General features: G+C 60.5%; 58 protein-coding genes and 1 tRNA gene (2 of these 59 running past the window's edge). 18 read left to right on the forward strand and 41 right to left on the reverse strand.

The features are described 5' to 3' along the window. A protein-coding gene (locus tag CAK95_RS16495; RefSeq protein WP_157699651.1) for an MFS transporter crosses the window boundary here: on the forward strand, positions 1-1,103 show its 3' portion. It extends 157 nt beyond the left edge of the window; only the last 1,103 of its 1,260 coding nucleotides appear in the window; its start codon lies beyond the left edge, outside the window; the stop codon is at positions 1,101-1,103. Between the two features lie 238 nt (positions 1,104-1,341). On the opposite strand, the gene CAK95_RS16500 is transcribed toward CAK95_RS16495, so the two are convergent. Continuing rightward, positions 1,342-2,226 (reverse strand): N-formylglutamate amidohydrolase, encoded by an 885-nt coding sequence (locus CAK95_RS16500; RefSeq protein WP_086088894.1) that lies wholly within the window; start codon positions 2,224-2,226, stop codon positions 1,342-1,344. Positions 2,227-2,505: 279 nt separating this feature from the next. Between CAK95_RS16500 and cpdR the strand changes: the two genes are divergently transcribed. After that, a complete protein-coding gene (gene cpdR / locus CAK95_RS16505) occupies positions 2,506-2,877 on the forward strand; it encodes a cell cycle two-component system response regulator CpdR (RefSeq protein ID WP_245303867.1) in 372 nt (123 codons plus the stop codon). An 86-nt stretch (positions 2,878-2,963) separates the two neighbouring features. Here cpdR and CAK95_RS16510 read toward each other — a convergent pair whose 3' ends face one another. From CAK95_RS16510 to CAK95_RS16525, 4 genes are all read right to left on the reverse strand, one after another. Continuing rightward, complete coding sequence (locus tag CAK95_RS16510) at positions 2,964-4,571, reverse strand: phytoene desaturase family protein (RefSeq protein WP_086088895.1); 1,608 nt, start codon at positions 4,569-4,571, stop codon at positions 2,964-2,966. A 219-nt stretch (positions 4,572-4,790) separates the two neighbouring features. Next, positions 4,791-6,125 (reverse strand): APC family permease, encoded by a 1,335-nt coding sequence (locus CAK95_RS16515; RefSeq protein ID WP_245303432.1) that lies wholly within the window; start codon positions 6,123-6,125, stop codon positions 4,791-4,793. Between the two features lie 126 nt (positions 6,126-6,251). Further along, a complete protein-coding gene (locus CAK95_RS16520) occupies positions 6,252-7,028 on the reverse strand; it encodes an SAM-dependent methyltransferase (RefSeq protein ID WP_086088897.1) in 777 nt (258 codons plus the stop codon). A gap of 220 nt (positions 7,029-7,248) precedes the next feature. Beyond that, positions 7,249-7,323 (reverse strand) — tRNA-Val (locus CAK95_RS16525). Positions 7,324-7,508: 185 nt separating this feature from the next. Here CAK95_RS16525 and CAK95_RS16530 point away from each other — a divergent pair. From CAK95_RS16530 to CAK95_RS16540, 3 genes are all read left to right on the forward strand, one after another. Next, positions 7,509-7,754, forward strand: a complete 246-nt coding sequence (locus CAK95_RS16530; RefSeq protein ID WP_086088898.1) for a hypothetical protein — start codon at positions 7,509-7,511, stop codon at positions 7,752-7,754. Positions 7,755-7,980: 226 nt separating this feature from the next. Further along, entirely contained in the window at positions 7,981-8,106 is a 126-nt protein-coding gene (gene ykgO, locus CAK95_RS16535; RefSeq protein ID WP_011509735.1) for a type B 50S ribosomal protein L36, read from the forward strand. Positions 8,107-8,199: 93 nt separating this feature from the next. Further along, positions 8,200-8,805: a tetratricopeptide repeat protein gene (locus CAK95_RS16540; RefSeq protein WP_086088899.1), complete on the forward strand. Its 606-nt coding sequence runs from the start codon at positions 8,200-8,202 to the stop codon at positions 8,803-8,805. 33 nt (positions 8,806-8,838) lie between these two features. Here CAK95_RS16540 and CAK95_RS16545 read toward each other — a convergent pair whose 3' ends face one another. The 4 genes from CAK95_RS16545 to CAK95_RS16560 all read right to left on the reverse strand — a co-directional run bounded on the left by CAK95_RS16545 (position 8,839) and on the right by CAK95_RS16560 (position 12,782). Next, complete coding sequence (locus CAK95_RS16545; RefSeq protein WP_086088900.1) at positions 8,839-9,213, reverse strand: TonB family protein; 375 nt, start codon at positions 9,211-9,213, stop codon at positions 8,839-8,841. Positions 9,214-9,416: 203 nt separating this feature from the next. After that, on the reverse strand, positions 9,417-10,850 hold the full coding sequence (gene pyk, locus CAK95_RS16550; RefSeq protein ID WP_086088901.1) for a pyruvate kinase: 1,434 nt from the start codon (positions 10,848-10,850) through the stop codon (positions 9,417-9,419). Next, positions 10,847-11,359: a DUF1036 domain-containing protein gene (locus CAK95_RS16555; protein ID WP_086091469.1), complete on the reverse strand. Its 513-nt coding sequence runs from the start codon at positions 11,357-11,359 to the stop codon at positions 10,847-10,849. Before CAK95_RS16555 ends, pyk begins: the two co-directional genes overlap by 4 nt. Positions 11,360-11,471: 112 nt before the next feature. Next, positions 11,472-12,782 (reverse strand): glycerate kinase type-2 family protein, encoded by a 1,311-nt coding sequence (locus tag CAK95_RS16560; RefSeq protein WP_086088902.1) that lies wholly within the window; start codon positions 12,780-12,782, stop codon positions 11,472-11,474. A gap of 200 nt (positions 12,783-12,982) precedes the next feature. Between CAK95_RS16560 and CAK95_RS16565 the strand changes: the two genes are divergently transcribed. The 5 genes from CAK95_RS16565 to CAK95_RS16580 all read left to right on the forward strand — a co-directional run bounded on the left by CAK95_RS16565 (position 12,983) and on the right by CAK95_RS16580 (position 16,307). Further along, the gene (locus CAK95_RS16565) at positions 12,983-13,276 is read left to right on the forward strand and encodes a DUF1244 domain-containing protein (RefSeq protein WP_086091470.1); all 294 of its coding nucleotides are present in this window, start codon (positions 12,983-12,985) and stop codon (positions 13,274-13,276) included. A 491-nt stretch (positions 13,277-13,767) separates the two neighbouring features. Next, the gene (locus tag CAK95_RS16570; protein ID WP_086088903.1) at positions 13,768-14,541 is read left to right on the forward strand and encodes a ferredoxin--NADP reductase; all 774 of its coding nucleotides are present in this window, start codon (positions 13,768-13,770) and stop codon (positions 14,539-14,541) included. Between the two features lie 179 nt (positions 14,542-14,720). Further along, complete coding sequence (locus CAK95_RS16575) at positions 14,721-14,996, forward strand: DUF2312 domain-containing protein (protein WP_086088904.1); 276 nt, start codon at positions 14,721-14,723, stop codon at positions 14,994-14,996. A gap of 72 nt (positions 14,997-15,068) precedes the next feature. Continuing rightward, positions 15,069-15,266, forward strand: coding sequence for a hypothetical protein (locus tag CAK95_RS29270; protein ID WP_147413715.1), 198 nt, complete (start codon positions 15,069-15,071; stop codon positions 15,264-15,266). 156 nt (positions 15,267-15,422) lie between these two features. Continuing rightward, complete coding sequence (locus CAK95_RS16580; protein WP_086088905.1) at positions 15,423-16,307, forward strand: aldo/keto reductase family oxidoreductase; 885 nt, start codon at positions 15,423-15,425, stop codon at positions 16,305-16,307. Between the two features lie 98 nt (positions 16,308-16,405). Here CAK95_RS16580 and CAK95_RS16585 read toward each other — a convergent pair whose 3' ends face one another. Then, entirely contained in the window at positions 16,406-17,740 is a 1,335-nt protein-coding gene (locus CAK95_RS16585) for an MFS transporter (RefSeq protein WP_086088906.1), read from the reverse strand. Positions 17,741-17,852: 112 nt separating this feature from the next. Here CAK95_RS16585 and CAK95_RS16590 point away from each other — a divergent pair, with 112 nt between their 5' ends. Continuing rightward, positions 17,853-18,305, forward strand: a complete 453-nt coding sequence (locus CAK95_RS16590; protein WP_086088907.1) for a winged helix-turn-helix transcriptional regulator — start codon at positions 17,853-17,855, stop codon at positions 18,303-18,305. Between the two features lie 28 nt (positions 18,306-18,333). On the opposite strand, the gene CAK95_RS16595 is transcribed toward CAK95_RS16590, so the two are convergent. The 16 genes from CAK95_RS16595 to CAK95_RS29275 all read right to left on the reverse strand — a co-directional run bounded on the left by CAK95_RS16595 (position 18,334) and on the right by CAK95_RS29275 (position 33,986). Continuing rightward, the gene (locus CAK95_RS16595) at positions 18,334-19,722 is read right to left on the reverse strand and encodes an amidase (RefSeq protein ID WP_086091471.1); all 1,389 of its coding nucleotides are present in this window, start codon (positions 19,720-19,722) and stop codon (positions 18,334-18,336) included. A gap of 46 nt (positions 19,723-19,768) precedes the next feature. Further along, on the reverse strand, positions 19,769-20,692 hold the full coding sequence (locus CAK95_RS16600; RefSeq protein WP_086088908.1) for an ABC transporter permease: 924 nt from the start codon (positions 20,690-20,692) through the stop codon (positions 19,769-19,771). Positions 20,693-20,694: 2 nt separating this feature from the next. Beyond that, positions 20,695-21,798, reverse strand: coding sequence for an ABC transporter permease (locus CAK95_RS16605; RefSeq protein ID WP_086088909.1), 1,104 nt, complete (start codon positions 21,796-21,798; stop codon positions 20,695-20,697). Further along, positions 21,795-23,369: an ABC transporter ATP-binding protein gene (locus tag CAK95_RS16610; RefSeq protein ID WP_183044340.1), complete on the reverse strand. Its 1,575-nt coding sequence runs from the start codon at positions 23,367-23,369 to the stop codon at positions 21,795-21,797. Before CAK95_RS16610 ends, CAK95_RS16605 begins: the two co-directional genes overlap by 4 nt. Beyond that, a complete protein-coding gene (locus CAK95_RS16615; protein WP_157699652.1) occupies positions 23,356-24,384 on the reverse strand; it encodes a BMP family protein in 1,029 nt (342 codons plus the stop codon). The genes CAK95_RS16610 and CAK95_RS16615 overlap by 14 nt, the downstream gene beginning before the upstream one ends. A gap of 171 nt (positions 24,385-24,555) precedes the next feature. Then, positions 24,556-25,362: an IclR family transcriptional regulator gene (locus CAK95_RS16620; RefSeq protein ID WP_183044339.1), complete on the reverse strand. Its 807-nt coding sequence runs from the start codon at positions 25,360-25,362 to the stop codon at positions 24,556-24,558. Positions 25,363-25,372: 10 nt separating this feature from the next. Continuing rightward, positions 25,373-26,134, reverse strand: coding sequence for an ABC transporter permease (locus tag CAK95_RS16625; RefSeq protein WP_086088913.1), 762 nt, complete (start codon positions 26,132-26,134; stop codon positions 25,373-25,375). Beyond that, positions 26,131-26,964, reverse strand: coding sequence for an ABC transporter ATP-binding protein (locus tag CAK95_RS16630; protein ID WP_086091472.1), 834 nt, complete (start codon positions 26,962-26,964; stop codon positions 26,131-26,133). The genes CAK95_RS16625 and CAK95_RS16630 overlap by 4 nt, the downstream gene beginning before the upstream one ends. A 135-nt stretch (positions 26,965-27,099) precedes the next feature. Then, positions 27,100-28,080, reverse strand: a complete 981-nt coding sequence (locus CAK95_RS16635; protein ID WP_086088914.1) for an ABC transporter substrate-binding protein — start codon at positions 28,078-28,080, stop codon at positions 27,100-27,102. 106 nt (positions 28,081-28,186) lie between these two features. Next, positions 28,187-29,164 (reverse strand): ABC transporter substrate-binding protein, encoded by a 978-nt coding sequence (locus CAK95_RS16640; RefSeq protein WP_086088915.1) that lies wholly within the window; start codon positions 29,162-29,164, stop codon positions 28,187-28,189. Between the two features lies 1 nt (position 29,165). Beyond that, a complete protein-coding gene (locus CAK95_RS16645; RefSeq protein WP_198343728.1) occupies positions 29,166-29,708 on the reverse strand; it encodes a VOC family protein in 543 nt (180 codons plus the stop codon). After that, on the reverse strand, positions 29,705-30,937 hold the full coding sequence (locus CAK95_RS16650) for an FAD-dependent oxidoreductase (RefSeq protein ID WP_086088916.1): 1,233 nt from the start codon (positions 30,935-30,937) through the stop codon (positions 29,705-29,707). Before CAK95_RS16650 ends, CAK95_RS16645 begins: the two co-directional genes overlap by 4 nt. Continuing rightward, positions 30,925-32,058 carry a cyanuric acid amidohydrolase gene (gene atzD, locus CAK95_RS16655; RefSeq protein ID WP_086088917.1) on the reverse strand — a complete coding sequence of 378 codons (1,134 nt, stop codon included), beginning with the start codon at positions 32,056-32,058 and terminating at the stop codon, positions 30,925-30,927. The genes CAK95_RS16650 and atzD overlap by 13 nt, the downstream gene beginning before the upstream one ends. A 62-nt stretch (positions 32,059-32,120) precedes the next feature. Next, the gene (locus CAK95_RS16660; protein ID WP_086088918.1) at positions 32,121-33,071 is read right to left on the reverse strand and encodes a LysR family transcriptional regulator; all 951 of its coding nucleotides are present in this window, start codon (positions 33,069-33,071) and stop codon (positions 32,121-32,123) included. Between the two features lie 184 nt (positions 33,072-33,255). Further along, positions 33,256-33,786, reverse strand: coding sequence for a hypothetical protein (locus CAK95_RS16665; RefSeq protein ID WP_086088919.1), 531 nt, complete (start codon positions 33,784-33,786; stop codon positions 33,256-33,258). Continuing rightward, positions 33,783-33,986, reverse strand: a complete 204-nt coding sequence (locus CAK95_RS29275; RefSeq protein WP_147413714.1) for a hypothetical protein — start codon at positions 33,984-33,986, stop codon at positions 33,783-33,785. Before CAK95_RS29275 ends, CAK95_RS16665 begins: the two co-directional genes overlap by 4 nt. 218 nt (positions 33,987-34,204) lie before the next feature. Here CAK95_RS29275 and CAK95_RS16670 point away from each other — a divergent pair, with 218 nt between their 5' ends. Continuing rightward, entirely contained in the window at positions 34,205-34,480 is a 276-nt protein-coding gene (locus CAK95_RS16670) for a hypothetical protein (RefSeq protein WP_086088920.1), read from the forward strand. Between the two features lie 78 nt (positions 34,481-34,558). Here CAK95_RS16670 and CAK95_RS16675 read toward each other — a convergent pair whose 3' ends face one another. Next, positions 34,559-35,350 carry an FkbM family methyltransferase gene (locus CAK95_RS16675; protein ID WP_157699653.1) on the reverse strand — a complete coding sequence of 264 codons (792 nt, stop codon included), beginning with the start codon at positions 35,348-35,350 and terminating at the stop codon, positions 34,559-34,561. 344 nt (positions 35,351-35,694) lie between these two features. Then, the gene (locus CAK95_RS16680) at positions 35,695-35,883 is read right to left on the reverse strand and encodes a DUF3008 family protein (protein ID WP_086088922.1); all 189 of its coding nucleotides are present in this window, start codon (positions 35,881-35,883) and stop codon (positions 35,695-35,697) included. Between the two features lie 253 nt (positions 35,884-36,136). Between CAK95_RS16680 and CAK95_RS16685 the strand changes: the two genes are divergently transcribed. Beyond that, positions 36,137-37,537, forward strand: coding sequence for a PQQ-dependent sugar dehydrogenase (locus tag CAK95_RS16685; RefSeq protein WP_086091474.1), 1,401 nt, complete (start codon positions 36,137-36,139; stop codon positions 37,535-37,537). A 17-nt stretch (positions 37,538-37,554) separates the two neighbouring features. Here CAK95_RS16685 and ccoS read toward each other — a convergent pair whose 3' ends face one another. The 8 genes from ccoS to ccoN are packed head-to-tail and all read right to left on the reverse strand — an operon-like array spanning position 37,555 to position 45,429. Further along, complete coding sequence (ccoS, locus tag CAK95_RS16690) at positions 37,555-37,728, reverse strand: cbb3-type cytochrome oxidase assembly protein CcoS (protein ID WP_086088923.1); 174 nt, start codon at positions 37,726-37,728, stop codon at positions 37,555-37,557. Beyond that, on the reverse strand, positions 37,725-39,962 hold the full coding sequence (locus tag CAK95_RS16695) for a heavy metal translocating P-type ATPase (RefSeq protein ID WP_086088924.1): 2,238 nt from the start codon (positions 39,960-39,962) through the stop codon (positions 37,725-37,727). Before CAK95_RS16695 ends, ccoS begins: the two co-directional genes overlap by 4 nt. Beyond that, positions 39,959-40,465: a FixH family protein gene (locus tag CAK95_RS16700; protein WP_157699654.1), complete on the reverse strand. Its 507-nt coding sequence runs from the start codon at positions 40,463-40,465 to the stop codon at positions 39,959-39,961. The genes CAK95_RS16695 and CAK95_RS16700 overlap by 4 nt, the downstream gene beginning before the upstream one ends. Further along, entirely contained in the window at positions 40,462-41,967 is a 1,506-nt protein-coding gene (gene ccoG, locus CAK95_RS16705; protein ID WP_086088926.1) for a cytochrome c oxidase accessory protein CcoG, read from the reverse strand. Before ccoG ends, CAK95_RS16700 begins: the two co-directional genes overlap by 4 nt. 4 nt (positions 41,968-41,971) lie before the next feature. After that, entirely contained in the window at positions 41,972-42,853 is an 882-nt protein-coding gene (gene ccoP, locus CAK95_RS16710; RefSeq protein WP_086088927.1) for a cytochrome-c oxidase, cbb3-type subunit III, read from the reverse strand. Positions 42,854-42,856: 3 nt separating this feature from the next. Further along, on the reverse strand, positions 42,857-43,012 hold the full coding sequence (locus tag CAK95_RS16715; RefSeq protein ID WP_086088928.1) for a cbb3-type cytochrome c oxidase subunit 3: 156 nt from the start codon (positions 43,010-43,012) through the stop codon (positions 42,857-42,859). An 8-nt stretch (positions 43,013-43,020) separates the two neighbouring features. Next, positions 43,021-43,755, reverse strand: coding sequence for a cytochrome-c oxidase, cbb3-type subunit II (gene ccoO, locus CAK95_RS16720; protein ID WP_086088929.1), 735 nt, complete (start codon positions 43,753-43,755; stop codon positions 43,021-43,023). A 6-nt stretch (positions 43,756-43,761) separates the two neighbouring features. Next, positions 43,762-45,429, reverse strand: coding sequence for a cytochrome-c oxidase, cbb3-type subunit I (ccoN, locus tag CAK95_RS16725; RefSeq protein WP_086088930.1), 1,668 nt, complete (start codon positions 45,427-45,429; stop codon positions 43,762-43,764). A 252-nt stretch (positions 45,430-45,681) separates the two neighbouring features. Between ccoN and CAK95_RS16730 the strand changes: the two genes are divergently transcribed. Both CAK95_RS16730 and CAK95_RS16735 read left to right on the forward strand, forming a co-directional pair. Further along, positions 45,682-46,005, forward strand: coding sequence for a DUF6455 family protein (locus CAK95_RS16730; RefSeq protein ID WP_147413713.1), 324 nt, complete (start codon positions 45,682-45,684; stop codon positions 46,003-46,005). Beyond that, entirely contained in the window at positions 45,996-46,340 is a 345-nt protein-coding gene (locus CAK95_RS16735; protein ID WP_245303434.1) for a c-type cytochrome, read from the forward strand. The genes CAK95_RS16730 and CAK95_RS16735 overlap by 10 nt, the downstream gene beginning before the upstream one ends. Before the next feature lie 140 nt (positions 46,341-46,480). Here the strand turns inward: CAK95_RS16735 and CAK95_RS16740 are convergent, their stop codons facing one another. Both CAK95_RS16740 and CAK95_RS16745 read right to left on the reverse strand, forming a co-directional pair. Next, positions 46,481-46,873 (reverse strand): hypothetical protein, encoded by a 393-nt coding sequence (locus tag CAK95_RS16740; protein ID WP_086088932.1) that lies wholly within the window; start codon positions 46,871-46,873, stop codon positions 46,481-46,483. Between the two features lie 22 nt (positions 46,874-46,895). Then, on the reverse strand, positions 46,896-47,561 hold the full coding sequence (locus CAK95_RS16745) for a helix-turn-helix domain-containing protein (protein WP_183044338.1): 666 nt from the start codon (positions 47,559-47,561) through the stop codon (positions 46,896-46,898). A 203-nt stretch (positions 47,562-47,764) separates the two neighbouring features. Between CAK95_RS16745 and CAK95_RS16750 the strand changes: the two genes are divergently transcribed. From CAK95_RS16750 to CAK95_RS16760, 3 genes are all read left to right on the forward strand, one after another. After that, positions 47,765-49,186 carry a PAS domain-containing sensor histidine kinase gene (locus CAK95_RS16750; protein ID WP_342587957.1) on the forward strand — a complete coding sequence of 474 codons (1,422 nt, stop codon included), beginning with the start codon at positions 47,765-47,767 and terminating at the stop codon, positions 49,184-49,186. After that, positions 49,179-49,790 carry a response regulator FixJ gene (gene fixJ, locus CAK95_RS16755; protein ID WP_086088934.1) on the forward strand — a complete coding sequence of 204 codons (612 nt, stop codon included), beginning with the start codon at positions 49,179-49,181 and terminating at the stop codon, positions 49,788-49,790. Before CAK95_RS16750 ends, fixJ begins: the two co-directional genes overlap by 8 nt. Before the next feature lie 301 nt (positions 49,791-50,091). Continuing rightward, complete coding sequence (locus CAK95_RS16760) at positions 50,092-51,291, forward strand: APC family permease (RefSeq protein WP_086088935.1); 1,200 nt, start codon at positions 50,092-50,094, stop codon at positions 51,289-51,291. Positions 51,292-51,315: 24 nt separating this feature from the next. Here CAK95_RS16760 and CAK95_RS16765 read toward each other — a convergent pair whose 3' ends face one another. The 3 genes in view from CAK95_RS16765 to CAK95_RS16775 are tightly spaced (each overlapping or abutting the next) and all read right to left on the reverse strand, a layout consistent with a single transcriptional unit that may run on beyond the window. Next, positions 51,316-52,500: an acetate/propionate family kinase gene (locus CAK95_RS16765; RefSeq protein WP_086088936.1), complete on the reverse strand. Its 1,185-nt coding sequence runs from the start codon at positions 52,498-52,500 to the stop codon at positions 51,316-51,318. After that, entirely contained in the window at positions 52,497-53,921 is a 1,425-nt protein-coding gene (locus tag CAK95_RS16770; protein WP_086088937.1) for a bifunctional enoyl-CoA hydratase/phosphate acetyltransferase, read from the reverse strand. Before CAK95_RS16770 ends, CAK95_RS16765 begins: the two co-directional genes overlap by 4 nt. Then, on the reverse strand, positions 53,905-55,415 hold the 3' portion of the coding sequence (locus CAK95_RS16775) for a PHA/PHB synthase family protein (protein ID WP_425349617.1). The gene runs 349 nt beyond the window's last position; the window shows 1,511 of its 1,860 coding nt (coding positions 350-1,860); the start codon falls outside the window, past its right edge; the stop codon is at positions 53,905-53,907. Before CAK95_RS16775 ends, CAK95_RS16770 begins: the two co-directional genes overlap by 17 nt.

Consider the following 55,415-nt stretch of genomic DNA (forward strand, 5'->3'; position numbering starts at 1 on the left):
CGGCGTCGCAGATTGGTTTTCTCGCCAGTGCGTTCTTCTTCGCCTTCGCAGGTGCACAGATCCCGCTGGGTATCGCGCTGGATCGTTACGGGCCACGGCGCTGCATGTTGTTCTGTGCTGCCGTAGCCGTCGCCGGTGCGCTGATCTTTGCCGCTGCGCCATCGCCTGGCTGGCTGATCGCCGCGCGCATTTTGATGGGGCTTGGCTCATCCTGTTATCTGATGGCACCACTCGCCCTCTATGCCAGACAATTCTCTCCGGACCGCTTTGCGACGTTGGTCGGATTTCAGATCGGTCTCGGCTCACTCGGGACGTTGCTGGCGACCGCACCTTTCGCCTTCGCCGTTGCCGTCCTGGGATGGCGGGCCAGCTTCGTCATTATTGCCGCTGCCATGGTGGTTGCAACGCTGGCCATCGTCCTGATCGTTCCGAAAGACGATGGATCGGAAGCGGACCGATCTGCTGAAAGCTTGCGGGACAGTTTTGCCGGCACGCGGGACGCAATACGCACGCCATCGTTCTGGCCGGTCTTCCTGCTTCAGCTCACCGGCTATTCAAGTTTTGTGCTCGTGGTCGGTCTCTGGGGCGGTCCATACCTCACGCACGTTTACGGCTATAGCCTCACCGAGCGCGGCAACATGCTGCTGGTGGCGGTGGTCGCCCAGGTGATCGGCTCCTTTCTCTGGGGGCCGAGCGACCGGCTCTTCAACAGCTACAAGATCCCCGTTCTGGCTGGGAGTTTGCTGACGGCGGGCCTTATGGCGCTGGCAGCCATTGTTGGCGCGTTTTCGCCGACCGGATTGCTGTTGTGGTTCATCGCCCTCGGCGGCATGACCGCTTATCTCACCGTCCTGATCGCGCATGGGAAGTCGCTGTTCCCGCCGAAGCTGGTCGGACGCGGCCTCACGCTGTTCAACATGGCCACAATGGGAGGTGTTTTCCTCACTCAGGCGGCCACCGGATTAATTATCGACCTGTTTCCACAAGTGGACGGGGGGTATTCCGTAGACGCATACCGCACGGTGTTCGCCGTCCAAGCGATCTGTATCTTATTGGGATCACTAGCTTATTTGCGTTCGCGAGATCCGCGAAAACAGCTCTGAATTGTCTTGTGCGCGAGATTAGGTCAGTACCGCTGTCGTTTCGACTTGCTTTTGGTGCGACGCAATGCAATATTGCTGCAGCGCGGCAATGTGCTTCGCACATTCCCGCCGCCCTCCTTGGGCGTTTCCTCCCTAGACTTGGGCCGCTAGTTCGCTAGCGGCCCTTTTTTTTAGAAGCGCATCGTCACGAAAGAAGACCGGCTGCCGCCAGTCTTATCCAGTTTAAAGGCAACCTTCGTTACTCGGCAGCGGACCGATAGGGTCGCAATTCCTCCAGCGGAATCGTCGCCAACCGGTCGGCCAAGGTCTCGATATCCGACGCAAGCCGCCGGAACGAGGCAATCCGCTCGTAGCGCCGCTCGTCCATATACAATGCCCGATTGAATTCGATCTGGATCGCGTGCAGCCCGGCCGACGGGTTGCCGTAATGCTCGGTGATGAAGCCACCGGCATAAGGCTTGTTACGGCTGACACTGTAGCCGAGTGACCGGAGCAGGGCCTCGGTCGTTTCGATCACCGGCGTCACGCAGCTCGTGCCGTAGCGGTCCCCGACCACAATATCGGCCCGCGGCCGGTCATCACGCGAGCCGGTTGCCGACGGCATGGAGTGGCAATCAATCAGCAGCGCCGCGCCAAATTCGCCCTGCACGCGGGTCACCAGTTTCCGCAGCGCCCGGTGATAAGGCTTGTACAGGCTTTCGATCCGCCGCAGCGCGTCGTCGACCGATATGCGCTGGTCGTAGATTTCCTGGGCATCGCCGACCACCCGCGCCACGGTGCCAAGCCCGCCGGCCACGCGCATCGAGCGGGTATTGGCGAAAGACGGCAGTCGTCCATTGAACATGCGCGGATCGAGCTCGTAAGGCTCGCGGTTCACATCCACATAACAGCGCGGGAAATGGGCCCGCATCATGGGATAGCCGCGCGGCACCACGCCTGCGATCAGCTCATCGACAAAGGAGTCCTCGGAACGCCGCAGCGTGGCGACATCCAGCCGGGCCTCCAGCAGAAACGAGCGCGGATAGATCGATCCGCTATGGGGTGAATTGAACACCACCGGACCGCGCCAACGCTCTGGCTCGATGACGTCGAAGGGCGGGTCGAAATCGTCGGAAACGCTCATGCGGGAAGAATTCTGATCCGTCGTGATGTGGAAGCAACATACGGCCACAACACGTGTCCGGATATCTTTTTTTCCGAGGCGAATACGGCATTTTGACTGGCTTTTGCCGGTTCCGCGTCCTCTTTTCACCCGATATTTACCCTCCATCGCGCTAATGGGCTCCGGGGCATGGGGGAAGACCGATCGCCAGAGCGGCCGGCACAGTCTTGCAATCTCAGCCCTGGACATGGATGGATGCTTCCGGCCGGCCGCCCGGCGGATCAAGAGACCAGTTGAGTGATGAACAGCGATCTGCCGAAAATCCTGCTTGCGGAAGACGACACCGATATGCGGCGCTTTCTCGTGAAGGCTCTGCAAAATGCCGGATTTAACGTGGTGTCATATGACAACGGTCTGTCGGCCTATCAGCGGTTGCGCGAAGAACCGTTCGAACTGCTGCTCACCGATATCGTGATGCCGGAAATGGATGGCATTGAGCTGGCGCGCCGGGCTTCCGAACTCGATCCGGACATCAAGATCATGTTCATCACCGGCTTTGCCGCCGTCGCACTGAATGCGGATTCTCAGGCGCCAAAGCATGCCAAGGTTCTCTCAAAGCCAGTGCATCTGCGCGACCTCGTTAACGAGGTGCAGAAGATGCTGGCGGCCTGATCGTCCCGGAACCTTTATAGGGGTCTCATGGTGAAGAGCGACGCGATGCGTCTCGAATCTATGAGGCGGTCGGGAATGCGAGAGAATCAACGCCGCCGCTTCAAATCACTCACGATCACCTTCGCCGCATTATGTCCTGGCGCGCCGGTAACGCCGCCGCCAGGATGCGTGCCCGAGCCGCAGAGATAAAGACCGGCAACGGGGCTCCGATAATCGGCATGGCCGAGCATCGGCCGCGCCGAGAAAATCTGGTCGAGCGACATCGCTCCATGAAAGATGTCGCCGCCGATCAGGCCGAAATCGCGTTCGAGGTCAAGCGGCGTCAGCGCCTTGCGCGCAATCACACTTTGCTTGAAGCCGGGCGCGAAGCGATCGACGGTCGCGATCATCAGGTCGGCGACCTCGTCGCGATGATCATCCCATGATGTTCCGTCCGGCAGTTCCGGCGCGGCATGCTGACAAAACAGGCTCGCGACATGCTGACCCTTCGGAGCCAGTGTGTCGTCGAGTGTCGATGGAATCAGCATTTCCACGATCGGCTCGCGGCTCCAGCCGAATTTGCGCGCATCGTCGTAGGCGCGGTCCATATAACCGAGCGAGGGAGCCAGAATGATTCCGGCGGTATGATGGTCGCCACACGCGCGGGCGGGCAGGACGGTGAAGCTCGGCAATTCCGAGAGCGCGACATTCATACGGAAGGTGCCGGAACCGCATTTCCATCTTTTCATCCGTGCCGAGAATTCCGGCGGTAGAGCTTCGTTCGGAACGAGCCGTTCATAAAGCAGTCGTGGATTGACGTTGGAGACGACGGCTCTCGCGCGAATGATGCGGCCATCGTCGAGTACAACGCCATTCGTGCGGCTTTTCTCGACAATCAACTCGCGTACGCCAGCCTTGGTCTCGATATCAACGCCGCGCGAGCGAGCCGATTTCGCCATCGCCTGCGTGATCGCGCCCATGCCGCCTATTGCGTGGCCCCAGATGCCCTTCTTGCCATTCACTTCGCCGAAGCAGTGATGCAGCAGCACATAGGCCGAACCCGGTGTGTAGGGGCTGGCGTAATTGCCGACCACGGCGTCGAAACCGAATACGGCCTTCACGGGATCGGATTCGAACCAGCCATCGAGATAATCGGCGGCCGATTTCGCGAACAGATCAAGCAAGGCGCGCTGGCGTTCGATATTGAGGTTGCGCAGCCGCTTGCCGACGAAGGCCAGCCGTAATGCCTCGCGGAAACTCCGCGCGCTCCATCCCTGGACAAGGTTCGGGGGCGCTTGCAGCACCAAATCGCGCAGCACATCGGCGATGTCGTTGAGTTCGTCGCTGAACGCATCGTAATTCGCCGCGTCCTTCTCGCTGAATTTCGCGATCTCGCGCTTCGTGCGACCCTCGCCGGTCAGGAGATAGCGTCCGTCGTCGCTCGGCAGAAAGTTCAACGCGCGCCGTTCGACGATTTTCAGTCCATGCCATGGTAGCTCGAGATCGCGGATCACCTTGGGATTGAGCAGGCTGACGGTGTAAGCCGCGACCGAGTTACGGAAGCCGGGATAAAATTCTTCCGTCACCGCAGCGCCGCCCACCTCCGAGCGGCGCTCGACCATCTTCACCTTCAGTCCGGCCATGCCGAGATAAGCGGCACAGACGAGCCCGTTATGGCCCGCGCCGATGATGACCACGTCGTAGGGATCGCTCACTGTCGCGCCTAGTGTCCCGATTCCGAAGTTCGTATCCTATCGCGGCGGCCTCTTATACGAACTTCGGAATCGAAGGACACTAGCAAATCATTGAATCCAGTGTGGCTTTGGTTCAGAGGTCCGCATTTCGGGCTCGCTGCGGGAATCATGCGGACTTCTGAACTGCCACACCAGTGCTCTTCCGGCCCGGGCCACCGTGAAAGCCGGGAAAGTGAATGTCTATTCCGCCGGCGCGACCGATTGCTTTTTGCGGACCCACAGCATCAACGGAATGCCGACGGCCAGCACTGCCACGCCAAACAGCGCGCCACGGCCAGTATAGACCAGGCTGGAATAGACCAGATAGGCGCAAATTAGGCAGAAAAGTGCAGGAACGACCGGATACAACGGGACACGGAACGGCCGCTCGCGTTGTGGGTCCTTCTGCCGCAGCACAAAGAACGAGACGCCAACCAGCAACAGGAAGAACCAGAAAACGGGTGCCGTATATTCGACCATTGCCTTGAATCCGTCGCGCGCAATGGCACCGAAGAAGACGAGGGTCATCGCGATGACGCTTTGCAGGATGATGGCGTTGCGCGGGTTGTTGCGCGCGGCGTCCCAGACCTGTAGGCGCTCGAGCGAGAGATCCTGGCCGAGTGCGTGATATAAACGAGCACCGGTGAAGATGCTGGCGTTCATGGTCGACAATGCCGCGCAGCAGACGATGAGGCTCACCACCATGGCGCCGATGGGACCGAGGCCGGCGCGCATGACATCGGCCGCAATCGTGTCGCTTTTGCGCAGCCCCTCAAGCCCAAGCGCCATCAGATAAGCGATGTTCACCAGCACATAGACGGAGGTGACGATAGCGGTGCCGATCAAGAGGATGCGCACCATGTCGCGTCGCACGTTGCGCACATCGGCCGAGAGATAGGCCGCTTCGTTCCAGCCGCCATAGGTCAGGAGAATGAACACCATGGCCAGTCCGACCATGCCGTATCCGGAGTCGCCGGCAGCGGGAGCCGCCGCTTTCGATCCGCCATTCATGAAGCCGATGATCACGATGGCCAGCATCGCCGCAACCAGAAGCGTGGTGAGGATGTTCTGCGCCGTTTTGCTTTCGTAGGTGCCGGAAATGTTAATCAGCGTCAGGATCAGGAGACCCGCGCCGGCATAGATCGCCGGTCCATAGGAGCCCAGCGGCAAAATTTCTTGCGCATAATCGCCCAGTACAAAGGCGACGGCGGCAATCGCGCCGGTCTGGATAACGGTCGTTCGTGCCCAGGCAAACAGGAAGCCGACCGACGGCCCGAGTGCTCTGGTCAGAAAATGATATTCACCGCCGGTCGAAGGATATGCCGCAGCCAATTCCGCGTAGACCAGAGCTCCAATCAGAGTGGTCAGTCCGCCGGCGATCCAAAGTCCGACGAATGTCCATTCGTTCGGGCTGAACGTTGCCACAAGCTGTGGCGTCTTGAAGATGCCGATGCCGATGATGATGCCGACCATCATCAGTGCGCCATCGAGAACGGAGAGGCTCGCGCGCGGTGCGCCGGAGGTTTGCGTTGCCATGATTGTCATCCGGCGCCAGAGGCGCTTCCCTAAAAAGTCGTAATGGCGATCATAAATACGAAAGACGCTCCCCGGCTGGAAAGCGTCTTTCTCATTGTGTCGGTTTCGACGGCCGCTGCAAAGCCTTTACGCCTTGGTGGCCTTCCAATTGGCGCCGCTGATGGTGTTGCCATCGACTTTACCGGTATAGGTCTGACCGTTAATCGTGAAGGATATGTCGGCGCCCGTCAGCTTGCCGTCGGTGATGTCGACCGATTTTCCGTCCATTTCGGCCTTGCCGGTGAAGAACTGATATTTTTGATCGAGCGTCACCTTCATCTTGTTGGGACCGTCGAACTGCCAGGTGCCGTTCACCTTGGCCGGCACGATCCAGAAATAGACATTGCGGCCGTCGACATTTTCATGAACCTCAGGCTTCCAGTCTCCCATGTCGAAAGCATGCGAGACGATGCGAGAGCCCGGCTTCATGGTGTCGAGGATCTTCGGACGCAGCCGCAGATTGATGTCGGTGAGGAGATACATCGCCATTACGTCGGCTTTGCTGAGGTCTTCCTCGAACAGGTTGGCGATCTTGAATTCGACCTTGTCGGTCACGCCGGCGGCCTTGGCGTTCTCGTTGGCTTCCTTGATGCGCTGCGGGTTGATGTCGACACCGTAACCGCGCGCGCCGCGCTTTGCTGCTGTCACCACCATGCGGCCGTCGCCACAGCCGAAATCGATCATGTAATCGCCCTGTTTGACGTCGGCGAGTTGCAGCATCCGATCCACCACCTGCTGCGGCGTCGGGACGTAAATGACGTCGAGGCGCGGTTCCTGCTGGGCATAGACAGCACCGGCCGTGAGACCCGCTACGAGGGTCAACGCATAGAAGGTCGGACGCAACACTGCGAAACGCGAAGCCATATTTTCGAACTCCCTCTTGGCCTATCCGGCCATTCTTCCCGGCGCCGGCCGGCATCGCAACGGGATACACCTTAGCCGCTGCGCTTATTCCCTTGGTGTCATGCGCGAAAAAGAGGAGGGGGGCTGAGGGTTGTCATCCGCCCGCATCTGGTAGCGATCCGGCGCGCGTCTGCGTTGCCATGTCGCAAGCGGATCGTGAGGACGTTCGGTACCGGAGGAATGGTGGGCGCGACAGGGATCGAACCTGTGACCCCTACCATGTCAAGGTAGTGCTCTTCCGCTGAGCTACGCGCCCGCTTTATTTTGCGGATATGAGGCGCCCCTATAGTCGCTCCCCGGAACCGACGCAAGCGCGGGGAGTGCACATTCATCCGGAGTTCATCGCCAGTCCCAAAAAATCCCTCTGGCCGCGCGTGGCGGCATTTGCCCAGACGAAACGTTTCCAATCATCGGCTGGTGGAACCTCACGGGGAGCTGCACATGATGACGTTGGTTTCGAAGATCGCCTTGGTCGTAGCGGTAGCAGGGGTGGCGACGGCCGTTTCGACGGCAGACTCGCTGGCGCGTGGCAAGAAAGCGGCGGCGCCAGCGCCGGCGGCCTGTTCGCCCTGGACCTATAAGGTGGCCGCCTGTACCGGCAATGCCTGCTCGATGCAGCGCTGCGGCTTGAGTGGTACTTGGCAACCCTCGATCGCCTGGTGCTGGAAGCCCTGGTGCCCGGCCTGAGATTTGGAGGAAACTTTCCAACGGAGAGGGCTGCGCCGGTCGCGGAACCCTTTCTTTTTGCAAGTTTTCGGGGTCTTATCGTACCCTTTCCGCAGCTATTCCGTTGACTTCCAGGTCTCTCCTGCCTAGTTTCCGCGCGAATTCCGGGCCGCGAACGCTCACCAGCGACGTGCGGCCTTTGTGTTTATAGGCTGCTCTGCGGCCGTGACAAAAATAGAGATCGGCCATGAAAGTCCGCAATTCGCTCAAGTCGCTGCGTGCGCGTCACCGCGACAATCGTCTCGTCCGCCGCAAGGGCCGGGTCTACGTGATCAACAAGACCCAGCGCCGTTTCAAGGCCCGTCAGGGCTGAGGCCGTTTGGCCCCACCAAGGGGCGCTTTTTTCACGCAGGCGTGATTCTTTTGAAGGCTTGCCCGCCCGTCTGGCGGGTTTAAGCTGTTGGGCATGCCTTACGCGCGAATCCGCTTCCGTCTGATCGCTGCCATCTGCGCCTTTTTGGTCGCGACCCCGATCGCCGCACAAGAAGGCGGCCTGCCGCAGCCGCCCGATAAGCTGCCGAAAATCCAGCGCGGCCAGGATATCGAATTCCTCTTCGGTGCCTTGAAGGCAGCGCCCGATGCCGAAACCGCCAAGGCGGTGGAGGGGCGGATCTGGTCGCTGTGGATGATATCTCCGAGCGACACGGCCAATCTGCTGATGACGCGGGTGCGGACTGCGGTTGGGGTCAAGAATCTCGATCTTGCGGTGACGCTGCTCGATTCCATCGTCATGCTGCGTCCCGATTATGTTGAGGCGTGGAACAGACGCGCGACGATCAATTATATGCGCAAGGATTACGGCCCCGCGCTCGAGGATATCCAGCAAGTGCTGGCGCGCGAGCCGCGGCATTTCGGGGCGCTCGTCGGACTTGGGCTGATCATGCAGGAGCTCGGTGAGGACAAGCGGGCTCTAGAGGTCTATCGCAAGGCGATCGAGATCAATCCGCATCTGCCGCGCATCCCCGATCTCATCAAGTCACTCGGCGAGAAGGTCGAGGGCCGGGATATCTGATCGCCTGACCGCCAGTGCGTTTTCGCCAGACAGCTAGTGGAATTGAAGCGCTTGGCTCAACGCCACCCGTTGATTGGTGAAGCCCGCAGGAATGGGCGGTAACCGCATCGATCGCACTATATTTTCGATGGTTCGATCAAAAGCCGCATTACCGCTGGACTGCGCGATGCGTGCCGATTCAATCCGCCCAGTTTTGTGCGCGACAAACTGAACGATCGCCGTCGCCCGCCTGATCCCGTATTTGCGCTGCAAATGCACGATTTTTGCGCCTCTGAATTGTGAAAGAACTTTTCTCGAGACGTCCGTATACCAGCCGAGGGCAATCCCTTGGGCATTGTGATGTTGTGCGGATACTGAACTTGGGCAAACTAAGCATAAGAGAAAGCAAATAGAAAAAAGAGCGCGCATCGTTGTTTCTCCGTGCGCAAATTGATACCGTCGTCGCGCAATGGAGTGCAACGCTGCTCGGGGTTGTTGAGAGGTTTTCTAATTCCTGACCGCTTGACGGGAATGCAGCCAAAGCACGCGGTCGGTTGTCCGCCAACTATTCACAAGCTGTTTCTGTACCATTGGGAAAAGCCGGAGTATCGCACTCGCCGATAGGTGCGTTGCTAGTGATCGGCCTGATCGGCTCCAACAAACGCAATCCGAAGCATGTTTGTTGCACCCGGGGTACCGAGCGGCACGCCGGCGACGATGATGACGCGACGCCCGGCTTTGGCAAAACCGTCGCTGAAGGCGATGCGGCAGGCGCGTTCGACCATGTCGTCCTGATCGTGCGCATCTTCTGCCACGACGCAATGCACGCCCCAGACCAGCGATAGTCTGCGCCCCGTTGCGATATTCGGCGAGATCGCGACGACAGGCGGCATCGGCCGCTCGCGGGCAACGCGAAAGGCCGTGGAGCCTGAGAACGTCCAGCAGATGACCGTGGACAGATCGAGCGTTTCGGCGATCTGACGCGCAGCAGCGGCAATCGCGTCGGCGCCGGTCGCTTCCGGCTCGGCGCGCTGCGCCTGGATGACGGAGCGATAGGTCGGATCGCGCTCCACTTCCTCGGCAATGCGGTTCATGGTGGCAACCGCTTCGACAGGATATTGCCCGGCGGCGGATTCCGCAGACAGCATGATCGCATCTGCGCCTTCGAACACGGCGATCGAGACGTCCGAGACTTCAGCGCGTGTCGGCACCGGGCTGGTGATCATTGATTCCAGCATCTGTGTTGCGACGATAACCGGCTTGCCGGCCCGGCGCGCCGCGCGCGTGATCTGCTTCTGAATGCCCGGCACTTTCTCAAGCGGCATTTCAACACCGAGGTCGCCGCGCGCAACCATCAATGAGTCGGTGACTTCCAGGATTTCTTCAAGCCGTGTAACGGCTTGCGGCTTTTCGATCTTGGCCATGATTGCAGCGCGACCGCGTGCAATTTTCTTGGCTTCCGCTATGTCATCCGGCCGCTGGATGAACGACAGGGCTAGCCAGTCAATGCCTGCATTCAAGGCCGCGTCGAGATCGGAGCGATCCTTCTCTGTCAGCGCAGAGAAGGGCAGTGTGGTTTCCGGCAAACTGACGCCCTTGCGGTCCGACAATTTGCCGCCGACTTCCACACGTGTCGTCAGTTGACCGGGCGCCTTGTCGATGCAGATCAGTCGAACCTTGCCGTCGTCGAGCAGCAAGGTCTGACCGGGCTGCGTGGCTTCGAGAATTTCCGGGTGCGGCAGATAGACACGACCGGCATCGCCGGCTTCCTTGTTGGAATCGAGGACGAAGGTGTCGCCCTTCTTCACCATCGTGAAGCCGCCCCCGAACGTTCCAAGCCGCAGCTTCGGTCCCTGCAGATCGACCAGGATACCGATCGGGCGACCTTGCTCATGCTCGATCGAACGGATCATATCGATGAGTTCGCGCATGCGGTCATGCGAGGTATGACTCATGTTGATGCGAAACACGTCGGCGCCGGCTTCGAACAGACGGGTGATGACGTTGCGGTCACCCGAGGCGGGTCCGAGGGTGGCGACGATTTTGGTGCGGCGCTGCCGTCTCATCGTTTCTGATTTCCATTCGGTGTGATCGGCACAACGCCGGTGGGCGGGCGCGTTCCGGTTTGCGGCAGGGTGACGGATGGAATGCCGGGTGTCAGCGGAGCCTGGTCACTGGTTTCGGTGAGCTGCACGGTCCAGGAGCGCTGCTCGCCGGTATCGACTTCGAAAAAGCCGGTGCGGTCGAAGCCGCGCGCCAGGCAATCCTCGGTCCCGCGGATCGTATATTCCTTCTCGCGCGTACACATGAATGCTTTGCCTGACCACTCGCCGCCGCGGTCGTAGTCGATGGCATAGACATAATAAAATCGTGCGACGAGATTGCCGCGCAGGAGCGTCTCGCAGGAGCGGGGGGCGAGATTCCACCAACCTTCGGTGACCCAGCCGTCATTGTCCTTGTAGCCCAGCGAAATGCCGACTTTGCCGCCGGTATTGTTGCAGAGGCGGAAATCCGCAGACGCGCTGCCGCTCCATACACAGACAAACATCACCGCAAGCGCGGCAATACGCGCCATGGGTATGTCGAACAGGCGGAGCAGCAGGCTGGGTCCCAATCGGATCACGGTCGTTCAGAGGATGCTAGCAGGCACGCGAAACCGACCTAAGCCGCTGTTTTGCCGCGATTTTTCAGGCCGTGTCAACGTGATCCACGACGATCGCACGAAAATCATTGACGTTGGTGAAGGTCGGTCCGGGTGAAACAAGATCACCCAAGGCAGCAAAGAAAGCTGTCGAATTGTTGTCCGCGAGGTATTTTGTAGCGTCCAGGCCGAGCGCCCTCGCGCGCGCGGCACTTTGTCCATCCACATACGCCCCCGCCGGGTCATCCGCTGAGCCAGCCCCGCCGTCGGTCCCATCGGTATCTGCGGCCAGGGCGGCAATGCCGTGTGTGCCCTCAAGGGCGATCGCCAAACTCAGTGCAAATTCCTGGTTCGGGCCGCCATGGCCTTGGCCGCGGATCGTCACAGTCAATTCGCCGCCCGAGAGGATGACCGCACGGCGATTCTGTGCGGATAAGTCGCGCGCCATTTTGGCCTGCTCGGCGGCAATATCACGCGCTTCGCCCTCGAGGCGATCGCCGAGGAAAATGCATTCATAGCCGGCGGTCCGGATATCGGCCTCAGCGGCCTTGAAGGCGTCGAGCGGCTTTGCCGCTAGGATATAGTCGGTGGTGTTGAACAGCGGATCGTCGGGTTTCGGTGTCTCGTTGCGCGGATCGCGCAGGGCGAGAAACGCACTGCCCGGCAATTCGAGACCATAGCGTTCGGCAATCGCCGAGGCGTCGGCGAGGGTGGTCGGATCGGGCACGGTGGGGCCGGAGCCGATCACAGCGGGATCGTCCCCGGGCACATCCGAAACGCCGATGGTCAGGACACGCGCCGGAAATGCATGCCGTGCCAGCCGGCCACCCTTGATGCGCGAGAGATGCTTGCGGACGGTGTTGATCTCGCTGATCGACGCGCCAGAGCGCAGCAAGGCCCGTGTTACCGCCTGTTTCGACGACAGCGAGAGACCATTGACCGGCGCGATCCAGTTGGCGGAGGCACCACCGGACATCAGCACCAGGACCAGGTCGCCATGGGTCGCCGTATCGGCAAGTTCAAGAGTGCGGGCCGCCGCGTCGAGTCCCGCCTGATCGGGGACCGGGTGGCCGGCTTCGACCATTTCGACGACACGCAAAGGGCGTCCATAGCCGTGCCGCGCCACCGCGATGCCGCGCATGCGCTCTTTCGGAAAGCCGCTGTCGAGATAATGCGCTTCCGCAACCTCGGCCATTGACCCAGCGGCCTTCCCTGCAGCGAGAATGATGAGACGGCCGGTGTCGGGTGCGGGCGGCAACAAGGCGTGCAGAAAGCGGGCGGGATGCGCGGCAGCGACCGCCGTTTCAAACAGGCGTTCGAGGAATTGGCGCTGAACGGCGCTATGCAAGAGGGTCATGAAAGCCGCAATTTGGGTATGCCGAGATTGGAACGTGCCGAAGGGGAACCCTTTCTACGAGTGAGCGAAGGCCAAGTCACGCAAAGCTCGTCCCCGTGCAGCAATGATCCGGACGGCATGTGGAAATGAATCGGCCGCGCGATTATGTACCGGGTCACGGTAGGACGCCGCCAAAAGGATCCACGATGACCGAGCCGACCATGGACGACAAAACCCGCACCGAGCTCGAGGCCGCCGTCTTCAGGCGCTTGGTCGAGCACCTGCGCACCCGCACCGATGTGCAAAATATCGATCTGATGAATCTCGCCGGATTCTGCAGGAATTGTCTCTCCAACTGGATGAAAGAGGCGGCCGACGAAAAGGGGCTGGCGCTGAGCAAGGACCAGAGCCGGGAAGTTGTCTATGGCATGCCCTATGACGAATGGCGCGCCAAATACCAGAAAGAGGCCTCTCCGGAGCAGAAAGCGGCCTTTGAGAAGTCCCACCGTCACTGATGTCAACATCTCACGCGGTATCTCCTTCCGGTGATCGCGCGCTGGGCACCCGCTGCCGGTCTTTTGATCTTTTCGAATCGCGAGGGGCTGCCTAGATTCGCGGCATCGTTAACAACCGAAAGGAGGTGATCCAGTGTCTCATTGTCTATCGCCGTTTGCGCGGACTCTTGTGAACTGGTCCCTCGGCTCGTTCGAGGGCTGCGCGGCTTAATCTGCCGCCAGTGCCAGTCCGAGACCGGGCTGCGGTTTGACAATGGAAGGGCTGTCCGCAAGGGCAGCCCTTCTCGTTTTGGGGCTGCCTGGAGCAGGACCATCTCCGGAAATCCGCTCCGGGAGAGTATTCATCCTTGCCATGCAAACCTCGCAAGGCCGCCCGGATTTTCTAACGATTCCAAGCTTTAAGGGGTGCAAAACGCGCCGTTTTGTGCAATGCACTGGCATCCCCACGGCACTTGGCATTTCGGGCCCATGGGAAGGGCCAAGGATAGGCTATGAGCGCATTCAACCGGGAACAGGTTCTTTCGGTCCGGCACTGGACGGACACCCTGTTCAGCTTCACCACAACCCGCGATCCAGGCTTTCGTTTTCAGAGCGGCCAGTTTGCCATGATGGGCCTCGAGGTCGATGGACGGCCGCTGCTGCGCGCCTACAGCATGGCCAGCGCCCATTACGAGGAATCCCTCGAATTCTTCAGCATCAAGGTTCCGGACGGCCCGCTGACCTCGCGTCTGCAGCTGATCCGCGAAGGCGACACCATCCTCGTCGGCCGCAAGGCCACCGGCACCTTGATTGTCGATAATCTCTTGCCGGGATCGCGGCTGCTGCTGCTGTCGACCGGGACCGGTCTCGCGCCATTCGTCAGCCTGATCAAGGACCCCGAGGTCTATGAGCGCTACGAGGACATCATCCTCGTTCACGGCTGCCGCCAGGTCGCGGAACTGGCCTATGGCGAGCAGGTGGTCGACAATCTGAAGAATGACGAGATCTTCGGCGAGATGCTCGAAGGCAAGCTCGTCTATTATCCGACCGTCACGCGCGAACCGTTCCGCAACCGCGGCCGCATCACCGATCTGATCTCGTCGGCGAAGCTGTTCGACGATATCGGCCAGTCGCCGCTGTCGATCGACACCGATCGCATCATGATGTGCGGCAGCCCGGCGATGCTGGAAGACTTGAAGAACATGTTCGTGGGTCTCGGCTTCGATGAAGGCAATCACAGCGAACCGGGTCACTTCGTGATCGAGAAGGCGTTTGTCGAGCGGTAATACGCAAACGGTAGAACCAGGCCGCGACCGGCAAGGCGCGGCCTAGGACCTAAAAAGCACAGTCTGTCACGCTGTTTTCTTGTGACCTGTGGATGACGGGCGCAGCGGCAATGCGTCCTTGACCCTTTGGCCTCCGCTGCCGAAAACCATCCCTCATGCGTTTGAGGAGATGAGTAGAAATGCCCGCGTCCGCCGCACTCGAAAGAGACGAGCCTTCGGTCAATTTCGCGAAGGACCAGCTCAAGAGCATCATCGAGCGGGTTGAGAAGCTCGAAGAGGAAAAAAAGACAATCTCGGACGACATCCGCGACGTCTATGCCGAGGCCAAAGCCAACGGGTTCGACGTCAAGGCGCTGCGCACCATCGTTCGCCTGCGCAAGATCGAGCCGACCGAGCGCGAGGAACAGGACGCGATCCTGGAAACCTACATGCACGCCCTTGGCATGCTCGCCTAAGCAGAGGTCGATGGGGCGCTGCTGCAGTATTTCAGTGCGGGATAACCACTGTATTTTTGATAAAGGGCCGGCTTGGCGATGCCTGAAGGGCGTTGCGCCGGGGAAGCCGCGCGGGCGAAAAGTGAAAAAGTGCCGGTCAAACCGGCCTTTTGTCACCCTGTTTCACATGAAAATATTCCTATAACCGGCGCCGTCATGCTCGTAGACGTGTCGTTGCTCGGCCAAGGGCGTGATGCGGAAACGATCGTCGCCTTGATGGTCGTCTCGTGACGTCGCCTCGTCGTGGCTTTCTTTTCTCCAAAGCGCATCACCATCAGATCCGCCGCCATTGTACGCCAATTCGCACAGCTTGTGCGGATTGCGCCTGATTATCGATAGAACGAGGCAACGCTATCTGGGGACCGCATCGCAAAAGGGAACCAGATCATGCCCCGTCTCGACCGATCCGGCACATTCCACCTTGGCGGCCGCACCGTGAAGCGGCTCGGCTACGGCGCCATGCAACTCGCAGGGCCCGGTGTGTTTGGCCCGCCCAAGGATCGTGACGCGGCATTGGCCGTGCTGCGCGAGGCCGTGGCGGCCGGGGTGAACCACATCGACACCAGCGACTTTTATGGCCCGCATGTCACCAACCAGCTGATCCGCGAGGCGCTTGCGCCGTATCCCGATGATCTCGTCATCGTCACCAAGATCGGCGCATTGCGCGGCGCGGATGCATCATGGCGTCCGGCTTTCTCGCCCGAAGAACTGACGAAGGCCGTGCATGACAATCTGCGCAATCTCGGACGCGACGTCATCGACGTGGTCAACCTTCGGATCATGTTCGATGTGCATGGCCCCGCCGAAGGCTCGATCGAGGCGCCGTTGATCGTCCTGGCCGAGCTTCAGCGGCAGGGGCTGGTGCGCCATATCGGCTTGAGCAACGCCACGCCCGCGCAGATCGCGGAAGGACGCAGGATCGCCGAGATCGTCTGCGTGCAGAACCAGTACAATCTGGCGCATCGGGCCGATGACGCCCTGATCGATGATCTTGCGCGCGACGGCATTGCCTATGTGCCGTTCTTTCCGCTCGGTGGCTTCACCCCGTTGCAGTCGTCCACCTTGTCCGACATCGCTGCGCGCCTTCGCGCCACGCCAATGCAGGTCGCGCTGGCCTGGCTGCTTCGTCGCGCGCCGAACATCCTTCTGATCCCCGGCACGTCATCGGTCGCGCATTTGCGGGAAAACCTTGCCGCGGCCGATCTCGATCTGCCCGGCGATGCGCTCAGGGAACTGGACAGCATTGCCGAGCCCGCTGGTTCGATTGCATGACAGCAGAGGTTCAGCACGGGTTGGAAGCGATCATACGTAATGCGGTTAAACTAACCAGCGCCACTGCCGATTACCGCAACAGTGCGCCGCTCCTCCTGTTAGCTGCGCCTATGTTCGCCCTGGTAGATCACTCGTTGAGTCGCCAAGGCTGGCGTCGCCCGCAAGGTGAGCGTCCAGAAAATAATCGTTGCGAGGCTGATACCCGCGCCGGTGATGCAGACGCCCGTCCACCCTGCATGGGCGTAGACGATCGTCGACGTTGATGAGCCAATCGCACTGCCGATCGAGTAAAACACCATGTAGGCGGCCGTCAGGCGGTTTTGGGCCTCTGGCCGGACTCGATAGATCATTCCCTGATTGGTGACATGCGCCGCCTGCAGGCCGAAATCGATGATGATGACGCCTGCGATCAGCCACAGGATGGAATGATCTAACAGCGAAATCGGCAGCCAGGCGAGCAACATCAGTCCAAGCGCGATCCCTGTGGTGCGCTGGCCGTGTCCCAGATCGGCCCAGCGTCCTGCCCGAGCCGCTCCGAGCGCGCCCGCTGCCCCCGCGAGGCCGAACAAGCCGACTTCGGTGTGTGACAGGAAAAATGGTGGCGTGGTCAGCGGCAGGACAAGCGGCGTTAGCAGCGTCGTGATGTTGGCGAAGATCAGCATGGCGATCACGGCGCGGATGCGCAGGACCGGTTCCTCGATCAAGAGCGTTGCGAGCGATCCGATGAGAGCCAAGTAGGACAGGCCCGCATGCGGCTTTTCTTGCCGTGGGAGTGCGCGCCAGAGCAATAGTGAAATCACGCCTGTGAGCAGTGCGGAGACGATATAGACCGCGCGCCAGCCTGAGAGATCGGTCAGGGTTCCGGCGGCGCTTCGCGCCAGCAGGATGCCGAGTACGATTCCGCTGGTAACGATGCCGACAATATGGCCCCGTTCAGACGGGCGGGCGAGGCTGGCAGCGTAAGCGACCAATGCCTGCGTTACGACCGCCAGGAGTCCAACGGCCGCCATTGAAGCCAGCAACATCGCCGCGGAGGTTGAAAGGCCGACACAGAGCAGCGCCAGAACTGACAGCAACGACTGCGCGATGATGAGCTTTCGTCGATCAACGAGATCGCCGAGCGGCACTAGGAAGATAAGGCCTATGCCATAGCCGAGCTGCGTCGCTCCTACGATGAGGCCCGCAACGGTGCGCGAGAGCCTGAGATCGTCGGCCATCACATCGAGAAGCGGATGAGCGAAATAAGCATTGGCGACCGCAAGGCCGCTTGCCACGGCGAACAGAAAAAGAGTGGGGCGCGTGAGTGATGACGGGCTCGCGGAAGGGGCGAACGCCGTACCGGTTCCGCTCGCACCTGGGATTTCCTGCCCGATCCGAGCGCGCGCGACATCATTCGCGCCACCCGAAGGCGTCGCGTCTTGCCTGATATTCATTGCAAATCCCAAGACGGTTGGTTTAATTATGCAACCAATCAATGGCTAGCAGGATTGGTTTAATTATGCAACCAAATTTGGCTGCTGCCGAAGGGGCGCGGAGCTAAGCGGAATGGTCGCGCGAAAAAGCCTTAAAGGGGACTACTGTCCCAGTGCACGTTCCCTGGACGTGATCGGCGACTGGTGGTCGTTGCTCATTGTGCGCGACGCCTTTGATGGGCTGACGCGCTTCAGCGAGTTTCAGAAGAGCCTTGGCATCGCCAAGAACATTCTCGCTGAGCGCCTGCGGACCCTGGTCGCGAGCGGCATTCTGGAACTCGCGCCCGCCAGTGAAGACGGGGCGCGCATGGAATATCGCCTGACACCGATGGGGAAAGATCTGTTCCCAGTGATGGTGGCGCTCAGGCAGTTCGGCGAGCGCCATCTGTTCGCTCCCCAAGAGACACATTCGCTGTTGGTAGACCGCACGACCGGCCAGTCCGTTCAGCTCGAAGTCCGAACACAGGACGGCCGGCCCATCGGTCCGGACGACGCGGTGATTCTGAAGGTGCGAGAAGGAGAATGAAGCGGCGGATCGGGCGCCCGTTCCGTGATCAAAGCGCCGGCCAGCGCGTCTGCCATGCGGTGCGCGCTTCATAGTCTCTGGCGAAGGCGAGCAAGGCTGCGTCCTGCCCGCGGGCGGCACAGAGCTGAAAACCGACCGGCATGTCCTGCGGCCATGATGCGCATGGCAGGCTGATCGCCGGCAGGCCGAGCGCATTGGCAAACGGCGTGAACACCGCATGGCCGCGCGGGCCGACCGTTTGTCCCGCAATCGTTGTCGGATGCGATTGCGTCGCCGGCCATGGCATCGCCGCGGTCGCAGGTGTCAGCAACAGATCGCACTCATCGAACAGGCCTTCGACATCGCGGTCGACATGCTTGATGATGTCGAGTGCATTCAGATAATCGGCGGCGGAATAGGCGCGTCCGTTGCGCGCCATGTCCGCCAGCATCAAATTGATCTTTTCATCAGCATCCTTGTGCTGCGACAGAAGCCAGGCGAGGCCGGTCTGGCTGATGACCGGCCAGACATCGGCGATCGGCGCGGCGAGATCGAAGCTGTCTGCGCGATCCACGCTGTGTCCCTGGCGCGCAAGCTCGGCCGCAATGTCATCGGCGGCCTTTGCGATATCAGCATCGACCGGAGCACCGGAAAATGTCCGCGCGTAGTGGATGCGGAGCGGCGTCTTGGCAAAGCCGGAATCGGATTGCCTCCAGCTTTTCCCGCCGATCGCATTCATCGCCAGAATGATGTCGCCGACATTGCGGGCGACTGGTCCCGCCACCTCGAAATCGTGCAGGATCGCCGGAAATCCGTTCGCGCGCGGGACCGTGCCGCGGGATGGCTTGAAGCCGACAAGGCCGGTGTGCGCGGCCGGACGGCGGATCGAGCCGCCGCCATCGGTGCACAAGGCAAGGGGGCCGATGCCCGCTGCCACCGCCGCCACGGCGCCGCCGCTCGATCCGCCCGGAGTCAGCGCCGGATTGAAGGGATTGCCGGTCGGACCGAACAGCGCATTGTCGGTGTAACCGTGCAGCGTGAATTCCGGGACGTTGGTTTTGCCGAGGATCACGGCGCCGGCGGCGCGCAAACGCGCGACCGGCTCTTCGTCGATCTCGGGAACGAAGTCCGCATAAAGCTTGCTGCCCCAGGTCGCGCGCAGGCCCTTGACGAGAATGTTGTCCTTGACGGTCACCGGCACGCCGTCGAGGGGTCCGAAGGCTTCTCCAGCCCGCCACCGGTGTGTGCTGGCGTCGGCGGCTTCTCGTGCGCCGGGATGATCGAGCGTGACAACGGCATTGATGCGCGGATTGACGTCCTCGCAACGATCGAGAACGGCTTGCAACACGGTATCCGGTGTCGCCATGCCGGCGCGATAAGCGGCGGCCAGTTCGCCTGCCGACAATTGCCAGAGCTGATGCGTCTCGATGTGTTTCATGCGCGGGAAATCGCTGCGATGCGCATTGGTGTCAGCGCACTCCGTTTCAGTGCCGGGCAAACGGTGTGCCGATGGCCGCCGGCATGCGCGCCGACCGGCCGATACCGGCGAGCAGGGCCAGGGCCACGATATAGGGAATCATCTGGATCACATAGGATGAGACCGGCAGGCCCCAGCCATGCACGCGCAGTTCGAGCGCGGCGACCGCGCCGAACAACAGGCAGCCGAACAGCGCACCGAACGGCGTCCAGCGTCCGACAATGATGGCCGCAAGTGCAATGAAGCCGCGGCCGTTGGTCATGCCGTCGGTGAAGGTGCCGACTTCCTGCAGCGACAGCACCGCGCCGCCAAGTCCCGCGAAAGCACCGCCGACGATGATTGCCATCATGCGCACCAGCACCGGATTGGTGCCAACCGCATAGGCGGCGTCCGGGTTTTCGCCAACCGCGCGCAGCATCAAGCCGCTGCGGGTTTTTGCGAGATAGACATAGACACCAATGGTCAGTCCGAGCGCGAGATAGACAAGGGCCGGCTGCCGGAACAGGACCGGTCCGAGCACGGGAATGTCGGAGAGAAAGGGCACCGGCCAGGGACCAAGTGTTTGCAGGCGGATCACCGGCGCACGTCCACCAAACAGGCCGCGCAGCAGGAAGCTGGTCAGCCCGAGCGCGAGAATATTGACGGCAAGGCCCGTCACCATCTGGTCGGCGCGGAATTTCGTGGTCGCAATCGCAACGACAACAGCGAGCGTTGCGCCGCTGAGCGCAGCGACGAGCAGACCGAGCGAGGGGCTCGCGGTGGTCAGCACCGCAATGGCGCCGCCGAAGGCGCCAGCCAGCATCATCCCCTCGATGCCGACCGCGAACGTTCCGGCGCGTTCGGAAATCAGGCCGCCCAGGGCGCAGAACAGAAGCGGCGTGGCGATGCGCACGGTCGCTGCGAAAATATCGATCAGGCCGGCGGCATCCATGCTCACACCTTCTGTTGCCGTGCGCCGATGCCGATGGCGCAGAGAACGAACACCATGGTCAGGCCCTGGATGACGAAGACAAGCGACGAGGGCACACCGACTTCGCGCTGCATGGCCAGCGCACCGGCCTCCAGAAAGCCAAAGAACAATCCGGCCGGCAGCACCGCGATCGGATTGACCGAGGCGATCAGTGCGACGGCGACGGCGTTAAAGCCGAAGCCCGCGGAGAAGCCCTCGATCAGCCGGTAGTGCACGCCGAGCACTTCGATGCCGCCGGCGAATCCTGCCAAGGCTCCGGCAATCGCCATCACACCGAAGACACAGCGCGGCGTCGAGAGGCCGACATAGTTGGCGGCTTGCGGACTCGCGCCGAGGACGCGCAAGCGGAAGCCGAAGGTCGTGCGCCAGAGCAGGATGTGGCCGGCAACAACCGCGACGATGGCAAAGAGGATGCCGATATGGAGGTCGGTTCCGGGCAGCAATTTCGGAAGCCAGGCTGCGCGTTCGAACAGCGGCGACTGCGGAAAGCCGGCACCCGGTTCACCCATGTCGCCATGCAGCGCCTCGCTGACCAGGAGCACGCCGACAAAATTCAGGAGCAAGGTGCAAAGGACTTCGTGTACGCCGCGTTTGAGGCGGATGATGGCAGCGAGCGCGGACCAGGCCGCGCCGCAGATCGCTCCTGCGGCAAGCGCAAACGTAATCAGCAGAAATGGCGGCAGCGACAGGAAATTGAGCGCGACGTAGGTCGCAGCGATTCCGCCGACTGCGATCTGACCCTCCGCGCCGATATTGATGATCTTGGCACGGAAGCACAGAGCGACACCGACGCCAGCGAGAATGTAAGGCGTGCTCTTGTTGAGTGCGAAGGCGAGGCGCCCGGTGGTGCCGACCGCGCCCTTGATCAGCGCCCAATAGGCATAAAACGGATTCTTGCCGGCAAGCAGGATCAACAGGCCGGTGACGGCAAGCGCGAGGCCAATCGCGGCACAGGCCAGCAGAAATGTACGCAGGCCGCCGCTCGATGCCAGCGTGGCCATTGCGCGTTCGAGGAAGCCGGGCGTTTTGTCCCGCACGCCTTCTGTCTCGCTGGCGGCCATGGTCATGCCGCCCGGCTGCCGGTCTGCGCCATCGCGCCGGCGCCGGCCATCATCAGGCCGATTTCGGTGATGTCGGCGTCTTCACGCGGCACCGGCTGCGACAGCCGTCCGCCATACATCACGGCGATGCGGTCACCCAGCATCAGAACCTCATCGAGAGACGAAGACAGATAGAGGATGGCGCCGCCGGCATCGCGCAACGCGATGAGCTGATCGACGACAAAGCGCGTGGCGCCGGGATCAAGCCCCCATGTCGGCTGGAAGGCCATCAGCACTTTGGGCTTGCGGCCGATCTCGCGCGCCACCACGATCTTCTGCTGGTTGCCGCCGGACAAGGTGCGGGCCGGTGCATCCGGTCCTGCGGCGCGGATGCCGAAATGGCGCATGCGTTCGGCGGCGTGATCTTCGAAAGCGCGCCGGCGCAGCCAGCCGCGCCGGGAGAAGGGCGCACGATCAAACTCGCGCAAGGCCAGATTGTCGGCGACACTCATCGCCGGCACGAGTGACGTGGTCGCGCGGTCGACAGGAATATAGGACAGGCCGGCTGCCAGCCGCTCGGCAACGGGCAGGCGTGTGATGTCGAGGCCTGCGAGATCGATGCCGCCTCCGGTGGCGTCACGCAATCCCGCCAGCACGTCGACAAGATCCGATTGTCCATTGCCATCAACGCCGGCGACCGCGAGGATTTCGCCCGCATGCAGAGAGAATGAAATATCGCGCAGCCGCTCGATGCCGGCGTCGTCGCGGCGGCACAGTTTCACGACATGCAGCACCGCCGCGCCCGGCGCATGTCCGGCTTTTTCAACTGTCGTGGTGACGTCGCGCCCGACCATCATCTGCGCGATATCCGCTTTGGTGGCGCCCGAAGCGGTGCAGCGTCCGGTCACTTCGCCGTCGCGCAGGACCACGATGTCGTCGCAGATCTCCAGCACTTCATCGAGTTTGTGCGAGATGAAGATGACGCCGCGGCCCTGCTCGCGCAGACGGCGCATCACATCGAGCAGTCCGCGGATTTCCGGCGGGCTGAGGTTGGACGTCGGTTCGTCCAGAATGAGAAGCTCGGCGCCACGCAGGATCACCTTCACGATTTCGACGCGCTGCCGCTGGCCATGCGGCAGGTCGCCGACGATTGCGTCGGGATCAAGATCGAGGCCATAAGTGCGGCTGGTGGTGCGGATCAGCTCGGCAATTTCGATCGGGCGAAGCCAATGACCGGCGCGGTCCCAGCCCAGCATGACATTCTCGGTCACCGTCATGGCATCGACCAGCGTGAAATGCTGGTGGATCATGCCAAGGCCTGCCGCAATCGCCGTGCGTGGATTATGCGCAATGAGCGGCTTGCCCTTGAAGGTGATGGTTCCGGCATCGACTGCGACAATGCCGAACAGCACTTTCATCAGCGTGCTTTTGCCGGAGCCATTCTCGCCGAGAAGGCCGACGATCCGGCCAGCCGCGACATCGAGATCGATGTTGCGATTGGCGCGGACCGTACCATAGGTTTTGCAGATGCCGCGCATCTCCAGCATGGCAATGCCGTCCCGGCTGACAGGCAGATCGTGAAGGTCAGGTGCCGCCACGTGCATCATCGCGCGTGACCGAGACCTTCAGCTCACCCGAAGCGAATTGCTTTTTCAGGGCTTCGATCTCGGCGATCACGGTGTCCGGGACTTTGGCATTATAGGCCTTCTCCGCGCTGACGCGCAGGTCCGCGCCGGTCGAGCCCGGCGTGTTGAAGCCAAAAAGCATGTATTTGCCGCCGACCTTGTCTTTCTTGTTGGCTTCGGCCGCGGCGGAATACATGTCGGACCATTTCTCGACGATGTTGGTCAGCACGTTGTCAGGCGCAATCGCAGTGTGACCGAAAGAGCGGCCGCTCACATAGACGCCCTTTTCCTTTGCCGCCTGGATCAGGCCGGCCTGCCCGGCATTGAGCTTGCCGAAGATGAAGTCGGCACCGCCCGCGATCAGCGACAGCGCAGCTTCCTTGGCTTCAGCGGCGTCTTCCATCCCTTTGATGTAGACGACCTTCACCTCGATGTTGGGGTTCACGCTTTTGGCGCCCTTGCGGAAGCCGCCAACCTGCGCAACGACATTCGGCAAGCCTTCAAGGCTGTTCACCGACGCAATCTTGCCGGTCTTGCTCATGCGGGCGGCGAGCACACCCATGAGATAGCCGAACTGTGCATTGTCGTAGTCGATGGAGGTGACGTTGTCGCCGGCGCCGGCCGAACCCGAACCGACGATGAACAGTGTCTTTGGAAAATCCGGTCCGACACGTTGTGCCGCCGAGAGGAAACGGCCTGTATGGCCGACGACGACCTTGTAATCCTGCCGCGCATAGTCGCGCAAAGCCTCCACCATGTCGGCAGCCTGCACGTTCTCGGTGTAGCCGATCTGCCAGCCGAGGGACTTGAGCTTCTCGGCGCCGGCATAGCCCTGCGCGTTCCAGCTTTGGTCATTGATGCTGCCGGGGAAGAGGAACGCGGCTTTTTCCTGGGCGAAAGCGGGACCAGCGAATACGGCACCAGCCAGTGCCGCCGTTCCAAGCAGCTTCATCCAGCGCGATATCGCTTTTGGTGTGATCTTGACCATGACAACCTCCTGAACCTTGGACTCCGGCGCGATGGCACGCGCGGCGGCAGTCAGGAGGGGAGATGCAAGATTCGTATCCAGTCCGGCCGGACGGGACCGCGTTTCCATCTGGTGGGATGGCGGCTGGAAAAAGCCCTGCATGTCATGGCTGACATTGGCTTGTATCGGCGATCAGGCGGAGAAGCCGCCCCAGAGCGCGGTGAGCTCACCGGCGGCTGCCTTGATCATCGCTCCATTGGCGGCAACCTGCCTCTTTTTCAGGCGATCAGCCGGTGCCGCCATCGACACCGCAGCAACCGGCCGACGATATTCATCAAAAACCGGCGCAGCGATGCATCGCAGACCGATCGTGTTTTCTTCGTCATCGACCGCGAAGCCGTTTTTGCAGGCGGTTTCAAGCTCCCGGCGAAACGCGCGCTCATTGACGATGGTATTCGGTGTCAGCGGCACAAGCTTGTGCGGAGAGATGGCATTCTGCAGCTCCCGCTCAGGCAGCACCGCCAGCAGCGTCTTGCCGATGCTGGAGCAATGCAGCGGGATGGCGGGCGCGCTGGCCGGAACGTAACTCTTGCGGGCGCGGGGATCGACGCGCTGAAGAAACACCACTTGGCCGTTGTCGATGACACCAAGATTGATCATCTCCCCGCAGGCCGCGCTGAAGCGTTGCAGGATCGGGCGGGCGAGCGCCACCATATCGCGGGAGCCGGCGTAATTCGCGCCGACAGTGAGTGCTGCGCGGCCAATGAGCCAGCGGCCACGTGTCCGGTCGAAGCGAACGAAGCCCCGTTGCTGCAACGTTGTCAGCAGCCGATGGGTGGTCGAGGCCGGCAGCGTGGTTTGCCGTGCGAGATCAACAAGACTCAGTCCAGACGGCTGCGCTGAAATTGTTTCCAGCAGATCGAGTGCACGATCGACCGAGCGGATGAGGCCGTTATGGTCATCCCGCCGATCGTGCCCGTCTTCGCCGGTGCGGCCCATGCCGGTTGTCCTATTTGCCGCCCCAATGCACGAAGCTGCGCTCGGCCACGAGGAATAGAAGATTGAGCGCATAGCCGAGCGCGCCGGCGGCAAAGATGGCCGCATACATGCGCGGCATGTCGAACAATTGCTGTGCCTCGAACACGCTGTGGCCGAGCCCGTCCTGCGAGCCGATGAACATTTCCGCCACCACGATGATGACCAGCGCGAGCGAGACGCCATTGCGCAGACCGACGAAGGTCTGCGGCAGCGACTCGAGCAACATCACGTCGAACAGGACGCGCAGGCGCGAGGCGCCCATCACCTTGGCGGCCAGCAGACGTGTCTTGCGCGCATTCATCACGCCATAGGCGACGTTGAACAGGATCACCAGAATGGCGCCGAAGGCGGCGACCGAAATCTTGGTTTCGTCGCCGACGCCGAACAGCACGAGGAAAAGCGGGAACATCGCCGAAGCCGGTGTCGAGCGGAAGAAATCGATCACGAATTCCAGCGAGCGGTAGAGCCGCTCCGACGAGCCGAGCACGATGCCAAGCGGAATCGCGATTACCGCGGCAAACAGTGTCGCCATCGCCGTGCGATAGACGGTCTTGACGAAATCGAAGCCGAGCGGGCCGCCATCCATGCCCTTCCAGAAGGACTGGAACGTCGTAATGGGCGAGGGCAGCAAGACCGGATCGACCCATTTGCTGGCGGTCGCCAGCGACCAGATCGCGAGCAGGCCGAGGACGCCGACCATCGGCAGGAACGGCTCGAGGCGTTTTGAGATCATGAGCGGCGCACCTCGCGCTGGAACACGTCAAGACAATGCGCCTTGGTGCGCACGAAGTCCGGCTCCGACAGCGTCGCGTCTGTGCGCGGCCGCACGCCATCGTATTGCACAAAATCGGCGACTCGCGCCGGATAGCGCGACAGCAGCAACACGCGATCCGCGAGATAGACCGCCTCTTCGAGATCGTGCGAGACCAGTACCGTGGTGGTGCCGGTCTCCATGAACAGCTTCTGCAACTGCTCGCGCATGAACAGCGTCATTTCATAGTCGAGCGCAGAGAACGGCTCGTCGAGGAACAGGATTTCCGGCTCGACGATCAGCGCGCGCATGATCGAGACGAGCTGCTGCTGGCCGCCGGACATCTGATAGGGATATTTGTTGAGGTCGAGCTTGACGCCGAGATGCGCCACCAGCTTTTCCGTGCGCGCCTTTCGCTCCGCTGCCGGCACTTTCATCATCTTCAAAGGGTAGGAGATGTTGTCGAAGGCGCGCATCCAGGGAAACAGCGCCTCGCGATAGTTCTGGAACACATAGCCGAACTTGATTTCCGACAGCAGCATGCCGTCGAACAGAATCTGGCCGGCATCGACCGGGATGAGGCCGGCGATCATGTTGATCAAGGTGCTCTTGCCGCAGCCGTTCGGGCCGAACACGGAAATCAGTTCGCCGCGCGGAATGTCGAGATCGAAATTGTCGTAGATGACCGCCTTGTCGAAGCGTTTGCTGAGGCCACGGATGGTCACATGCGGGCGCTTGCCGAAGGCGCCGACGGCCGGAGACGACGGCACACTTATCGGCTCAGGTCGAAAGGCGTGCTGGATCGCGCTCATTTGCTGCTCCATCTTTCCGTTCGTCCCCGCGAAAGCGGGGACCCAGGGCCATTCACTGGTGTTGTCACTGCAATTCTGGGTTCCCGCTTGCGCGGGAACGAACGGAGCAAGGATCGATGCGGATGCATCATGTGATCAGAACGACTTGATGAATTTTTTGACATCGATCTTTTCCGGAACGACGCCGACCTCCGTGCCGAAATCGGAGTATTTCTGCAGGTAGCCGAGCTGCGCCGGCGTGAAGTCCTTCACCATGGTGTAGCCGAGCATCGGAATGCTATCGACGAGGTCGTCGGGCGTCATGGTGTTCTTGGCGAGATACTTGCGAGCCTCCGCTGGATTGGTCTTGATGAAGTCGACCGCCTTGGCCCAGGCTTGCGCGAAGCGCTTGGCGACGTCCGGGCGCTTCTCGATGAAGTCGGTGGTGAAGGCGCAGCCCGCTGCGAAGGCGTCGGCCTTTTCGTCGCCGAGGATATATTTCGAGATCACGCCGGCTTCGAGCGTCTTGGCGACGCCCATCTTTTCCATGATGGTGGCACCCGGTTCGAGCGTAAAGCCGCCGTCGAAGGTGCCGGCCTTCATGGCGTTCACGTGCTGGCCCATATCGAGCTGATCGATGGAATATTCGCCGTCCTTCAGGCCGATCCTGGCGAGAATGCCCTTGGCCATGTTAAGGGGGGCCGGTCCGGGCGCCGACATCAGCTTCAGGCCCTTGAAATCCTTGAGCGACTTCACCCTGTCGACCAGCTCGGTGCGAACGACGAACTGCTCCATCTTGTAGACCGCCGTCTGGCTGTGCATGGCGATGTACATCGCGACGCCCGGCTTCTTTATATTGGCATTGAAGCCCTCAAGCGTGACCAGCACGGCCGACACGTCGATCTGGTTGGTCATCAACGCCGCGACGTTCGCTGGTCCGCCCATCAGCCGGATCGTCTCCGGCTCGATGTTCGCCTCTTTGAAGTAGCCTTTTCCGACCGCCACGAAATAGGGAAGCGAGGACGAGACCGGAAACACGCCAACCTTGACCTTGTCCTGCGCGAGAGCGGGAGACGCGGCGCCGGCGAGCAGAAGGCCACCGGCGGCAATCAGCGAAAGGACATGACGGCGCTTCATGTCACGCTACTCCTTTGAGTGCCATTCACTGGTGTTGTCACTGCAATCCTGGGTTCCCGCTTGCGCGGGAACGAACGGGGCAGGGATCGATGCCGGCGGTTCATGCTCAAAACGTCTTGATGAATTTTTTGACGTCGATCTTTTCCGGAACGACGCCGATCTCCGTGCCGAAGTCGGAGAATTTCTGCAGGTAACCAAGCTGCGCAGGCGTGAAATCCTTCAGCATGGTGTAACCGAGCATCGGAACGCTATCGACGAGGTCGTCAGGCGTCATGGTGTTTTTGGCGAGGTACTTGCGGGCCTCCGTCGGATTGGTCCTGATGAAGTCGACCGCCTTGGCCCAGGCTTGCGCGAAGCGCTTGGCGACGTCCGGGCGCTTCTCGATGAAGTCGGTCGTGAAGGCGCAACCCGCTGCGAAGGCGTCGGCCTTTTCGTCGCCGAGGATGTATTTCGCGATCACGCCGGCTTCGAGCGTCTTGGCGATGCCCATCTTCTCCATGATGGTGGCGCCGGGCTCGAGCGTATAGCCGCCGTCGAAAGTGCCGGCCTTCATGGCGTTCACATGCTGGCCCATATCGAGCTGATCGATGGAATACTCGCCGTCCTTCAGGCCGATCTTGGCGAGAATGCCCTTGGCGGTGTTGAGGTTGGCAGGTCCCGGCGCCGACATCAGCTTCAGCCCTTTGAAGTCCTTGAGCGTTTTCACCTTGTCGAGCAGCTCGGTGCGGATGACGAACTGCTCCATCTTGTAGACTGGCGTCTGGCTGTGCATGGCGATGTACATCGCCACGCCCGGCTTCTTCACATTGGCATTGAGACCTTCGAGTGTGACCAGCACAGCGGACACGTCGATCTGATTGGTCATCAGCGCCGCGACGTTGGCCGGCCCTCCCATCAGCCGGATCGTCTCCGGCTCGATGTTCAAGTCTTTGAAGTAACCTTTTCCAAGCGCCACGAAATACGGCAGCGAGGACGAGATCGGAAACACGCCGACCTTGACCTTATCTTGTGCGGCAGCAGGCGAGGCGATCGTGGCAAGTGCAACACTGCCGGCAATCAATGAAAGAACATGACGGCGCTTCATGTCAGGCTACTCCTTTGAGCGAGCTCAATTTGGGATAAGTTTTGAAGTCGAAGAAACTTGCGCCGGCGACATAGGCGCGGCCGGGTGACATGTCGGGCTTGATCGCGCCTTCGACGCTGCCTTCGAATGTCAGTTCGAGTTGCACGCCGCTCGGGTCGTAGACGAAGAGCTGCCAGAGCGTGGTGCCGGGCACCAGGAATTCGCGCCAGTCGAGCCCTGCCGCCTTGAAGCGGGCGATATATTCGCGATAGCCCGAGCAGGAGAGCGAGATGTGGTCGATGGCTGCCGTGCCCGACGGCGCCGTGCCTGCGGGGCCGAGCGCCGGGCCGCCGGCATAGACGTGAATGATGCCGAGCCCGCCCGGCTGCGGGCAGGCGAGCCAGGCGCCGGGATAGCCGAAATCGGGGCGGGCCATATCGCGCAGGCCGATGATATCGCACCAGAACATGCGCGTCGCGTCGAGATCGGAGGTCTTGATCGCGATGTGAAACAGCCCATGCACGGCGGCGGAAGGCAGTGACGTGGTCACGGGATTCTTGGTCATGCGTTTAATGTCCCGGCAGAGAGACCATGATCATTCGGTGGCGCGGCGTTGCCGGGCACATCCCGGTACAGGCGGTCCAGCTTCGCCACGAAGTCCGGTTCGGTTTTATGCAATGTTCCTGCCACGGGATCGGCGCCCGCCAGCATGGTGTCGGTGGCTTCCAGGGAAAACTGCATCACGAACCGCATGCGGTCGGCGCGTGTGGCGATGGATCGCAGCCATTTTCGGGGATCGCGTATGCCCTCTGCCCATGCGCTCGCGATCAGGCTGCCCGCAAAAGAGGCATCTTCGATGGCCTGTGTGGCGCCCTGGCCGAGCGTCGGCACCATGCCGTGGGCGGCATCGCCGAGATACAGCACGTTGCTGGCCGGATCGGCATAGAGCGCCTCGTGCTCCTGCAAGCGCGCCCAATGCATGTCGTCGGCATGGGCGCAGACGGTGTCGATCAGCCAGCGCGTCTGCTTCGTCAGCAATCCATTCGCCGGTGTATAGGCCGCGCGCAGCGCCTCCGGACTTTTAAGGTGATCGGCGATCGGCAGGTCAGGCGCGATCGGAAACGAGCAGGCGGCGTAAACATGATCTGGCGGCACGCGAAAGGCGAGCAGACGATTGGGGCCGTTGAACCATTGTTCGTAATCGTCGATGAGTCCGCCGCTGGTATCCGGCACGAGCAGACGGGAAATGGCAACGCCGACATGCCGGATTGCCGGCTCGCCGGAGAAAATCCGCCGAAGCTGCGAATAGCGGCCGTCCGCGGCGATCAAGAGATCGATGTCGTCGAGGCGTTTGCGCGCTCCGCCTTGGGTCCATTCGATAAAGGTCTTTGCCGGATCGTGCGCGCTCCGTCCCGCCGCAGTGATGGTGCAGTCATAGGAGACGATCGGCGCTTCCTTGCGCAACACGCGATAGAGTTCAGACCAGCGAATGCGCCAGCCTTCATTGTTTGCGACAGCGGTGATCGGCAAATCGAACAGTTTGGTGCCGTCGGTCAGCGAGATTTTCCATGTCCGCCAGGGAAAGCTTGAGTTCGTGACCGCGTCCGCCAAGGCCGGATCATGAGCCTGTAGCGCCTGCACCGCATTCGGCCCGATATTGAGGCCCGTTCCGGACTCGGAGTGATCGTCGCGCGCGACGCGCTCCAGGCAGAAGACGTCGGCGCCGGGCAATTGCGACAGCGTCCGGGCCATGATGCAGCCGGCAACGCCGGCGCCGACGATCACGATGCGCATGAGCTGCCTCCATTGTCTGCACGATGTGCAATGGCTGCGATCAGGCCGCCGCCATCGGGACCTTGATGTTCTGCGCCGCCGGACACGAAGATGCGGCTGTCGCCGATCACACCGGCGACAAGGCCACCCAGCGCACCGCGGATGTGCCGCTGCGCATTGATATCGGTGTCGTCGAGCATGGTGTGCCGATGGCCGCGGATTCGCCCGCGACGGTCGGGCTCGCATTTGACGAATACCGCCTGCAGGCGTGCTCGGTCTTCGGCAGTGACCTGCGGGGCCGCATCGATGCCGAGATCCGACAGCATTCCGACGACGGCGCCGATGTCGAGCGCGTCATTCATCGGCCGGTGCGCGATCTGCAGATGGCCCGACCAGAAACGGCTGTTGCCGAGCACGATCACTTCATTGGCGTCTACCTCGATGCCCGAGGAGATGCTCGCGCGGGTCGAATAGATCCTGAAGTCCTGCAACAGCTCCATGTCGTTGACGTCGCCTTCCTTGATTTCATTGAGAGCAAGCGCGACGCCAAAAGCGCCGGCGGCGCGGGCCGCTGCCATGGAGCGATTGGGGTCAGAGGAAACGACGGTTTTTCCCTGCGCCGTTGCCGAGTCGGCGCGGGCGGAAGTGATGCAGGGACATTTGACCTGCACGAAATGAACATCGGCGGCGGATGCGATGTGCGCCTCGTCCATCGCCATCCGGACCGCGGCCGCGACACTGCGAACATGCGCCATGCGGCCGATGTGTTCTGCCGCGACCGGCGCACTCATGGCCGTACCGATCGCGAGTGCCGGCGCCGCGGCGGGGGCGGCCAGCGGCGTCCCGGTGCGGCTAAGCACGACAAAATGCGGGCTGAGCACGCCTTCGGTGCCGCCGGACAGGACGCAGGGGATACGTTTGACAAGGGAGTCAGCCGGCTCGCCGAGATGGTGGCTCAAGAGCGCCATCAGGCTCTGGGTGAAATAGCCGCGGGTGAAGTCATTGACGCCGCCATTGCCCTCGGTCTTGCCGATGACCGCGACGATTTCTTCAGCGCGAACAAGGCCATCGGCGATCAGCCGGTCGAGGGCCGAGAGGTCGCCGGGATGGGCCATGGATAATCTGAAGACGTTTGCGCGCATGTGGCAGCACTCTGCTGCAGCGCACCGAAACCACCTAGAACTATGTTTCGCTCAGACCGAGATCATTTTGATCTCGGTCGTCTGGGCTTGTCCGTCGGGCTGACGGATTCGTGTGGCGTCCGGCTGAGCGCGACCTTCAGCGTTTCGACGAAACTGGCCGCCGGAATAGGCAGAAGCCGGCCGGCGCGGGAGGCGAGGACGAGACGGCCTTTGGTCAAGTCGGGATCGACGAGCGGAATGGAGACGAGTTCGCCCTCGTCGGCTTCGCGCAAGGTACCAACCTGGTATTGGAAACAGATCGCATCGGTATCGCGGGCGAACATCTTCTGCGGCTGAACCGCATTGGCCTCCATGGCGACGCGCAGCGAGAGGTGCGATTTGGTCAGCAAGGTATCGATCAGCTTGCGGCTGCCAAACGGGGCGGCCCCGAGCGCGATGGGATAGGGCTGGCAATCGGCAAGCCGGAGGGTTGTGCGTGTTGCAAGCGGATGTCCAGGCCGCATCAACGCGCAGAGGGGTTGCGGGATGCTCTCGATGACATTGAGCATATCCGAACTGGGCGGATCATGCGCGAGCAGCAGATCGGCTTCGTCAGCAATCAATGCGGCCATCAGCGGTGCGGTGGAGCCCACCTGCATCTGGAACTGCACGCCGGGATATCGTTCCTGATAGCGTGCAATCGTTTTGGGGAGAAGATCGTTCGCCGCCGACTCGGCGCTCGCGATGCGCACAGTGCCGCGAACGAGGCCGCGCAATTGTTCGATCTGTGAACCGGCGGATGCGAGATCGGAGAGACTTCGCCGGATCGTTGCGATCAGCACTTCGCCGGCCGCCGTGAGCCTGACGCCGCGCGGCAACCGTTCAAAGATCGGCGTTCCGATTTCCTTCTCGAAATCCAGAATGCGGCGATTGAGAGCCGTCGACGCCACGCGAAGCTTGTCGGCAGCTTTGCGGATCGAGCCGGCCCGCGCAACCGTGTCAAGATAAAGATACAGGCGCGGAGGCTTGATCATTTTGCCGCATATCCGAAGAGGCGCTACGCGCTTCAGGATATCCGTTTGAGCAGATCTGATGGAATTTCAAAAGAGCTGTCGTGGTGCAAAGGTGGTGTGGGCCCTCATCCGTCGCCTTCAATCTTAATCGGCGATGCGCGTTTGCGCTCGCGCGCCTGAGGCCAGACTTTATCGCGACAGGGGGCTATTGCGGCAGAGGTCTCGTTTTATAGACGATCGAAGCTTTGCCGTCGCTCCAGGAATATCTGGCCCAACAGGCCTTCGATCGATCCGAACTATTGCAGAGGGTCCTGTCGACCCAGATCTCGACGATCGGTCCTTCCGAGGTGATGGCGATCGTCGGCTGACCGCCCAGGGCAGAGACCGGCTGCGCATAGGCATCACGCGAAAGAGCGATCTTGATGTCGCATCCGCCGTTTCCGCAAAAGGCTGTGGCCGCCGCGCTGCATCGAAGATTTTGCGGATCGAAAACGTAATCCTGGACACCGTCGGCGTCCAAATCCGCGGTCATGATGGCCGGCATCTCGGAGCCGCTTGGCAATGTGCCGCCGAGCTGGCGGCATTGGTCGGAATAGCGGCTGGCGATCTTCTGAACAGGAGCGGGCAGCGTCGCGGCAGACCACAAGGTTGCAGCCGCGCCTAGGGTGTCTTGCGTGCTTATCACGCTCATGATGAACATTCCCGTGCCCATGAAGAGCAGGAAGACTCGCTTCATGATGTGCTGTCCCGGCTTCTCCTTCTCGCCAGTGCGTATCGTTCTGCTCCACCGGTGATGGGTAGCTTCGATCGTTCAATCTGCCGACGGAAATAGTCGGCCAACAATAGAGAGCGGTCCTTGTCGATCTCGCTTGTGCCGCTCTGGTTGGCTATTCGCCGATATTCGGCCTCGGCGAGGAAAGCGTCTTCATCAGTCACGATCTTGAATCCCAAGCTGTCCGATCATCGATCGCTACGCTGTAAATGTCGCGGCCGCGTTATTCCGCGACCATCAACTTGAAGAAAATTCAGGTACGGTTTTCGTCTCCAAAATATGGCAGGGACAATATATGGGCGGTTCGCAATAGCCTCATAGTACCGCTGGTTCCCTGACCAAATCGGGTATCGCGAGCTGGGGCACTAACAGGAATAACGGAATGCAAAAGTTTCTTCTACCGGCCGCGCTCGCAGTGTCGTTGATGGCGATATCGGGCGCATCCGCACTTCCCATGAGCGCGAGCCCCCAGATCGGCACCGACGTGGTTCAGGTTCAGCACCGCCATGGCCACAGCCACAAGCATGGGCGCAGCCACTACAGGGCAGGCCACCGATACAAAACCGCTCCGCGCGGCTGGCGCCGCTATGGTGCGCGTCCTGGCGACTGGCAGCGACGCGGCTGCATCCTGGTCGGACCGGTGTGGTTCTGTCCGTAAGGCAGATCCAGCGATCTGCATTGTGTGATGGCCCGGCTGTGTTTTCTCAGCCGGGCTTTTTCGTTCAGGCAGCGTGTCTCAGCGTTCCGTTGCGGAGATGTCGCCCGATGTGCCGGCGCGGACGTACCAATCCTGGTCGCGGATGGCCCATTCCAGCCGGTAGCCATTTTTCACAAGGAGCTCGCGGATTTTGGCGCGCTGATCTTCCAGGCCGTTGTGCTCGATGGTGATGGCTCCGAATTCGTACTCATCGAACGGAAACTCGCTCAGCGCCATGTATTCGGCGCCCTCGATATCCACGTTCAGATAATGGATGTAAGAGGGTGCATTCCCTCGGCGGAGGATGTCACTCAATGTCGCGGTCTTGACCTCCACGGCGTTATCTTTGGTCTCCTGCGACACCCACCAGCCGGCGTATTCGAGGATGCCGCCGCTGTAGCTGCCTGGATCTTGAAATTGCACGGTGCGGCCGCCGACATTGTCCACGGCTTCGGCAAAGACCTGGCACGTCCGACCCTCCATGTTCCGAGGAAAGGGATCGACACAGATGCCGGTCCAGCCTTTCCGCTCCAGCGCCCAGGTATTGGAGATCGTGACGCCGTCGGCGGAGCCGAGATCCACGAAGAAGCCATCGGTGACACCCGGGTGGACCGAATGCATCACCCACAGGTCTTGCCCCGTGATGCCTTGGAACTCCTCAAGGCCGAGCGCGTAGCGGATCGCGTAATTCCGCTGCTCGCTATGATCCTCAATGCCGATGAATGTGTGAAAGGTTTCCGCTTTGCCGGCTCGATATCCGAGAAATGCGCCCACACCACATGCGCCCGCCAGCAGCAAAGCCACGCCCAGCAGGAGAAATTTCTTCGCCATGCCGTTCACCTTCAATCTCTGCACGCGGACCATAGAAGATTTCGGAGGGGCGTGGCGAGACCTTGAGCGTCCGATGAGCGATGACAGGATGACGCGGGCTTCGGCTGCGCATCATGTGTCACGAGGAACAAGTGACTTGGGGATTCTCCAGGGCGTGAAGCGGGCCATTAAAAGTCAAAGTCAGTGCGTTGCATCTGGTCGGACCGGTGTGAGTTCTGCCCTCATAGATCTCGCGATCGGTACGATGGCGCCATTCGCCCAAAGCGTCGTGCTTTTTTGTCGCATGCTGACGACAGCGAGACGATGCGCCTCTGGCGTGACGGCTCGTGCTGAGATGAAGATGGCTAACGATTCCGAACGCGTTCGGGCTTTCCCTTGCGCTTCGTCGCAGCCATCTCGTGCAGCTCTTTCTCGCTCATCGATTTGACCATCGAGCGCGATGCGCCCTTAAGGCTGCTTGTACTGCGCTCCCCACGTTTTGCGGAAAGTGCTGCCCCTGCGGCTTTCTGTTGGGCCTTCGATTTTGCCGGCATGACGATGCCTCCAGACGAGGAACCGAGACCGTCCGCGAACGTTCCATTGAGCGTTTAAAATCCGCAAGATGTCTAAAATCTGCGTAATCTCGCCAGCCGTCCTGCAGAATCGTGAACGCTGCAGCGTCATAGCGGCATGCGGGAAACTGACAGGGAGGGCAGGGAACGGAGGCGCCATGGGGCGGTTAGAAACACGGGGCGGTTAGAAATTTGATCCACCGGTTCGCTTTCATCGCCCGAAGGGATGCGTTTCATGGCTAGATCACGTCGTCAGAAAACCGCTCGTCTTGTTGGCATCATTATCCTTCTGACATTCACGCTCAGCGTATCAAGGACGGCCTTCGGCCAATCCGGCGGAGGCGCCCCTCCAGACACCTTCGGCGCAGAGCCGAAACTGCCGCAGCCTGAGCAAAGCCTGATCCCGGTTCTGAACTGGGCTCGTGCGGAGCCTTGGCCTGAGGGCACTGCTCCCAAAGCGGCGGAAGGCCTGACTGTGAAAGCGTTTGCGCGCGGCCTCAAACATCCGCGGTGGATTTATGTTTTGCCGAACGGAGATGTGCTGGTCGCTGAAGCGGCAAGCGAGCCGGCATCCTCGTGGAGTCCTCGTTCGCTCGCCCAGACGTGGGTGCAGCGGCAAGCTGGCTCGATCGTCGAGAATGCCAACCGCATCTCCATCCTGCGCGACACGAATGGCGATGGCGTCGCCGACGAGCAAGGCGTGTTTCTGGATGGCTTGCGGCAACCCTTCGGCATGGCCCTGATTGGCGATCAGCTTTATGTCGCCAATACCGACAGTGTCGTGCGCTATCCTTACAAGACTGGCGATAAAGCGATCACGGCGCAGGGAACAAAACTGGTCGATATTCCCGTCGGCCATCACTGGACGCGCAACATTCTGCCGTCCCGCGATCAAACCAAGCTGTTCATCACCGTCGGGTCCGGCAGCAACATTGGTGAAAAGGGAATGGATATCGAGAAGGAGCGCGCGACCATCTGGGAGCTTGATCTCGCTTCCGGACAATATCGCATATTCGCGTCCGGATTGCGCAATGCCAATGGCATGGCCTTCGAACCGTCCACAGGCGCGCTCTGGACGGTGGTGAACGAGCGCGACGAGATCGGAGATGATGTGCCGCCGGATTATCTGACGTCGGTCAAAGATGGTGGCTTCTATGGCTGGCCTTATAGCTATTGGGGCAAGCATGTCGACGAGCGCGTACAGCCGCAACGTCCCGATTTGGTCGCGACGTCAATCACGCCGGATTATGCACTGGGTCCACACACGGCTTCGCTTGGCCTTGCATATTATGATGGCCAGGTGCTGCCGCCGCCGTTCCGCAACGGAATGTTCATCGGGCAACACGGGTCGTGGAATCGTTCGGAATATAGCGGATACAAGGTGATTTTCGTGCCGTTCGAGAAGGGGCGTCCAAACGGACAGCCGATCGACGTTCTGACCGGCTTTCTCGCTGAAGACGCATCGAGCGCGCATGGCCGGCCAGTCGGGGTCACCGTTACGCGGGAAGGCACACTCCTTGTCGCAGATGATGTCGGCAACACCATCTGGCATGTGACAGGCGCCGCTCCAGCATCGGCCGCCTCGCCGGGCAAAACACCAGCATCAACAACAGGCGCGGGGGAGCGCAAGCCGTAACGGAGCTTGTGCTCCATTCACCCAGTCGGCGTATGCTTTGCCCGCGTCTGTAGATCGTCATCGTCAAGAACGCGGATCGCAGCGCCCTCGAGGTCTTCGTATTGGCCGCTCCGCAGCGACCACAGAAAAGCGAACAACCCGGTGAGGCCGAGCCCCAGCGCCATTGGCACGAGGTAGACGAGCACGTTCATGCTGCCTCCATCGCTGGAGTGGTTGATACGAGAACGGGTGAGGATGGGACGTCCTTGCGGCCGCGCGCGCGAAGAGCATTGAGTGTCACAAGAATGGATGAGCCGGACATCGCGGCCGCTGCGATCAGTGGCGTGATCAGCCCAGCCATAGCGACCGGCACGGCAATGATATTGTAGACAATGGCAAGCCAGAGATTCTGGCGCATGATCCTGCGTGCGTGCCGCGCGGTCTGGACAGTCGTCAGAACCGGTGTCAGACCCTTGCCGAGGAAGACGGCATCCGCCTGCGCCTGCGAGAGGTCAGCAGCGCTGATCGGCGAGATCGATACATTGGCGGCAGCAAGCGACGGTGCGTCGTTCAGGCCATCGCCAACCATCAGGACCTTGCGGCCTTCCGCTTTCAGCGTCTCGATGATTGCAACCTTTTCGGTTGGGCTAAGGCCGGCGCGCCACTGCGTGACGCCCAGCGATGCGGCGACTTGTTCGACGGGCTGTACACGGTCACCCGAGAGGATCCGGATCTCAAGTCCCAGCCGTGCAAGGGCCTGTACGGTCTTTGTGGCTTCCGGCCGAAGCACCTGATTGACGAAAAAGACAGCGTGCTGCGCTCCATGACGAAACGCGATCAGCGACGCGCCCGGATAATGCCTGAGGAGGTCGGCCGGCACATCGACAGCGCAAAATGCTGGGCTGCCGAGCCGGGCTTCGATGCCGTCGACCATCGCGCGCACGCCGCGTCCGTGTTCTTCGGTGACGTCGTCGAGCGGATGCAAGGAAGGCTGCGCCGCGGCGATCGCACGGGCGAGCGGATGCCGGCTCGTCAAAGCCAGCCGTCCGGCCAAGGCGAGAATGCCGGGATCAATGTCAGCCGCATTCACCAGATGAGCCTCCGGCAATGTCAGGGTGCCGGTCTTGTCGAAAATCGCGATATCCGCTTCCGCCAATCGTTCGATGGCATCGCCGGAATTCAGGAACACGCCGGACCGGAATAGCTTGCTGGCGGCAACCACCTGTACAGCCGGGATGGCCAGCGCCAATGCGCATGGGCAGGTGATGATCAGCACCGAAATCGCCGCGATAATGGCATCGTGCGTCGATTGTCCGGCCAGCATCCAGCCAATGAATGTGAGCGCCGCAGCGGTATGAACCATCGGCGCATAGCCGCGGGCGATCCGGTCGCTAAGCCGGACATAGCGGGAGCGCGCGTTGACGGCCTTGTCCAGCAAGCGGTCGATGTCATCGAGAAAGGTGTTTTCACCGGCCGCGGTGACGCGAATGGTCAAGGTGCCGTCATGATTGATGCTGCCGGCATAAACCTGCCGGCCGGCTTCGGCCTTGTGCGGCATGGTTTCGCCTGTGATCAGGCTTTCATCGATCTGGGCGTGGCCGCTGAGGACAATGCCGTCGGCCGCGATCCGCTCACCCGCGCGGACGAGAATGCGGTCGCCGATGCGAAGCGCTGCGGCGGGGATTTGAACGAGTTCGCCATGATCCATCAGTCGGTAGGCTGTGTCGGCCTTCAGCGCCGCCAGATTGCCGGCCACCGCACGTGTTCGCCTGCGCATCATCTGATCGAGGACGCGCCCGCACAGCAAAAAGAAGATCAGCATGACTGCCGAATCGAAATAGGCGTGTTCGGCGTGATGGATCGTTTCATAAAGAGACATGCCGAGCGCCAGCAGAATGCCGAGCGAGATCGGCACATCCATATTGACCTGGCGGACCTTCACGGCATTCCAGGCGCTGCGGAAAAAAGGCTGACCTGCATAGGCGGCCGCGGGGAGGGCGATGGCGGCAGACAACCAGTGGAACAGGTCGCGTGTTTCGGGCGTAATATCGGTCCCATTGCCGGACCAGACAGAAACCGACAGCAGCATGATGTTCATCGCGGCAAAGCCAGCCACGGCGACATAGCGCAGAAGGAATTTCGATTGCGCGACTTCTTGATCTTCGCTCAATTGCCGCTTGAATGGATTGGCGTGATAGCCCATGCGTTCGAGCAAGCGAATGGCGTTTGCCGGATCGAATTGAGGGTCGCTCCAGGATAGCGTGAGGCGGCGGCTCGTGAAATTGAGGCGTGCGTCGCGGATCCCTTCCACCGCCTTGAGCGATTTCTCGATGCGGCCGATGCAGCCGCCGCAATGAATGCCGTCTACAACCAGATCCATGGTCGCGACGCCGTCGGCGTCCTGGCGGGTGAAATACGAATAATCCGCATTTGCGCTCTTCGTCATTTCAGCACCACGCGTGTCTCGGACCGGTAGAGACGGTTCTGGTCGCGCATCACCTCAAGAGTCAGTGTCCATTGTCCGGCTGGCGCGTCGGTGGCGCCGCGGAATGTGCCGTCGGCGATGCGCGAAAGGACGACTGTCCGGTCAAGCCGCGCGTTCAGCGGATGTCCAAGGCGGGCGGTGATATCGATACCGACGACGGAGGATTGCTTTGCATCCTTTACGTCGACTGTCAGGACGGCATCGCCGGTGACATCGCGGACAAGGCGGCCATCGACCGTCCAATGCAGCGCGGTTTGTGTCGCGGCCGCTGCCTCTTCGCCCTTGTAGGCAAGGCCGGCCCGGTAGGCGCTATCGGTCTGTGTGCCGGCGAAGGTCGTAACGGCGGCGCGAACCATAATCGCGTTGACGGCAGCAACGATGCCAAAGAATGAGATGAAGCAGATCAGAACGGTTTTCCCGGTGATCTCACCACGTCGGCGCGGTGCGCTCATATTTGCGTTCATTTTGGTCGCTCCGGTGCACGGAAATGATCCCGGGCCTGAGCCCATGTTCCGGATTCGACATCCGTGAGATGAAAGACGATGGGTGACGATGCGGCCGGCGCGTACTCATAGCTGTTCACGAGCACGCGGAATTCACGCGATTGATCCGGCCCGACCTCGACGATGCGGGCAGCGCCCAGCGGCAGACCGACGATCTCCACCACATTCCCCGGTACGCCATCGACCGTCAGAGCGAACCGGCGCGTTTCGAGCTGCTTGTTGAGAATCCGCATCGTATAGCCGTTGCGAATGGCGCCGTCGGCAAGCCGGACAAAAACCGGATTGCGATCATGGATCACGCTGACATCGAATGCATGCCGCGTCAGCAGCGCATAAAGCATGATGCCGCCAACTGCGGCGATGATGAGCGCATACATGACGGTACGCGTTCGTATGATCTTCTGGACCGGCGGTTCGCCAGCAATCCGCCGTTTGAGGTTGACGTCGCTGTCATATCCGATCAGCCGCGGCGGCCGGCCAATTTTGTCCATGACGGAGTCGCAGGCATCGATGCACAGCCCGCACTGGATGCATTCAAGCTGCGCGCCGTTGCGGATATCGATGCCGGTCGGGCACACATTCACGCATTGCCGGCAATCCACGCAATCGCCGGCCGGCAGTCCGGCGAGCCGCAGCTGCTCGCTCTTCTTCACGGAGCTGCGCGGTTCGCCGCGATCGTAGCGATAGGTGACGTTCAGTGCGTATTCGTCGGTGAGCGCGGCCTGGATGCGCGGCCACGGGCACATATAAGTGCAGACCTGCTCGCGCATGTGGCCGGCGAGTGCATAGGTCGTTGCGGTCAGAATGCCGATCCAGGCATAGGCAAGAAATGGGGCGTGTCCGGTTGCGAGATCCTTCACGAGGGTGGGCGCATCGGCGAAATACAAAACCCAGGCTCCGCCGGTCCACCATGCGACCATGAGCCAGAGCAGATGCTTCAAACCCTTCCGCAGCACCCGCTGCGCTGTCCAGGGGCCTGCATCGGCAGCCATCTGCGCGCGGCGGTCGCCCTCAACGAGACGCTCGATCGCCAGGAAGAGGTCGGTCCAGACGGTCTGCGGGCAGAGATAGCCGCACCAGACGCGACCGGCGACCGCATTCATCAGGAACAGCGTCATCGCGGCGATGATGAGCAGTCCCGTGAAGAAATAGACCTCCTGCGGCCAGATCTCGATGAAGAAGAAATAGAAACGGCGGCCCGAAAAATCGATCAGAACAGCTTGGTCAGGTGCATTGGGTCCGCGATTCCATCTTATGAAGGGCAGGAAATAGTAGATCGCGAGCGTAACGAGGAGCACCGCCCATTTGATGCGGCGGAAGGTGCCCTTGACGCTTTGCGGATAGATTTTTCGGCGCGCTGCGTAGAGTGGCGTTTCGTCTTCGGGAATGTTCGAAGGCGCAACCGAGGCGCCGCGTGAAGCGGCGTCCGGATTGGCATGGCGTTCCAAAAGATCAGCGTCCATGGTCCTACTTCTGACCGCCACCCAATGTGTGGACATAAACCGTCAGCGACTTGATCGTGGTATCGTCGAGACGCTGTCCCCAGGCCGGCATGACAGCGCCGCGTCCGTTCATCAGACCTTCGATGATGGTGTTGCGGTCCGACCCATAGAGCCAAATCTGATCGGTCAGGTCGGGAGCGCCAATCTCGCGATTGCCTTTGCCGGCGTCGCCATGACACGCGGCGCAATTGTCGGCAAAAACCTTTTTGCCGACGGCGAGATTTGCATTCGCAGGCACAGCAAGGCTGGAGAGCGAGCGCACATAGTCCGTGACGGCGAGGATATCCGGCCGTGACAAGATTTTGTCGCGGCCGAAAGCCGGCATCGATCCCATGCGCGTGTCGGCGTCGTTGGAGCGGACGCCGTGGCGGATGGTGAAGGCGATATCGTCGAGCTTACCGCCCCAGAGCCAATCGTCATCGTTCAGATTCGGATAGCCTTTGGCGCCGCCGCCACCGGCACCATGACACGGCGCGCAATTGTCGGCGAATGCGGTTCGGCCTTGGGCGCGTGCAAAGTCGATCAGAGTCTGGTCGCTGAGAATCTCCTGGAGCGGTGTCTCTGCGATCCGGTCGACCATCGAGGCGCGCTGTGTTTTCAGCGCTGCGAGGTCATCGATGATGGCCTGTCGCGATTGCCATCCCAACAGGCCCGAAGTGTAAGAGCTCACGAGGGGCCAGGTCGGATAGACGATCCAGTATCCGATCGACCAGATGATGGTCATGTAGAACGTCCACAGCCACCAGCGCGGCAGCGGCGTATTCAGTTCGCGGATGCCGTCCCATTCATGCCCGGTGGTTTCGGTCCCGGTGACCTTGTCGACGACGCGGGTCGTGTGTTCAGCCATGGCTCAATCCTCCCGCAGGGGAATGCGCGCTGCGTCGTCGAACTTCTTTTTGTTCGATGGCCAGAGTGCGTACGCGACAACAATCAGAAACACCGCCACGAAATAGGCGAGGCCCCACGTCTGCGCGAGTTGAGCGAAAAACTTATAGGTGTCCAGCATGTGGGTTCTCAGCGGATATTGGCTTTGTTGTCGTAGAGTTTGAAATTGACCTGCGTGCCGAGCATCTGAAGATAGGCGATCAGCGCGTCGGCTTCCGAAATCGTGCCCGGATTGCCGTCATAGTCGCGCGACTGCGCGTTCGGGTAACGCTTCTCGACCGCCTCCGCGTCCGGGCTGTCGGAAACGGCCTGCGCACGAAGATCGGCAGCGGCGTTCGCGATCATCTCGGGCGAATAGGGGACGCCGAGATAGGATTGCACTTTAAGGTCGTCCGCAATGTGAGTGAAATCGAGCTCGGTCCGAGCGAGCCATGGATAGGCCGGCATGACAGTTCCCAGCACGACTGACTTCGGAGCATTCAGATGATCGCGATGCCATTCGTCGGAATATTTCCCGCCGACGCGGGCAAGGTCCGGCCCGGTCCGCTTCGATCCCCACTGGAAGGGCCGGTCATACATACTCTCGGCGGCGAGGGAGTAATGTCCGTAGCGCTCGACTTCGTCGCGCAGCGGTCGGATCATCTGCGAATGGCAATTATAGCAGCCTTCGCGCACGTAGATGTTGCGGCCGGCCAGTTCGAGCGGGGTGTAAGGCCGGACGCCGGAGACCCTTTCGATCGTGCTTTTGAGATAGAAGAGCGGCACGATCTCGACCAGGCCGCCGATTGAAATGACAATCAGGACTCCGATGATCAGGACGATCGCGTTCTTTTCAAAGATGGCGTGTTTCGACCAGAGGGACATTTCCAATCACTCCGCTGGAACGAGCACCGGCGAGCCGGTCTGGAGTTGGGGTGTTTCTTCTTCCGCGGAGGCGACTGTCATCCACAGATTGAAAGCCATGATCAGCGCGCCGAGGAGGAACAATATGCCGCCGAGTGCGCGGATGACGTAGAAGGGGTGCATCGCCTCGACGGTTTCGATGAAGGAGTATTCGAGGAAGCCGAGGCTCGTATAGGCGCGCCACATCAAGCCCTGCAGGATTCCCGACACCCACATCGCCGAGATGTAGAGGACGATACCAATCGTCGAGATCCAGAAATGCCAGTTGACGAGCTTCAGCGAATAAAGCTCACGGCGATTCCAAAGCCATGGAACGAGACAATAGATGGCGCCGAAAGACACATAGCCGACCCAGCCGAGCGCGCCGGAATGGACATGTCCGATCGTCCAGTCGGTGTAATGCGACAACGAATTCACCGCCTTGATGGACATGAGCGGGCCTTCGAAGGTCGACATGCCGTAGAAGGCGACCGAAACGACCATCATGCGCAATACGGGATCGGTGCGCAGTTTGTCCCAGGCTCCGGACAGCGTCATGAGGCCGTTGATCATGCCCCCCCATGAGGGCATCCACAGCATGATCGAGAACGTCATGCCGAGCGTCTGCGCCCAATCAGGCAGCGCCGTGTAATGCAAATGATGCGGCCCGGCCCAGATATAGAGAAAGATCAGCGCCCAGAAGTGAATGATCGACAGCCGATAGGAATAGACCGGACGGTCCACGCGTTTCGGTATGAAGTAGTACATGATGGCGAGGAAGCCGGCGGTGAGGAAGAAGCCGACGGCGTTGTGTCCGTACCACCACTGCACCATCGCATCCTGCACGCCGGACCAGACGATGTAGGACTTTGGCGAGAACAGTGAGACCGGAATTGCGGCGTTGTTGCCAAGATGCAGGACTGCGATGGTGAGGATGAAAGCGAGATAGAACCAGTTCGCGACATAGATATGCGGTTCGGTCCGCCGCATGATGGTGCCGAGAAACACGAGGAGATAGACGACCCATACGACGGTGAGCCACAGATCCGCATACCATTCGGGTTCTGCATATTCCTTGCTCTGAGTGATGCCGAGCAGATAGCCGGTGCCGGCGACCACGATGAAGAAATTATAGCCCAGCACCACGAACCAAGGCGACAGATCGCCGGCGAGACGCGCACGGCAGGTCCGTTGCACAACATAAAAGGATGTCGCAATCAGAACATTGCCGCCGAATGCGAAGATGACCGCCGATGTGTGCAGGGGACGGATGCGTCCGAATGACAACCACGGCAGATCGAAATTCAGCACAGGAAAGGCAAGTTCGAGAGCCGCCCAGACACCAACCGAAAATCCGGCGATGCCCCAGACCATCGCGGCCACGGTTGCGAATTTGACCGGGCCCATATTGTAGTTCGGCTTGCCGTCGATCGTGAGCGGAGCCGGACCAACCGGCCGGTTGAAGTAGCGCTCGACGATCGCGAAAACCGCAATAGCGCTGCCCACTGCGAATAAAGAGGCGTGGAAGGCATATTCCGGTGTGTGAGCCATCGTCGCAATGAAGAACGACACCAAGGCCAGCGCGGCGAGGGCAAGTGCAAGCCCGCCTTCGCTGACGCTCATCGATTTAATGGAGAGAGTTGTTGTGTGTCGCATGGAAACCTGCGCGGCGGGAACATGAATGTTTTAAAATGGCGCAGGTAGCGTCCGGCGGCGTTGATAAAGGTCAACCGTCGAAAAAAAACAAACGCAGAATCTGTTGATTCAACTCAAGAGCACGATCGTGAAAGGTGCAATACTGTTTCCAATAGGAGGTGACCTATGGCAACGCAATCGGTCTCACAAAAAACCGGAATTTTCGGCTCGCTTGGCCAGGCTTGGAGCCGATATCGCAAGCGCCGTGCTGCAATGGCGGAGCTTCAGGCGCTCGGCACCGTCGAATTGGAACGTATTGTGCACGATGCCGGGCTGACATTTAGCGATCTTGTTGATCTCGCCAAGCAGTCCGGCGATGCGGCGGCGCTGCTCTATCGACGGCTGGAGGAGGCCGGGATTGATTTCAAATCAATCGATCCGGTCGTGTTGCGCGACATGCAGCGCTGCTGCTCGCTCTGCGATAGTAAAACACAATGCGCCCATGAGTTGGAGGACAAGCCGAAAACCGCCGGCTGGCCGGAATATTGTCCAAACCGCCAGACGATCGATGCATTGAGTCTAATGAAATGTCACTGACGTCACAGTGGAAAGCCGGTGTCGCGGCCGCTCCGTCCATTTTGGTCGGAGTGGCGGCGATTCTCGTCCACGCGACTCCTGTGGCGGCACAAAGCGAACAGCGCGGGGTGGTCATTGCGCGGACGTATTGCGTCAAATGCCATGCCATAGACAAGGTAAGCCCCAGCGCGCTTACAATTGCTCCGCCATTCCGTGACCTGCAGAAGAAATATCCGGTTGAACAACTCGAGGAAGCGTTGGCAGAGGGGCTGGTGACCGGTCACCCGACAATGCCCGAATTCCGCTTTGACCCTGGGCAGGTGAGGGATCTCATCGCTTTTCTGAAGACATTGTAGCCGCGAATGTATCGCGCCAGATCACGATGATTTTGGATCGAATCGATCCAAAATCATCGTGATCGATTCTCACACATGATGTCGTCCGAAAGCCGCTTCGTACTTTTCGGCATCAGCTCTACCCGCCCGAACTTTGGCCTTTACACCCGTTCGACAGACACGACCCGATAAGTATGCGTCTCGTCCGAATCGCGGATCGATACATATTCGCCGATCTCGAAGCGTTCGTCCTGGAAGTGATATCCGGTCTCATCGTCGTCATCGCCGCGGATGTCGTAACGAAGCGCCCATGTTCCGCCGGGGCGGTGAACCAGATGGCCGACCTCATCGTCGTCTGTCGGCCGAAAGTGCACAATGCGACACGCATCTCGGTGTGACTTCCATGTCTCTGGATCGAGGCGGTGATCCTCGTCCAGAGGTGCAACGATGATGTAGCCGTGTTTCGAACTCCCGGCCGGGTAGCCTTTTTCGCGAGCGAGTTCCAGCCGGATTTTCTTGAAACTGTTCGGCAGCGAGCCTCTTTCTGACAGCATTGTCCGCTCCACGTCTTTTTGGTCAGGAGTTGAGGCTGATCAGGGCCTGCTTGTTACGCAGGATCATCCGACGCGAGGTCGCGAATTCGATCGTGCATGTCTTCTGCAATTGGGTGAGCGTGCGGGACACCGTTTCAATGGTCAGGCCGAGATAGTCCGCGATGTCCTGTCGGGACATCGGCAACTCTACGGAGCCGCCAACGAGTTGCTTCGAGATTTCGATCAAGAAAGACGCGACGCGCTCCTGGGCTGTTTTGACCAGCAGCATGGCATGACGACGCGCCTGTTCGAGTTCGCGTGCGGTATGTGTCAAAAGTTGATTCGAGAGGCTGGAATCGCGGGTCGCGGCTGCGAGAAGGGTAGAGCGCTTGACAAGCGCTATGGTCGCCGACGAGACCGCCTCGGCGGACGATGTGTGCTCTGCGCCAAACTCCAGCCCGAAGACGTCGCCGGGGAAATAAAAGGCCTCGATCTGACGGCGGCCATCCTGCAAGACCCTGGTAATGCGCACGGCACCGGTCAGGACTTTGTAGACATATTCCGCAGGTTCGTTTTCGCCGTAGATTTCAGCCTCTTTGGCGAACGACAGCGGCACGCCGACAAGCTCGACGGCTCCGAATATGGCATGGGCTGCTCTATTGTGCGGATAGTGGCAGATCGGGGTCCGGTTGGTGGTCTGCGTCTGCATGGCATCCTCCTGAAATGTTTCGGGTTCCTTGTTAAGGAGCATGCGAGCGGCTGAAAATTCGGATATTCCACCTAAGGGAAATCCCGGAGGCGGCTTTGTCCTGCGGCCTGCTAAACTGGAACAGGTGACTGGAATTGCTGAAGGAATTCATCGCAACGATGCGGGCCGGAGGCTCCCGGAATTGGACCATCTACGCGGCTGCGGTGGCGCTGATCGCGGGGGTGCTTGTTGTACGCATCGCGCTGGCGCCGCATGTCGATCATGGATCGGTTTACCTGTTCCTGGTGCCGGTGGTGCTGGTGATCAGTACGTTCAGCGGGCCGGCTCCCGGTTTCGTCGCCACCTGTCTTTTCGTGGCAATCGAGATATGGTTCTCGGGAGGGGATATATCGCGTGTCGGCCTGGTTGACGCCGCCGCCTTTCTTGCGATTGGTTTTGGTGTCGCCTGGCTGGGTGGCCGCGTTCAGCGGGCCCGGCAATCGGCCGATGCGACAAATCTCGATCTGGTCGCGCGCGAAGCGCATCTCAAGTCAATTCTGGAGACGATTCCGGATGCGATGATCGTGATCGATCCGAAGGGTAGAATACAATCTTTCAGCACGGCTGCTGAGCGCCTGTTCGGATGGCGGGCCTCCGAGGTGATTGGACAAAATGTTAACATGTTGATGCCGTCGCCTTACCGTGAAGGGCATGACGGTTATGTCGAACGTTATCTGAGGACGGGAGAACGGCGAATTATCGGCGTCGGACGTGTTGTCGTGGGGGAGCGCAAGGACGGTTCGACTTTCCCCATGGAGCTTGCGGTCGGAGAGATGAAGTCGAATGACAAATTGTTTTTCACCGGCTTTATTCGCGATTTGACCGAGCGCCAAAAGACAGAGGGGCGGTTGCAGGAATTGCAGGCCGAACTCGTCCATATCTCCCGCCTGACCGCGATGGGGGAAATGGCATCCACGCTCGCGCATGAACTGAATCAGCCTTTGTCGGCCATCTCGAATTATCTCAACGGGGCGCGCCGCGTCCTCGACAGTCCAATGGATGGATCGCAAAGCCTCGTGCGGGAGGCGCTGGACAAGGCTAGGGAGCAATCGCTGCGTGCAGGACAGATCATCCACAGGCTTCGTAACTTTGTCGCGCGCGGAGAATCTGAACGTAAAGTTGAAAGCTTGTCAAAATTGCTCGAGGAGGCCAGCGCGCTGGCGCTGGTTGGAGCCAAAGACCAAGGCGTAAAGGTGCGTTTTGAGCTTGATGCAAGCCAAGATTTGATATTCGCCGACAAGGTGCAGGTGCAGCAGGTCGTACTCAATCTCATCCGCAATGCGATCGACGCGATGACCGAATCGCCCAGGCGGCAACTCGTCATATCGTCGGCGGCCGATAGCGAGCGGATGATCAGGATCAGCGTCGCGGACACCGGAAGCGGGCTGGCGCCGGACATTCTGCCGCAGCTTTTCCAACCTTTCGTGACGACCAAGAAGCAGGGCATGGGTGTTGGTCTTTCTATTTCGAAAACCATCGTCGAGGCGCATGGCGGACGCATGTGGGCGGAGCCCAACAACGGTGAGGGGACCGTGTTTCACCTGACCCTTAAATTGGCGGCTGACGGAGATATCCGCGATGAATAGAGCCAATCGCGTTCATATCATCGACGACGATGAGGCCGTGCGAGACTCTCTTTCGTTCCTGTTGCGCACGGCAGCCTTCGACGTTGCGACCTATCCGTCAGCGACGCATTTCCTGGAGATGCTCACCAAGGATATCAAGGGCTGTGTCATTACCGACATGCGGATGCCCGATATTAGCGGGCTTGACTTGCTCCGGCGGCTGCGCAGCTCATCGTGCGCGCTTCCGGTCATCATGATTACCGGCCATGGTGATATTCAATTGGCCGTCGAGGCCATGAAGGCGGGTGCTGTGGATTTCCTTGAGAAGCCGTTTGACGACGAACGCGTATTGACGGCAGTGCGATCGGCGCTTGAAGGGACACGAACAGACGGCGAGCGTGCCGGTCTTCGCAGCGAGGTCGAAGAACGGCTGGACAGTCTATCGCAGCGCGAACGGCAGGTTCTCGATGGCCTCGTGGCCGGCCTGCCGAACAAAAGCATTGCTTATGACCTTGGCATCAGCCCACGGACCGTCGAGGTCTACCGGGCCAATGTGATGACAAAAATGCAGGCCGGCAGCCTGTCCGAACTTGTCCGTATGGCGCTGCTCGTTCAATCTCCCTGACGCCGCGCGCCCGAGGGGTTGATTTTAATCAAGGCGCGGTCCGTGATATTCGTCCAGCTATTATGAATGACTCAAAAGCGGCCACCCCTCAGGCTTTGTCCACGCTGCCGGATCACAATGCAGGCCGAACGGTCGCAGTCTCCTGCAAGCGACTACGATACGTTCACATGCCTTCGGTGCGAGCTGGTGCTGTCCTACAAACGGGACAAGGCACCGGTGCTGGACACGGCCGAGCGTGATAAATTAACGCCTTCTGATCATGACTGATCGGGTGTGAGGAATTCCTTCTCGGAACACTGCAATGAAACCCGCAAGCGATCCGGCAGCTGCGCCAGTCGCGCTACGGCGGTCGCTGACGCTTGGGCCACTGTTATTCTACGGATTGGGTGTCATTGTCGGCGCCGGGATCTATGTCGCGATTGCCTCGGTGATCGGCCGCGCCGGCGCTGCGGCGCCGCTGTCGTTTCTGCTGGCCGGGATAGCTGCCGGTCTAACCGGCCTTTGCTATGCCGAATTGGCAAGCCGGTTTCCGGAAGCCGCCGGCGCTGCGGCTTACGTCAAACAGGGCTTCGGCTCTGACCGATTTGCACAACTGACCGGGTTGGTATTGACGCTGGCGGTCGCGATTGCGGCAGCCTCGATCGCAAGCGGGGCGCTGCATTATCTGTCGCTGCTGTTCGCGTTGCCAGCCGGAATTCTGACCACTCTGCTGGTGGCGTCTTTCACGGTACTGGCGATGTTGGGGGTGAGGGAAAGCGCCGGATTTTCCGCCGTGATCGGCTTCGTCGAAATCGTCGGTCTGGCCGTGGCGGCATGGGCCGGCTTTTATGCCGCGCCGGATCTCAGCTTCGGTCGCATGCTGCCGGCAGATTTTGCGGCCTGGCAAGGCGTTGTCGCGGGCGCGTTTATTGCGTTCTTCGCATTCATCGGTTTCGAGAGCCTGGCCAACATGGCCGAAGAAGCCAAAGAGCCGCACCGAACGATTCCTTACAGCATCATCGGCGCCATTATTATCAGCACGCTGCTCTATATCCTGGTGGCGGCGGCCCTTGTGCTTGCTGGTCAAGGCGGTCAAAGCCCGCTGATCGATTTGTTCCAAGGTGCAAATGCGTCTTTATTCGCCGCGGTGGGAGCGCTTGCCATCGCCAATGGTGTGCTGGTCGAGATTATGATGCTGGCTCGCCTGTTTTACGGCATGGCACGCCGGCAACAACTGCCTGCTATTCTCGGGCATGTAAATCCGCGAACCCGGACGCCTGTTCTGGCAACTGGGCTAGCCGGTGCCATCGTGCTTGCGGCCGCGCTGCTGATTCCATTCCAGCATCTGCTGGCCTTGGCCAATGCCCTGACGCTCGGCATTTTTGCGGCCGTCGATGTTGCGCTCTGGCGCATCCAGCGGCAACAGCCGGCGGGTAAGAATGTTTTTGTTATACCGCATTGGATTCCGCCTCTTGCCGCAGCCCTGTCGATCGGACTGATCCTTGCAGAGTTGATTCCTTAAAGACCGGGGAAGGCCGAAGCGATATCAGTCCTTTCCGTTCAGAACGAAGAGCGCCTCGTCGGCGATGACCTGTTCTTCGTCCGTGGGGATGACGAGCGCCGTGACGCGGCTGGATATGGTGCTAACCGTTTTCGCGTTGCCAGCATTTGCTTTGGGATCGAGCGCTATCCCGAGCCACCCCAGACGATCGCAGATTTTTTCCCGAATGAGCGGCTGGTTCTCGCCGATGCCTGCTGTGAAGACGATAGCATCGAGTCCGCCGAGCGTTGCAGTGAGCCGGGCAACTTCGCCGGCAATCCGAAATGTGAACAGGTCGATCGCTTCACGCGCCAGCGGTTCGTTGCTTGCCAGAAGCACACGGCTGTCAGCACTGATCCCGGATACACCGAGCAGGCCGGATCGGTGATAAAGTATATCCTCCATCTCGTGCAGGGATTTTCCGCCCGGTCCCAGCAAATGCAAGAGGACGCCGGGGTCCAGTGTGCCGCACCGTGTAGCCATGGGAATGCCATCGAGCGTCGAAAATCCCATGCTGCTGTCCCGGCTCACGCTATCGTCGAGCGCACAGAGGCTCGCGCCGCTTCCCAGATGCGCAGCGACGACTTTGCCGCGCGCTGCATCAGGAGCGCAGCGCTTCAACGCGCCTGCGATGAACTTGTAGGACAGCCCGTGGAAGCCGTAGCGCTTGATGCCGGCATCATAAAAGCCGCGAGGGATCGCGAAACGGCGGACAATATCGTTATTGGTACGGTGAAATGCCGTATCGAACGAGGCTGATTGCGCCAGTGTGGGCTTCAGGCTTCGAATGGCGCGAATCAGGCGCAGACTTTGTGGCTGATGCAGTGGAGCGAGTTTCGTTAGCGCCTCAATGGCGTCAACCGTTGCGTCGTTGATCCTGGCAGGCCCTTCAAACCGATCGCCGCCATGGACGATGCGGTGACCGGCCGCCGCAAGCTGGCTCAAATCGAAATGCTTTCCAAGACAGTCGAGCGTGTCGGCCATGACGGCGCTGAGATCGTCAGAAGCCGCGGCTGCAAGATTATCGTCGAATGTTGAGGCGCCCTTGGTGATGCGCAGATGAAGCGGATGCTTTTGGAAATCGATCACGCCCTTGGCAATGCGGTGAGCGTGTTCCATCGTCCTGATCTCGAAAAGTCCGATCTTGACGGTCGAAGATCCGGCATTGAACGTGATCAGCAGGTCACTCATGCTGGTGCAATCGTCTCGAGAGGCTGTGGGGCAGCCACAAGTTTGGCCAGTGCCGCTGAGGCGATCCGCGCCGTCAGCGGATCGGCGCGGCTGGTCAGTACGATCGGAACGCGTGCGCCGAGCACAAGTCCCGCAGCCGTAGCGCCAGCAAAGTAAATCAACTGCTTGGCCAGCATGTTTCCGGCTTCGAGGTCGGGCACCAGCAGAATATCGGCGTAGCCGGCGACAGGAGAGACGATGCCCTTGGTCAGAGCGGCATCCGGACTGACGGCATTGTCGAATGCGAGGGGACCATCCACCTTTGCGCCGACAATCTGGCCGCGCGCGGCCATGACCGTGAGCGCGGCAGCATCGAGCGTTGCCGGCATCTGAGGATTGACCGTCTCGACCGCAGCCAGCACCGCGACCAGCGGCTCCTTCAGGCCAAGCTTGCGTAGCAGATCGACGGCATTCTGGCAGATGTCCCGTTTGTGTTCGAGTGTCGGCAGGATATTCACCGCCGCATCCGTGATGACCAACGGTTTGGCGTAAGCGGGCACGTCCATGACGAAGACGTGGCTGATCCGTCGTTCCGTCCGCAGTCCGGAGCTGACGACTGCGCCCAACAATTCGTCTGTGTGAAGGTTGCCCTTGACCAAAATCGAAACCTTGCCAGACAGTGCAAATTCGACCGCGCGCTCGGCGGCGGCATGACTATGTGGGACAGCCTCAATCGTGAGCCCGTCGAGCGAGACTTTTGCCGTCTCGGCAGCCGCGCGGATTTTTGCCTCCGGTCCGATCAGGATCGGAACAAGTAGGCCCTCGTCGCGAACCTCAATGGCGCCAAGAATAGCTTCCGGCGAACACGGATGCACAATGGCCGCCGGGATGGGCGGACTGCTTCTTGCGGTCTTTATGAAGGATTCGTAGCGCTCATGGCGCCGGAGCGACACATCGGGCAATCTTTTGCGCGGCCATTCGATCGTTCGATCGGGGGCAATAACAGTCGCTGTCCCGCTGAGAACTGCATCGCCATTTTGATTGGTGCACACGGTATCGAGAAGAACGATGTGCTTCTCGGCCTGCTTTTCTTTTACCGTGACAGTCGCGGTGACAGTATCGCCAGGCATGACCGGTTTCAGAAATCTGAAATCCTGAGCGAGATAGATCGTGCCTGGACCGGGCAAGTTTGTCCCCAGAACAGCTGAGATCAGCGCTCCCGTCCACATGCCGTGAGCAACAACATGGCCGAAGAGGTCGGTTGCCGCGAAAGTCGCGTCGAGATGGGCGGGGTTCACGTCGCCTGAGACCGCGGCGAAGAGGTCGATATCATCCCGTCCGACAATGCGCACCAAGGAGGCGGTGTCGCCCACCTGCAGTTCATCGAACGTCCGGTTCCTCAGAAATGAAGTGTCCACATTCGCCTCACCGTTGAAAGACATAACTGCCGGGGGCATTTTCGATCGGCCTGTATCCTTTCGCTGCGGCTCCCATCGATGGCGCCGGGACGCGGTTCGACGCGGAATTCTGGGCGAGCCATTCGCTCCAGTCCACCCACCACGAACCATCTTTATGCTGAGCGGCCTCCGCCCATTCGTCCGGGCCGAGATACGGATCGGGCGCGTGTTTCAAGCCGATGCGATAGCGTCGTCCCGGATGGCCGGGCTCACTGACAATACCGGCATTATGGCCACCGCTTGTCAGCACGAAGGTGATGTCGGTATCGCAAAGCTGGTGGATCTTGTAGACGGATCGCCAGGGCGCAACATGGTCACGTTCAGTTCCGACGACAAACATCGGCACACGGATATTCTGAAGGGCTGTTGGTTTGTCGTCGACCATAAAGCGTCCGCCCGCGAGTTCATTGTTCAGATAAAGGCGGCGGAGATACTCGGCATGCATCTTGTAAGGCATGCGGGTGGAATCCGCATTCCAGGCCATCAAGTCGTTCATCGGCTTGCGTTCGCCCATCATATAATCGTGGACAAGACGCGACCACACGAGGTCATTGGTGCGCAGAAGTTGAAAGGCTCCTGCCATCTGGTCGGACGAAAGATAGCCCCTGTTCCACATCATGCTTTCCAGAAAGTGCATCTGGCTGTGATCGATGAAAAGGGCGAGTTCGCCTGGTTCGGTGAAGTCCGTCTGTGCGGCAAATAGCGTGACGGTTGCGAGACGATCGTCGCCGCTGCGCGCCATCGCTGCAGCTGCGATGGAGAGGAGCGTGCCGCCGAGGCAGTATCCGGTCGCATGGATCTTGCGATCGGGAACGATCGCATTCACCGCGTCAAGAGCAGCCATGATGCCCTTGCGCCGATAATCATCCATGGTGAGATCGCGATCCTCGGCGCCCGGATTGCGCCACGAGATGCAAAAAACCGTATGGCCGCGCTCAACCAAATAGCGAATAAGCGAGTTATGCGGCGAAAGGTCGAGAATATAATATTTCATGATCCAGGCCGGCACGATCAATACCGGCTCGGAGGTCACCGTCTCCGTAAGCGGCGAATACTGGATGAGTTCGATCAGATGATTTCGATAGACGACCCGACCGGGCGTGGCCGCGACATCGCGTCCCACCTGGAAATTTTCAGTGCCGACCGGCGGACGCTGCGTTGCAAAGTGGTTCACGTCTTCCAGCCAGTTCTGGAAGCCTTGGATGAAATTCGCTCCGCCTGTTTGTGCGGCCCTTCTGACAATTTCCGGATTGGTGAAAGGCAGGTTCGACGGCGAGAATACGTCAAGCATTTGACGCGCAATGAAAGATATAACGTGCTGGTGATGAGGTGTGACGCCAGGAACGTCATGCGTTACGTTGTGCCACCATTGCTGATTGAGCAGGAAGGCTTGTGACAGAAGGGCGTATGGCTGCTTTTCCCAGCCTTCTGCACGGAAACGGTAGTCACCCGGCAGCGGTGAGATGCACGGCGAGGTTT

This window comes from Pseudorhodoplanes sinuspersici (assembly GCF_002119765.1).
In the GTDB taxonomy this organism is placed as follows: Bacteria; Pseudomonadota; Alphaproteobacteria; order Rhizobiales; family Xanthobacteraceae; genus Pseudorhodoplanes; species Pseudorhodoplanes sinuspersici.

Bases quoted from the DNA above. Each gene is read 5' to 3' on its own strand.
- CAK95_RS16500 (WP_086088894.1), bottom strand. From the start codon at position 2,226: ATGAGCGTTTCCGACGATTTCGACCCGCCCTTCGACGTCATCGAGCCA.
- cpdR (WP_245303867.1), top strand. From the start codon at position 2,506: ATGAACAGCGATCTGCCGAAAATCCTGCTTGCGGAAGACGACACCGAT.
- CAK95_RS16515 (WP_245303432.1), bottom strand. From the start codon at position 6,125: ATGGCAACGCAAACCTCCGGCGCACCGCGCGCGAGCCTCTCCGTTCTC.
- CAK95_RS16520 (WP_086088897.1), bottom strand. From the start codon at position 7,028: ATGGCTTCGCGTTTCGCAGTGTTGCGTCCGACCTTCTATGCGTTGACC.
- CAK95_RS16530 (WP_086088898.1), top strand. From the start codon at position 7,509: ATGATGACGTTGGTTTCGAAGATCGCCTTGGTCGTAGCGGTAGCAGGG.
- ykgO (WP_011509735.1), top strand. From the start codon at position 7,981: ATGAAAGTCCGCAATTCGCTCAAGTCGCTGCGTGCGCGTCACCGCGAC.
- CAK95_RS16540 (WP_086088899.1), top strand. From the start codon at position 8,200: ATGCCTTACGCGCGAATCCGCTTCCGTCTGATCGCTGCCATCTGCGCC.
- CAK95_RS16545 (WP_086088900.1), bottom strand. From the start codon at position 9,213: ATGCGCGCTCTTTTTTCTATTTGCTTTCTCTTATGCTTAGTTTGCCCA.
- pyk (WP_086088901.1), bottom strand. From the start codon at position 10,850: ATGAGACGGCAGCGCCGCACCAAAATCGTCGCCACCCTCGGACCCGCC.
- CAK95_RS16555 (WP_086091469.1), bottom strand. From the start codon at position 11,359: ATGGCGCGTATTGCCGCGCTTGCGGTGATGTTTGTCTGTGTATGGAGC.
- CAK95_RS16560 (WP_086088902.1), bottom strand. From the start codon at position 12,782: ATGACCCTCTTGCATAGCGCCGTTCAGCGCCAATTCCTCGAACGCCTG.
- CAK95_RS16565 (WP_086091470.1), top strand. From the start codon at position 12,983: ATGGACGACAAAACCCGCACCGAGCTCGAGGCCGCCGTCTTCAGGCGC.
- CAK95_RS16570 (WP_086088903.1), top strand. From the start codon at position 13,768: ATGAGCGCATTCAACCGGGAACAGGTTCTTTCGGTCCGGCACTGGACG.
- CAK95_RS16575 (WP_086088904.1), top strand. From the start codon at position 14,721: ATGCCCGCGTCCGCCGCACTCGAAAGAGACGAGCCTTCGGTCAATTTC.
- CAK95_RS16580 (WP_086088905.1), top strand. From the start codon at position 15,423: ATGCCCCGTCTCGACCGATCCGGCACATTCCACCTTGGCGGCCGCACC.
- CAK95_RS16585 (WP_086088906.1), bottom strand. From the start codon at position 17,740: ATGAATATCAGGCAAGACGCGACGCCTTCGGGTGGCGCGAATGATGTC.
- CAK95_RS16590 (WP_086088907.1), top strand. From the start codon at position 17,853: ATGGTCGCGCGAAAAAGCCTTAAAGGGGACTACTGTCCCAGTGCACGT.
- CAK95_RS16595 (WP_086091471.1), bottom strand. From the start codon at position 19,722: ATGAAACACATCGAGACGCATCAGCTCTGGCAATTGTCGGCAGGCGAA.
- CAK95_RS16600 (WP_086088908.1), bottom strand. From the start codon at position 20,692: ATGGATGCCGCCGGCCTGATCGATATTTTCGCAGCGACCGTGCGCATC.
- CAK95_RS16605 (WP_086088909.1), bottom strand. From the start codon at position 21,798: ATGACCATGGCCGCCAGCGAGACAGAAGGCGTGCGGGACAAAACGCCC.
- CAK95_RS16615 (WP_157699652.1), bottom strand. From the start codon at position 24,384: ATGGTCAAGATCACACCAAAAGCGATATCGCGCTGGATGAAGCTGCTT.
- CAK95_RS16620 (WP_183044339.1), bottom strand. From the start codon at position 25,362: ATGGGCCGCACCGGCGAAGACGGGCACGATCGGCGGGATGACCATAAC.
- CAK95_RS16625 (WP_086088913.1), bottom strand. From the start codon at position 26,134: ATGATCTCAAAACGCCTCGAGCCGTTCCTGCCGATGGTCGGCGTCCTC.
- CAK95_RS16630 (WP_086091472.1), bottom strand. From the start codon at position 26,964: ATGAGCGCGATCCAGCACGCCTTTCGACCTGAGCCGATAAGTGTGCCG.
- CAK95_RS16635 (WP_086088914.1), bottom strand. From the start codon at position 28,080: ATGAAGCGCCGTCATGTCCTTTCGCTGATTGCCGCCGGTGGCCTTCTG.
- CAK95_RS16640 (WP_086088915.1), bottom strand. From the start codon at position 29,164: ATGAAGCGCCGTCATGTTCTTTCATTGATTGCCGGCAGTGTTGCACTT.
- CAK95_RS16645 (WP_198343728.1), bottom strand. From the start codon at position 29,708: ATGACCAAGAATCCCGTGACCACGTCACTGCCTTCCGCCGCCGTGCAT.
- CAK95_RS16650 (WP_086088916.1), bottom strand. From the start codon at position 30,937: ATGCGCATCGTGATCGTCGGCGCCGGCGTTGCCGGCTGCATCATGGCC.
- atzD (WP_086088917.1), bottom strand. From the start codon at position 32,058: ATGCGCGCAAACGTCTTCAGATTATCCATGGCCCATCCCGGCGACCTC.
- CAK95_RS16660 (WP_086088918.1), bottom strand. From the start codon at position 33,071: ATGATCAAGCCTCCGCGCCTGTATCTTTATCTTGACACGGTTGCGCGG.
- CAK95_RS16665 (WP_086088919.1), bottom strand. From the start codon at position 33,786: ATGAAGCGAGTCTTCCTGCTCTTCATGGGCACGGGAATGTTCATCATG.
- CAK95_RS16670 (WP_086088920.1), top strand. From the start codon at position 34,205: ATGCAAAAGTTTCTTCTACCGGCCGCGCTCGCAGTGTCGTTGATGGCG.
- CAK95_RS16675 (WP_157699653.1), bottom strand. From the start codon at position 35,350: ATGGCGAAGAAATTTCTCCTGCTGGGCGTGGCTTTGCTGCTGGCGGGC.
- CAK95_RS16680 (WP_086088922.1), bottom strand. From the start codon at position 35,883: ATGCCGGCAAAATCGAAGGCCCAACAGAAAGCCGCAGGGGCAGCACTT.
- CAK95_RS16685 (WP_086091474.1), top strand. From the start codon at position 36,137: ATGGCTAGATCACGTCGTCAGAAAACCGCTCGTCTTGTTGGCATCATT.
- ccoS (WP_086088923.1), bottom strand. From the start codon at position 37,728: ATGAACGTGCTCGTCTACCTCGTGCCAATGGCGCTGGGGCTCGGCCTC.
- CAK95_RS16695 (WP_086088924.1), bottom strand. From the start codon at position 39,962: ATGACGAAGAGCGCAAATGCGGATTATTCGTATTTCACCCGCCAGGAC.
- CAK95_RS16700 (WP_157699654.1), bottom strand. From the start codon at position 40,465: ATGAACGCAAATATGAGCGCACCGCGCCGACGTGGTGAGATCACCGGG.
- ccoG (WP_086088926.1), bottom strand. From the start codon at position 41,967: ATGGACGCTGATCTTTTGGAACGCCATGCCAATCCGGACGCCGCTTCA.
- ccoP (WP_086088927.1), bottom strand. From the start codon at position 42,853: ATGGCTGAACACACGACCCGCGTCGTCGACAAGGTCACCGGGACCGAA.
- CAK95_RS16715 (WP_086088928.1), bottom strand. From the start codon at position 43,012: ATGCTGGACACCTATAAGTTTTTCGCTCAACTCGCGCAGACGTGGGGC.
- ccoO (WP_086088929.1), bottom strand. From the start codon at position 43,755: ATGTCCCTCTGGTCGAAACACGCCATCTTTGAAAAGAACGCGATCGTC.
- ccoN (WP_086088930.1), bottom strand. From the start codon at position 45,429: ATGCGACACACAACAACTCTCTCCATTAAATCGATGAGCGTCAGCGAA.
- CAK95_RS16730 (WP_147413713.1), top strand. From the start codon at position 45,682: ATGGCGGAGCTTCAGGCGCTCGGCACCGTCGAATTGGAACGTATTGTG.
- CAK95_RS16735 (WP_245303434.1), top strand. From the start codon at position 45,996: ATGTCACTGACGTCACAGTGGAAAGCCGGTGTCGCGGCCGCTCCGTCC.
- CAK95_RS16740 (WP_086088932.1), bottom strand. From the start codon at position 46,873: ATGCTGTCAGAAAGAGGCTCGCTGCCGAACAGTTTCAAGAAAATCCGG.
- CAK95_RS16745 (WP_183044338.1), bottom strand. From the start codon at position 47,561: ATGCAGACGCAGACCACCAACCGGACCCCGATCTGCCACTATCCGCAC.
- fixJ (WP_086088934.1), top strand. From the start codon at position 49,179: ATGAATAGAGCCAATCGCGTTCATATCATCGACGACGATGAGGCCGTG.
- CAK95_RS16760 (WP_086088935.1), top strand. From the start codon at position 50,092: ATGAAACCCGCAAGCGATCCGGCAGCTGCGCCAGTCGCGCTACGGCGG.
- CAK95_RS16765 (WP_086088936.1), bottom strand. From the start codon at position 52,500: ATGAGTGACCTGCTGATCACGTTCAATGCCGGATCTTCGACCGTCAAG.
- CAK95_RS16770 (WP_086088937.1), bottom strand. From the start codon at position 53,921: ATGTCTTTCAACGGTGAGGCGAATGTGGACACTTCATTTCTGAGGAAC.